Origin of the sequence: Cupriavidus sp. H19C3 (assembly GCF_049393815.1) — a bacterium.
In the GTDB taxonomy this organism is placed as follows: Bacteria; Pseudomonadota; Gammaproteobacteria; order Burkholderiales; family Burkholderiaceae; genus Cupriavidus.
In genome coordinates this window covers 1-57671 of the sequence record NZ_CP184987.1, presented here as the reverse complement: position 1 = coordinate 57671, position 57671 = coordinate 1, and the positions used below count along the sequence as shown (strand labels likewise).

Sequence of the window (57671 nt, the reverse complement as noted above, 5' to 3'; positions counted from 1 at the left end):
GTGACCACGCTGGCATCGTTGGTTATCCAAAACTAGAAGGTCGCAGATGACGGCTCCTCGTGGAGAGATCCGTGTGCCCGCTGCCTGCAATCCCGATGTTCCTTCGGCCGGCCGTAGATTGATCGACGAGGATTCACAATGCGTTCATCAATAAGATGGAAATGCGAAAGCTACCGCGGCATGTACATACACGTCGTCGCGTTCGAAGTTTCCACTGTGCCGATTCCTCTCCGACTCCCCTGGCCAAAGTGGGACTACGTGATGGCCGTTCGCTACACGGCGGATAAGGACGATCGCATGTTCTGCGAGTCTTTCGACCAAGCGGATGACTACTTCACGCGCGAGGCTGCAGAGCAAGCGGCCTTCCACTATGGTCGGTTTGCCGTGGACATTATTCAGGGATTAGGTTGAGGTGGGGAGGAATGCTGACGCAAAAAGGGCCTTTACCGAGATCCAGGGGGAAAATCCAATCCTCTCGGATACCCCCTTAAACTGGCCAAGCGCCTAGACGCTATTCAGACGTTGCCCGCGGCCTCAGTGCCCCAGGCAGGGTAAGCCCCATCTGTGCCGGCTGCTGGCTTGGCGGGTTGCCGATCAGCATTCACCTGCGATTCGGCCCCTCGTGTGGCGTAGGACAGAAGGCGTAGGACAGAACCGGACATCAGCCTTGAGTTCCAGCGCGCACGATGACAGGGAGAGAGGCCATTGACGTTGCGACGTGACGGTGACCCTCCCTTGAAACATTATTTTTCTACCGGGGTCTTGTCATGGATGCGCTTAACATACGAAGGGTGGAGCATTATCGAGGTCTGATACTGCAGATGGTGGTATTTCTGAATGATGTCGATGGTCAGCAACGAGGCCAACATGGGTGGGGATACAGCGTGGCAGTTGGAGAGCCAGCGGATGCAGAGAGTCCATATTTATGTGGGCCCTACTATCACTCGTCTCCATACCGGTCTTCCGCGGAGGCGGATACAGCATGCTTACAGCGCGGTCACCTTGCCGTTGACATGCTACTTGGCACTATTTGAGACTGGCATGCGCCCGCTGCCGAGCGAACCGGCGCCGCAGCAAAAGCGATAAAGGCGGCCGCACGTTTTGACTGGCGCGCCCGGCACGTGCTGCCGTTCGTAATTTGCCCATTCCGGCTAGACCGCAGAGGCGCCCCCATCACGCGGCCCGGCTTGCTTTTTGCAGAGCCTATGCTAGTTTAAAAAAATGTCGTAGGCCAGTCGGCGGCCTCGCCGCTCACGTGAGATCGCGTGGGCGTTTGTCGTCATAGCTGCCCACCCAGCATCATGCACATCGTCCTCTTCCGCCATGGCACTCGGGCGCTTTTTCTGCGCGCCGACCACGAGCTCATCGATTGCCCTCCGCACGTCCGCTTGTGGCTGGGCGGCCCCGTCACCGAAGCCCGCACGCTCCTGACTGTTAGCGCCGATGTAAAACTGACCCCCTAGCGCCGAAGTAAAACTGACCCACCTGAGCGAGGATGGCAGCTTTTTCAGGGCTGCCAATGCTGACTCAGGAGCAAGCAGTGGAGATACGAGTATTGGCCCGAAGGGGCGAGAGCGTCAGAGCGATCGCCAAGCAATTGGAGTGCTCTCGCAACACGGTACGCCGGTACCTTCGAGACGACGGGGCACAACGATATGGACCACGTGAGCCCCGTGCCTGTAAGCTCGACGAGTACAAGGGGTACCTGCAGGAGCGGATCGAGCAGGCTCGCCCCCGATGGATTCCGGCAACCGTGCTGCTGCGTGAGATTCGCGAGCGCGGATATACCGGCGGAATCAGCCAGCTCAAGGCATGGGTAGCGCCATTCAAGACGAGCGAGCCCGAACCCTTGGTCCGGTTCGAGACGGCGCCAGGCAAGCAGATGCAGGCCGACTTCACCTATGTCCGCCGTGGCCGTGACGCTCTGCTGGCGTTCGTTGCCACGATGGGCTACAGCCGAGCGAGCTTCGTAAAGTTCGTCGCCGCGTCCGGCGAGGATGCTGGCACGCTCTGCACAGGCTTGCGCGAAGCCTTCGACTACTTCGGTGGCGTGCCCGAGCACGTGTTGTTCGACAACACCAAGGCAGTGGTCATTGAGCGCGATGCATACGGCGAAGGCCTGCACCGATGGAACAGCGACTTGCTAGAGTTGGCCGAAGCCTGCGGCTTCACGCCGAGGCTGTGTCGGCCTTATCGCGCCAAGACCAAGGGCAAGGTGGAGCGCTTCAACGCTTACCTCAAGGGCAGCTTCGTGGTACCACTGGCGGCAACGGTGGAAGCCAGCGGACTTCGTCTGGATGCGAACCTGGCCAATGTGCACGTCCGCCGCTGGCTCGACGAAGTCGCGAACGCCCGCATCCACGCCACCACCAAGGCGGTGCCCGCCGTGATGCTGGAGCAGGAACGAGCGGTCATGCTTGCGGCGCCAGCTCTCAAGGCCGTTCCGCCAGAACGTCAGCGCGTGGCCGTGCCGGTGGAGAGCTTGCAGCACCCGTTGGCGGTGTACGACGCATTGCTGGAGTTGGCCCGATGAGCTTGCAACATGACCGTATCGTCGCGCTGTGCGACCAGCTCAAGTTGGCACGTCTCGCCAGTGACTGGGCAGCGCTGGCGCAGGATGCAGCGCGGCAGGAGAAGAGTTTCGCCGACTTCCTTGAAGCCGTGCTCACCGGCGAAGTGCAGGCACGCGAGGAGCGCAAGCGCACCACGCTGAGTCGGCTGGCAACGATGCCCGCCATCAAGACGCTGGAGCAGTTCGACTGGACGCAGGCCGCGGGAGCACCCAAAGCCCAAATTATGGAGTTGGGCCATCTGACGTTTGTCGAGCGTGCGGAGAACGTCGTGCTCTTAGGCCCCAGTGGCGTGGGCAAGACACACATTGCACTGGCCTTGTGTCAGCGCGCGGTGATGGCGGGACACAAGGCACGGTTCATCTCCGCGGCCGATCTGATGATGCAGTTGGCAGCAGCCAAGGCTCAGGGCCGGCTACGAGAGTACTTCAACCGAGCGGTGCTGGGGCCAAAGCTGTTGGTGATCGACGAGATCGGTTACCTGCCATTCGGGCGTGATGAGGCCAATCTGTTCTTCAACGTAGTGGCAAAGCGCTACGAGCGCGGATCGATGGTCCTGACGAGCAATCTGCCATTCACGCAATGGTCAGGTGCGTTCGCCGACGATCAGACCCTGACCGCTGCCATGCTTGATCGCCTGCTGCATCATGCGCACATCGTTCAGATCATGGGCGAGAGCTTCCGTCTCAAGGACAAGCGCAAGGCGGGTCAAACGACCAGGAGAGCCCCGCTGACTTAATAAACGGGGTCGCACTATGGTGCGGCCAGTGGCCTGGGTGGGTCAGATTTACTTCGGCGATCTCAGCCAAAGTGGGTCAGATTTAGATCGGCGTTGACACCTGACGCCGGACACACCCATGTCGGGTATTCAGCCGGCCCTCGTGCTAGGCGAAATCGAGGCACACGGCTTCTGTGCGCTAGACGAATTTGGCGTGGAACGGGAGTTCGCAGTGCCTCCGCACAAAGCGTCGTTCCCGGCCTCGACACAATCCTCTGCGGCGGCCTAGTGCAAGGCGCCTCCTATCAACTTCTACGATCCGTCTGCAGTCGGGCGGGAACTGTTCTATATCAGCCTGTTCGAGGTACTACGGGAGGAGGGACTCATCGCACTGGTCAACGCATTGCGCAGTGAGCGTGAACGACATCATTGCACGACCTTGGTGTTAGACAGACTGCTGATCGCGAAAGACAAGGCAGAGTCCGTGCTCGGCGTCAACAGGTTCGTGGCCGAACTGCAAAGTCATGCCGCCTTCACCGGCTGCACGGTGCAGTTCCTGACCAGCGCCTCTATCGACGACCTGAGCCCCGAGCACACCATGGTCGATGGGGTCAAACGGCCTAAGGAAGAACTGTTGGGTATCCGTACGGTCCGTCAGTTGCGTATCTCCAAGTCCCGAGGCAGCGCCGCGCTTGGGGGCTTGCACCAGTACAGGATTTCAGGGCGGCATTGACGTGTATCCCGGCTCGAGGCGCTTCTTGGCGTGCCGTCGAGCGAGCAAGGGATGCGCGACGAGCGCATTGAGACAGGGGTCCATGGCGTGGAACAGTTGATCGGAGGCGGCCTGCCACCCTCGGCTTGTCACCCTGCTGATTGGCCCTGCCGGCAGCGGCAAAACGACCTTCGGTCTAAGCTATGGCGTATAAGTAGCTTATACCAGTACCGGTAATGACCTCGTCCGAGCGCAATACCGATGCGAGTCGAGATTTCGTAGCCGACAACAATGCCCTACAGCACGGTCTCGCCGGTGGCGCCGACGTCTTGGCCAGCGGCAATCGTGGATGCCCCCGGGCGATACATGGCCTCCTTGAAGCTGTCGTCGATCTCCGCCGCGTGAGCAGCCGCGCCATTGATGAGCGCCGCCGCTCCGGCGGTCGTCGACTTGCCGGAAGCCAGTCTTTGCGTTCCCCTGCCGCAGCTCGTCCGCAAGCACCCACTCCAGGATCGTGACTGCCGCATGTTGGGTGCCCGGATAGACCGCGGCATGTCAGTCCACCAAGGCACGCTTATTGCGTGGCTTCCGCCGGAAGCGGGCCGACCCAAATTACAGGGCAGGCGAGTATACGCTTAGCGCCAACTAAAAGGCCCGCCGCATCCAAGCTGGCAGGATGTCTACGCGATACTGGTCCCTGACGGTGGCGCCTTTAAGTTACATACGCTCATGGGTTAAAAAAATAATCTCCTTTATAGATTGATAAGCGAGTATGCTGAAACTGGGATCTGCAAGCAAGCAGGAGGCCTCATGGAAAAAATTCAACTGTGAGGTAATCGTGACGTGAAGAAAACAAAAAAATCAAAAAAATTCTGCCTCACCAAAAACTAATTTAATACGGTTCGGCTACGTGTGCTCGGTAGCGATGTGGGGACAGAATAAGTCATAGGATCAAACAGAGCACATTAAATTTCTGGTGTCGCTCAAGGTGATACAAATTCCCTTAACGAAAGACGGTCAATAATGGAGGCATATTATGATCGATGCCGAAGCCCACACATTCCGCGGGCTGCCACTCACCGCGGAACAGGACGCGGAAATTCGCCACTATCAAAACAAAAAGACAAGGCTGGGAAAACCGTGGGACACAGCAGAACTCAACGAAATGCTGGAAGATATGCTGCTACCTCCGAAGACCGAGGATAGCCTACAGGAAGAATCCCTTCTCGGCGCGTCTACAGCAGCGGAGCGTGCAGCATCATTCGTTGACGAGGCCGCAGAGCCGATTACTTCATATGAAGACTTGAAGGCCGCTATCGAAACGGAGGGGATGAAAGGCGAGACGCGCTAATGTCGGATACAAGACGCAGATGGAGCCGTCACGCATAGCGAGTGGCGAGTGGCGTCCCCGGGAGCAAAGATTATGGAAAGAGCGATAAAGAACAAGGCAGAAATACGGGCAATGGTCCGCGCGGCGCAAGACCACATCGCCGTCTGCTCGGGCACGTGCTTTGGTGATGTTCATTGGCATCTGGCCGACGTAGACGGATGCAATTGGTCCATTTCTACGATGGAGGGCGAATCTGGAGCCGCATGCCTGAAGGCTCTAAAGCCCTACATCGATCAGTTGCGGCAACGTTTCAATATCTACGAAGACGCGAAGGGATAGCGACACTCACCCCTCTCGGATCTACGAGGTACCGGGGCGGTCACAATCTCTCGGTGCCTTTCGGAGATTCTAGCCGGTCAACGCATGGATGTTCCCCCCATACTTCCGGACACCGAATCACACCAGGGTTGATGATTCCACTATGCATCTGAACTCGCGAGGCGAGCGTGACCCTTCCGATTTGAGTGGCTAGCGACACTTCCACTCTGGCACATCGATGCCTCACCGGTGGGGGCGTCCGTCCCATTGCGTCGCCAGACTCTTGTCTGGAAGGCTTTCTGCCACAACGGAACACTATCGTATGTCACTCCTCAGCGATGAGGAAGCGATTCGGGCTTTTGCCAAGCCAAGCAGGCTTTTTCCCGCGACCCGACCAAGTCTTACCTGTCTTGGGGTCGCGATACTTCGGCGGCAGTGGCGCCTTCGCTCGAGTCGCACCACCAGGGGTACTTCTAGCTGGACGGCCCCGGCGGCGCTTGCCTTGGATCTCCTCAATGGAAAGACCATAGTCAGCCATCAGGCTACGAATTTTCTCAATAACGCTTGTCACTTCATTTGCACGTACTTCCGCGAGCTGGGCCTCGAGAGCCTGCTTTTGCGCAATCAGTTGCTGGTAAGTCGCCATGTTTCACCTTGCTAAGGTTTATTTGAACCAGGACGAGTTATACCTCATCTATGTGGCGATGGGCAATACTTTTTTCATCGCTTTATTAAGTTTTGCTGATTTTTTCTCTGCATTATGAGAAATCTAATCTCGATGAGCCTGTTACATAATGAACCTTGCAACCGGATTTTTGACGTCCCAGCTGACAGATACCAACTTCTCTGATTCGTGCACGACCAGAGAGGAAATTGATACGTATCAAGATATGAAGCTTGACGATAGCCAGTAATGGCCAATGCGGCTTTCTGCGCGTCGTGAACGTGCCAGAAGATGATCGCATCAACGGACTATCTTAAAATAAGGGATAGTCTTTTGCCTATCAGCAAGCCTAGTCATTACGTGGAACCCATCGAAATTCTGACCGAGCCGGAGCGCCGTCGTCGGCGCACGGCGCAGGAAAAATCGCTATCGTACAGGAGACGCTGGCCCCTAGCGCCTCGGTGTCTGGCGTGGCCCGGCGGCATGGCGTGAATCCGAATCAGGCGTTCGGCTGGCGCAAGCAATACCAGGAAGGCAGTCTGGCAGCGGTGCAAGCTGGCGAAACTGTAGTCCCGGCATCGGAGCTGGCCGCCGCGATCAAGGAAATCAAGGAACTGCAGCTCCTGCTTGGGAAGAAGACGATGGAAGTCGAGATCCTGAAGGAGGCTGTTGATGGGGCCGCGCAACAGTGTGGTACCGGTTCATCCAGGCTGATTACGTCGCCGCAACGATCCCTTGACGCGCTTTCCGGGAAAACCGCGGCAATCACATCGGAACGTTGTAGCGACCATCTAACGGCATGTTGTGGCGCGAAGGTGACCACGAAGACGGCAACGAAACAGCTGGCCTGACTCCCCATTCAGAAGGAAATCTATTGACAGCAATTAGACGACAAGCGCGTGTATCGGGTCATGCGCGACCATCATTTGTTGCTGCGCCGTCCCGGCGTGCGCCGAGACACTCGGCGGCACGACGGCCGCGTAGCCGTGGACACGAGCAATAGCCGCTGGTGCTCCGACGGATTCGAGTTCCGGTGCGACGACGGCACGCCGTTGCGCGTGACCTTCGCACTGGATTGCTGCGACCGAGAAGCGATTAGCTGGGCGGCAACGACTGGCGGCCATAGCGGGGACGTGGTGCGCGACGTCATGCTGGCTGCCGTCGAACAGCGCTTCGGCACCACGCATGCCCCGCAGCCCATCGAATGGCTTACGGACAACGGCTCGGCCTACATCGACCACCGCACGAGCAGCTTCGCTCGCGAACTGGGCCTGGAGCCGCTGACCACGCCGGTACGTTCACCGCAGAGCAATGGCATGGCCGAATCGTTCGTGAAGACCATGAAGCACAACTACGTCGCCTATATAGACAAAGCCGACGTGCCAACGGCACTCTCTCGCCTGGCCATTGCGTTTGAACACTACAATGAGCGCCACCCGCACAAAGCCCTGAAATATCGCTCACCTCGCGAGTTCAGACGGACTGCGGTTTCATCAACCTAGCGGTGTCTGCGTATCCTGAGGTACAGGGGCAACTCCAGTCTCTGTGTTGTAAGGGTTCTGGTATTGGCAAGTACCCGCATCTAGACTGGTAGATGCAACGACATCCCCGCATTTTTTTTGCGTCTGGTTGCCAGTCACATCGACTCATCCCTCCATTAACGTACCTGAGCTTTGCGTCATGAGATTGCCCCATCGGGCGAGGGATTTCTCACGGATGCGGGCCAGGCATGCCTGTTCTGCCGCCGTGTCCCGCAATATGGTTCGGTATCTCGTTCGGTGTCGGCGGTACAGGACCTGCGGCACCACTCTGAATATCTTTCGGCAGGCAAGTGGTAGCGGTTGACCGTGCGAGTGAGGTAGCCCAATGCGTACTCTTCTTTATTTCATGTTGAATGATGTGGCCACTGCGAGATTGACGCTGTCTCGACTCACCAGCCTGTTCGACGGACCGGCCCTTGGTGATGGACCGTGGTTCGCCCACCGGGACAATCAACCGGTCGAGGGCTTGCCCCGGATCGAGATTGGCCAGACCACGTATCGCGAGCAGGCCGCTATCGGTGGATTTGTCATCGGCGCCCTGGCGGTCGTGAGCCTGATGCTCACCCGTGGGACGTTCCATGGTCCGGCTGCAAGCGCAGTTGCTCTGCTCGGCGGCCTGATGCTTGGTGGCGTGATCGGCTGGTGGATTGGCGGATTGCTTGGTGTACGGGTCCGGCGTCTCAAGCTGACCACCCGCAAGCTTCCGGTGGTGCCAGGACAGATCCTGATGATCGCCAATTGCGATGCGAAGTCCCGGGACTTGCTCAGGCGGACGGTCCATGATCTAGGTGGCGTCAGCGTGGACGAACACAATGACGTCCTACCGAATTTCAGATGGGTGTAAGGATCTTTGATTCGTTGGGAAGACGAGGGGCACAAGGATGCGATTCATGCGTACATGATCGAACGAAAGAACTCAGAAAGGGGACGGTCATGCGAAGACGTGTCATTGTTGGTGACCCCGCTGTCCAGACACATAGTGGGTCGAAACCTCCGCTTCGAATCAGGAAACGGCTCACTGGTTGGCGGATGCTTGTAGTCAAGGGGCGCCCCGCGCGTCATCACTGGATCATAGGAGCCCACCATGGCACTGAATTTCCCTAATCCCAGCCGTAGCTATGATGCGGTGCGGCACTGCGTATGCTTCTGGGGCTACGACAATGCCCGCGAGGTCGCGTTCCAGGTCACTGACAATATCCTTTTGCGCATGAGTCAGAAGGTGGTTTCCGAAGAATCGGCCTTTCTAGCTACATTCGACCACCATCGCGAACAGATATTGCTGCTGGCAAAAAAAATATATACGCCTGGCGAGCGCACTACATACACCATTTCGTAATGGCGGCAGCTTGCAGGCAGAGCAGCAAGCTGCCGCAACCTTTGCACCTCAATTCGCCAACAGGTCAGGCAACAAGCGATCAAACGCCTGCTTCACGACCGCGTAGATTCGCATACGCGTTTTTCCAGTCCGATCAATGGTCCCATCCATGAACCTGAAGCTGGCTCTCACCTTCCCGTTGCGCGCATTTGGCTCGCCTGCCTTGCCGTCACCCTGGGATAGCACAGCGCCGGTGCGGGAGGAGTTGTTCGGCATCGAACGGCTGGAGCAGCACGCGCAAAGCCTCGCTGCGGCGCAGGCGGTCACCACGCGGCCTCCACGCGTTTTGTCCCTACACCGCCGGCTCAAGGACAATGCCGCTGTCCTGCTGGCAGCCTATCGGGCCAGCGCTGCCGAGTTGGAAGACGGCGCGGAGGTAGCACCGGCGGCGGTATGGCTGCTCGACAACTATCACATCGTCGAGGCACAGATCCGAGAGATCCGGGACGACCTTTCACCCGGCTACTATCGCCAGTTGCCCAAGCTCGCCGACGGGCCCTTCACAGGCTATCCGCGCGTCTTCGGGGTGGCCTGGGCCTTTGTCGCTCACACCGACAGCTACCTCGATCCCGACATCCTGCGCCGCTTTATAGCCGCCTATCAGCGCGTCCAGCCGCTGACGATCGGCGAGTTGTGGGCGGTTGCGATCACGCTGCGCATTGTCCTGGTCGAGAACCTGCGCAGGCTCACCGGGCAGATCACCGCCGGCCGAGCTGCCCGCGCCGATGCGGATGCGCTGGCCATGCGGCTGCTGGCCACAGGGGGCGCCCGTACCGCACTCGAAACGGATATTGCCGCACGCCCTGCCGCGCCGCTGTCTGAGTTGTTCGCCGCGCAACTCGCCAGGCGCCTGCGCGACCAGGACCCGAGAACCATGCCGGCACTGGGCTGGCTTGAGAAGCGCCTCGGGCTGCAGGGTACTTCGATCGATGAGGTGGTGCTGCACGCGCAGCAGCGGCAAGGCGCCTCCAACGTGACGGTACGCAACATCATCACGAGCATGCGGCTGATATCCGATATCGACTGGGCTGAGTGGTTCGAGAGTGTCAGCCTGGTCGACACGCGGCTGCGCGCGGGCAGCGCATTTGCCGACATGGATTTTCCGACCCGCAACCTGTACCGCAACGCAATCGAGGAACTCGCGCGCGGTGCCTCGTGCCCGGAACTCAGGGTTGCCGATCTGGCGCTCAGCGCCACCCCAATGGCGGCGTCCTCAGCTGGTGAGGTGGACGATAGGGTCGACACGACGGAGGCCAGTGGCCAGGCCGATCCGGGCTATCACCTGATCGGCCTAGGCCGATGCGCGTTCGAACGCGCCGTCGGGTTTCGCGCCCCACCCCGCCTCTGGATCAGCCGCTTTAGCAAGCAACTGGGCATCGGCGGCTACGTCGGAGCACTCCTGCTCGCCACGGCCAGCCTGCTAGCCCTTGCGCTATGGATCTTGCCGGCTGCCAGCTTGGCGCCCGGCTGGCTTGCCCTGTTGGGCCTGATCTGGATCGTACCGGCCAGCGAGATCGCTGCGACGCTGGTCAATCGCGCGGTTGCAGGGCGACTGACCGCGACGATCCTGCCCGGACTGGAACTCAAGGCCGGTATTCCTGCCTCGCTGCGTACGCTGGTGGTGGTGCCGACGCTGCTGAGCAGCGAGTCCGAGCTGCGCGAGCAGATCGAGCGGTTGGAGGTCCACCACCTCTCTGGTGCCAGCGGTGACTTGACCTTTGCCCTGCTGACCGATGGCGTCGACGCGGATCACGAAGTGCTACCTGATGACTGCCGTCTGCTCGCCATCGCCAGCGAGGCTATCGCCCTGCTGAACCAGCGCCACGGCCCTGCCCCGACCGGCGACCGCTTTCTGCTACTGCACCGCCGGCGGATTTTCAATGCTGTGCAAGGCCGGTGGATGGGCTGGGAGCGTAAGCGCGGCAAGCTGCATGAATTGAACCGCCTGCTGCGCGGAGCCATCGACACCAGTTATGTGGCCGTGAACGGCCAAGCGCCCCAGGTGCCGGCCGGTGTGCGCTACGTCATCACCCTGGATGCCGATACGCGGCTGCCGCGCGACGCCGCGCTGCGGCTGATCGGCAAAATGTCCCATCCGCTGAACCGGCCACGGTTCGACGCAGAGCGGCGGCGCGTTGTGGACGGCTACGGCATTCTCCAGCCGCGTGTCACGCCGTCGCTGCCGATCTCCCGTGAGGGGTCGGTCTTCCAGCGCGTTTTCTCCGGGCCGGGCGGCATCGATCCGTACGCGGCGGCGGCCTCCGACATCTACCAAGATCTCCTTGGCGAGGGCTCGTTTACAGGAAAGGGCATCTATGATGTGGATGCCTTTGAAGCCGCGCTCAGTGGCCGGGTGCCGGAGAACGCGCTGCTAAGCCATGACCTGTTCGAAGGGGTGTTCGCGCGTGCCGGACTGGCCTCCGACGTCGAGGTGATCGAGGATTTCCCCGCGCGCTACGACGTGGCGGTTAGGCGCCAGCACCGCTGGACACGTGGCGACTGGCAACTTCTAGGCTGGATCCTCGGGCACCACACGGGCATCCGCGCTGTGCCCGCCATCGGCCGCTGGAAGATGCTGGACAACCTGCGCCGCTCTCTACTCGCTCCACTGCTGCTCCTGAGTATCGTGCTGTGCTGGTTCATTCCCTTGCCGTTGGCGGTAGTGGGAACTGTCCTGCCACTGTCTGCCCTGGTCATTCCAGCCGTGCTGCCTTGCTTCCTGTCCGGGCTTCGGCACCGCAGCGGCATGCGGCTGCGCAACCACGTACACACATTGTTCGCAGACCTGCGGCTAGCCGCCATGCAGATTCTCCTGGGGCTGGCTTTCTTGCCTGACCAGGCCTGGCGGACGGTTGACGCTATCTCCCGGACGCTGGCACGGCTGTTCTACACACACCGCCATCTGCTAGAGTGGACCACCGCCGCGCAGTCTGCCACGCGCCCGCGATTGGACCTGGCCGGCTTCTACCGGCTGATGGCCGGTGGCACCATGTTCGCGCTGTCAATGGCCGCGGCCAGCGTGGGACTGTTTCCATCGTCATGGCCACTTGTGCTGCCCTTTGTCTTGCTATGGCTGATAGCGCCGGCTCTTGCTCTATGGACGAGTCGCGCGCCGACCGTTGCGCGCCGCTTCGCGTTGCCGGAGGCCGAGGCGCTGGCGCTGCGCCTCACCGCGCGCCGCACCTGGCGCTTCTTCGAGACCTTCGTCACCCCGGCGGACAACATGCTGCCACCGGACAACTTCCAGGAGACGCCGAGGCCAGTGTTGGCGCACCGGACCTCGCCTACCAATATCGGGCTCTACCTGTTGTCGGCCATCGCCGCACGCGACTTCGGCTGGGCCGGGACCACCGAAACGGTCGAGCGCATGGAAGCGGCGTTCGGCGCGATGCACAAGCTGCCGCGTTACCGGGGCCACTTCCACAACTGGTACGAAACGCTGAGCCTGCAACCACTGCATCCTGCTTATATTTCGTCGGTCGACAGCGGCAACTTAGCCGCACACCTAATCGCGGTCGCCAACGCTTGCGAGGAATGGATAGACGCTGACGCGACTGGTACTCGCGATGGCCTTGCGGACACCGCGCGGCTTGCGAGCGAGGCGCTGGCGGCGCTGCCCTTTGCACACAGCGGACCTGGACGACAGCTTAGCGCACTTTTGACCGAGATTGACACCGCGCTGAACGGCACGCTCTCCACCGAGATCCGGTCACCGGCGCTCAAGCGCCTCGGGGAGAAGACCGTTAGGTTGATGCATGACATCCAGCCTCACGCTGACGATGACAGCTTTGCCGACCTAGTCTTCTGGGCCGGGGCGTTGCGGCACGCCGTGGCCGAGCATGAGCGCGACCAGTTGCTGCAGGCCGACGCACCGCGGGCGCTCACCCCCAGGCTAACGGCACTCGCCCATACTGCACGCGAATTTGCGCTGGCCATGGACTTTGCTTTCATGCTCGATCCGGCGCGCCAGCTGTTGTCGATCGGCTATTCGCTTGCCGACAACCGGCCCGATGCCAGCTGCTACGACCTGCTCGCCTCTGAAGCGCGACTCGCCAGCTTGTTCGCCATTGCCAAGGGGGACGTGTCGACCCCGCACTGGTTCCGGCTGGGGCGCATTGCAACGCCGCTAGGCAAGGGCTCGGCACTGATCTCGTGGTCAGGCTCGATGTTCGAGTACCTGATGCCATCGCTGGTAATGCGAGCCCCCGCGGGCAGCCTGCTTGAACAGACAGCGCGCATGGTGGTGGCGCGCCAGCAGGGCTACGGGCAGTCGCTGGGGATTCCCTGGGGCGTATCCGAATCGGCCTACAACGCCCGCGACAAGGCATTCACCTACCAGTACTCGAACTTCGGCGTGCCCGGCCTTGGGCTCAAGCGTGGTTTGTCCGAGAACGCGGTAATCGCCCCTTATGCCACGGGACTGGCGGCCATGGTCGATCCGAAGGCTGCCTGCGACAACTACCGTCGCCTGGCCGAACTCGGCGCCCTTGGACGCTACGGATTCTACGAGGCGCTGGATTACACGCGCACGCGTTTGGCCGGCGGCGAGACGGTCGCCATTGTGCGCAGCTTCATGGCGCACCACCAAGGCATGACCATCGTTGCCATCGCAAATGCACTGCAAGGTGGCCGCATGCGCGAGCGCTTCCATCGCGAGCCGATGATCCAGGCCTGCGAACTACTGCTTCAGGAACGCATGCCGCGTAACGTCGCCTTGGCGCCTCCACGCGCCGAGGAAGTGAAGGTCTCGGCTGCCGCAGTGCAGCCGCAGGACGCCGCAGTGCGGCGGTTCACGGCGCCGATAACTGGCAAGCCAGTCACCCATCTGCTGTCCAACGGACGCTACACCGTGATGCTGACCACCACGGGAATGGGCTACAGCCGCTGGCGGGACCTAGCGGTGACACGCTGGCGGGAAGATGCCACCCGCGACGATTCGGGTTCCTTCATCTTCCTGCGCGATACGCAAAGCGGCATCACCTGGTCTGCTAGCGCGCAAACGGCGATCGATGACGAACGCGGCGGCGAAGTGGCGTTCGCCGAGGATTGCGCCGAGTTCATCCGGCACCACGGCAGCCTGACAACCATCCTGGAAGTCCTGGTTTCCGGCGAGGACGACGGCGAGGTTCGCCGCGTATCGCTGGTCAACAATGGGCGCCGACCACGTGAGATCGAGGTGACCTCCTACGCTGAGGTAGCGCTTGCCACGCGCGCGTCCTATGACGCGCATCCCGCCTTCTCCAGAATGTTCATCCAGACCGGGCACCTGCCGGAGTCGGGCGCGCTTACCGCGACACGCCGCCTACGTTCGCCCGCGGAGCCACAGGTGTGGGCGGCCCACTTCAGCGTTGTGGAAGGCGACCTTGTCGCCGAACCGCAGTATGAGTCCGACCGGACGCGCTTTCTCAAGGACGGCCGTACGCCCGCCGCGTGCGCGGTCGTCACAGCAGGACTGCCGCTCTCAAATACGGTCGGCACAGTGCTCGACCCGATCTTCTCGCTCAGGCAGCGCGTGCAGATTGCGTCCGGAGGCAGCGCGCGGGTAACCTTCTGGACCGTCATTGCGTCGTCGCATGCCGATCTGCTGGCCCTGATCGACAAGCATCAGGACCGCCACGCGTTCGACCGGGCCAAGATGTTGGCCTGGACGCAGGCCCAGGTCGAGCTCCGCCACCTAGACGTCGACGCGGCAGAAGCGGCTGACTTCCAGCGCCTCGCGGCTCCGCTGCTCTACGCAGATGCCCGCTTCCGGGCCCCGCCCGACACGATCCTGCGCGGCGGGGGGCCGCAGTCGGGACTATGGCCGATGGCGATTTCCGGCGACTTACCGATTGTCCTCCTGCGCATCGACGAAATCGGGGACATCATCCAGGTTCGTCAGTTGCTGCGCGCCCACGAATACTGGCGCATGAAGGGGCTTGTGGTCGATCTGGTCATCGTCAACGAGCGCGCCTCGTCCTATATCCAGGATCTGCAGATAGCGATCGAGACCGCGGTTCGCAGCAGCCATTCGCAAAGCCAGACGGGCGAGGAAGCGGTGCGTGGATCGGTCTATACCTTGCGTGCCGACATGATGACTCCTGAAGCCCGCGCCCTGCTTCAGTCGGTAGCGCGCGTCGCGCTGATTGCCCGACGCGGTTCCATCGCAGACCAGCTCGCCCGCCTGCCCGGCGTGGCGGCCCCGCTTGCCGTTCCGGCCCAGCGCCGCCAGCGCGCGCCACCGTCACTGCCACCTGTGCCGGCGCATCCCGAGCTCGAGTTCTTCAACGGCCTGGGTGGCTTCGATCAGGACGGCAGGGAATATGTCGTGGTGCAGAACGCCGAGCGGTCGACCCCTGCTCCATGGATCAATGTGATCGCGAATCCAGGCTTCGGCTTCCACGTCTCGGCCAGCGGCAGCGGCTACACCTGGGCGGAAAACAGCCGCGACAACCAGCTGACGCCCTGGTCCAATGACGCTGTCGCTGACCCCTGTGGCGAGGCAGTCTATGTCCGCGACGAGGACAGCTTCCAGGTCTGGAGCGCCACCGCGCAGCCGATCCGGGACCAAGGCACCTACACCGCACGCCATGGCCACGGCTACAGTTGCTTCGCGCATGAGGCCGACGGGGTCGCACTGTCGCTGCTGCAATACGTCGCGTTGGACGATCCCATCAAGATATCGCGCTTGACGATATGCAATCTTTCAGGAAATCCCCGCCGCCTTAGCGTGACAGCCTATACGGAATGGGTGCTTGGCACCTCCCGGGGCGCCTCGGCGCCGTTTATCGCCACGGCGCAGGACCAGGCCACCGGAGCCATCCTGATCCGCAACTCGTGGAGCACGGCGTTTGCGGGTCGCGTGGCCTTTGCCGATCTTGGCGGCAGGCAGACCGCCTGGACTGCCGATCGTACCGAATTCCTGGGCCGGAATGGCGGCCCTGAAGCCCCTGCCGCGCTGCTCGGCGAGGCAACCCTGTCCGGTTCTACCGGCGCGGGCCTGGACCCCTGTACGGCCTTGCAGTGCCAGGTCGAGCTCGGTGCCGGCGAGACTGTCGAAATCGTTTCGTTCATCGGACAATGCGCCTCGGCTGGGGAAGCGAGCGCGCTGCTTGCGCGCTATCGCAAGACGGACCTTGACCTCGTGCTCGCGACGGTAACCCGGCATTGGCGGACCATACTTGGCGCGGTTCAGGTGACGACACCAGACCGCGCCATGGACATCATGCTCAACGGCTGGCTGCTCTATCAAACGCTCGCCTGCCGCATCTGGGCGCGATCAGCCTTTTACCAGGCTAGCGGAGCCTACGGCTTCCGAGACCAGTTACAGGACCACATGGCGCTCGCCATTGCCAGTCCCGACGCCACGCGGCGGCATCTGCTGCGCGCCGCCGGGCGGCAGTTCGTCGAAGGCGACTTCCAGCACTGGTGGTTGCCGCATTCTGGACAAGGCGTGCGAACACGGATCTCCGATGACCGCGTGTGGCTGCCATTTGCGGTCGCCAGCTATATTGCCAGCTCCGATGACACAACCGTGCTGGACCAGATGGTGCCGTTCCTGGAGGGCCAGCTCCTGGACCCAGCCGAAGCCGAGGCCTTCTTCCAGCCGATGGTCTCAGATGAATCGGCTTCGCTGTTCGAGCATTGCGCACGCAGTCTCGACAGTTGCATTGCACTGTCCGGCGAGCACGGGCTGCCGCTGATCGGCGGCGGCGACTGGAACGATGGCATGAACCTTGTCGGGGCCGGTGGCAAGGGCGAGAGCGTCTGGCTGGGCTGGCTCCTGCTACGTACCCTTGTCATGTTTGCGCCGCTGGCGCAGACCCGCGATGCCGGGCGAGCAAGCCGCTGGCGTGCGCACGCCGCCTTGCTGCGCGAGGCGCTGGAGCGAGACGCGTGGGATGGCGCCTGGTATCGCCGCGCGACCTTCGACGACGGCACCTGGCTGGGGTCCAAAGACCGCGAGGAATGCCGGATCGATGCCATTGCGCAGTCCTGGGCCGTGCTGTCTGGCGCAGCGGATCCTGTCCGTGCCCGTGCGGCGATGGCCTCGCTGGACAAGTACCTGGTGCGCCGGGAGGACGGGCTTGCGCTGCTGCTCACGCCGCCATTCGACAACGGCACGCTTGACCCCGGCTACATCAAAGGTTACCCGCCCGGCCTGCGCGAGAACGGCGGGCAGTATAGTCATGCCGCAATGTGGGCAGTCCTTGCATTCTCCAGGCTCGCAGATGCCGATATGGCCGTAGAACTGCTCTCGCTACTCAATCCGATCAACCATGCACTGACATCGGTTGCAATCGAGCGCTACAAGGTCGAGCCCTATGTGGTTGCGGCCGACGTCTACTCTGTGCCACCTCACATCGGCCGCGGCGGATGGACCTGGTACACGGGTGCCGCGGGCTGGATGTATCGCGCCGGGCTGGAGGGCATCCTCGGCATCCGAAGAGAAGGAGGTCGCCTGATCGTTGCCCCCTGCATTCCGGCCTCGTGGCCTGGCTTCAAGGCCACCGTTAACGTGGCATCGACCCGTTACCAGATTAGCGTGGATGCGCGATGGAAGCGCGCAGATGGTGTCTCGCAGGCACTTCTCGACGGCGTCGGCATCCCATTTACCGACGGCCTAGCCAGCGCCCCGTTGGATGGGGGCGAGCACGCGCTGGTGGTCCAGCTTTGATGTCCTGCCCGCCTCCTTGCCGGGAGTGCCCGGCACCGGACAGACGCGCGCCAAGCGAACTGCGGCATCCGGATGCCCGCGGACTCTAGTTGTTGGAGCCATGCCTCCATCTCGCCAATACAGCTGTTCAGAAGGACAAGATCCCTCAATTTTATCCCGTTACTCCCTGCCCACGTCCTCCAGGAGAGTAAGCTTGGGAAAGCCCTGCCCGATAACTTTAGCGAACGGCCCCAACGCGATCAGGCCCCAGTCGAGTCCGGATCACGGCGCCTCTGAGCATCACAAAGCCAACTTCGGTGCAACGAGTCCAATGTCAGGAATGAGAGACAACACCGAAACGAAGAGCAACTAAGTTATCCGGTGCGACGACGCACCCTCATGTCAGCCTGGATCAGGCTTATCGCTTCGAGCCTGCTCCGCACCATTTCATAACGAACGGTAACAATGACGTTTAATCATCTACTGGCCAAGTTAGATCTTACGAATACAGTGCGCCTTAGTTCGGAACGAGAATGAGCCTTCCAATCGACCGCCTCGGCCACCAGCTCCATCTTCTTCGACGCTGAGTTAATGCCTCATTTCCATGAAAACTTTTCATTGTAGTCGGTGTGAACATATTGTCTTTTTTGAGAACACGTTCTGCAATAGATGTCATGCATTACTGGGCTACATTCCCGCATGTCGAGAGATGTGCGCGTTCGAAGGTAACGACGAAAATGGTTGGACACCGCTAGCCACCTTCACGACTATTTTTTATCGCCGATGCCTAAATTATTCGCGCGAGAATGTGTGCAACTGGATGATCCCCGCTAGCGACCCAAGTGAACTCTGCGACTCGTGCCGCCTCACGCGGATCATCCCGACAATGTCTAATTCCAAAAATCGCTTGTACTGGTATCGTCTTGAGCAAGCGAAGCGACGGCTACTCTTCACCTTATCAGCGATCGGCTTGCCCGTTTATTTCCCAGATTCGGTCACAGACGGGCCTTTAACCTTCGATTTTCTTGAGGATTATTCCGGCGGTGAAGCGGTAATGACGGGTCACACCAACGGTCGGATAGTCATCAATCTTCGAGAAGCAGACGATATTGAGCGCGAGAAAATCCGAGAATGGGCCGGTGAAGGCTATCGGACCGTACTCGGGCACATGAGGCACGAGTCCGGGCATTTTTATTTCACGCATCTTATAGCAGAAACGAAGCGTGTAGGGGCCTTTCGCCTGAAGTTTGGAGACGAGCGCGCAAGCTATACGGAATGCTTAAATAGACACTACACGCGGGATATGCAGTCCGGCGAACGACTTGGCTTTATTAGCGACTACGCTAGCATGCATCCGCTGGAGGATTGGGCCGAGACATGGTCCCATTACCTACATATGATAGATGCAGTGGATACCGCGAACGGCTGCGGCTTGGCCTTGAGGCCAACCAATCCCTTAGACCCTACTACCATATGCGAGACGATAATCGAACGCTCAAGCTTTGACGCATTACTTTCACGATGGCAAGCAATAATCTACGCCGTCAATATTCTCAACCGGAGCCTGGGCCTCATGGATGCGTATCCTTTTTCGCTCTCAGTCGATGCCGTCGATAAGCTTCGTTTCGTGCATGACGTGATCGCGGAGACGCGATTGCCCTGCCAGTCCAAGGCACGTCCGCCCCTCTAAATTTATCATATCACCCCATTCCATGGATCAGGTCGATGGCGAATCGACCATAGTGATGAGCGGCTTGCTTGTCCGCAGCTTCCGTGAACTAATCATTAAAATAATCAACAGCGTCGCAAGACGACTCTTCATATCTTTTCTCTGTATAGCGGATCTACGCCGAGTATTAGCGCGTGCCGACTATACAATTGTCGCGCGCCCCCTTTGACGCCTACTGGAGTTAAACAACCATTCCACGGTAAAACCGCACAGTCAAGGGTACCGTCTACCTGACAGGTTTTGTCGTACAGTTTGTCCCGCAGCGCCTGCCCTATCGCAAGCCGGCACAGAGCTTCTGGGCTTTCGACGTTAGCGTCGCGGAGATGGTGCGTCCGCACTGAAAAACATCTCCGCCCCGTCCCAACGAAGCTGGTGAACCTAACGTCTGCAGGACTACGTTGATACGCATCGAAAAATCCTACAGCGATATGGTACACAGTGCCTTTTTCCCGTTCTGGCAAAGTGCAAAAGAAGCCAGTCGTTACAGCGGTCGCCGGCTTTGCTGAGCCTTCATCCAAAGGCTCACTTCGCGTTCGATTAGGTTGCACTTGGTCCTTGGGATAACAATCTGCGTTGAATAACTGGGTTCACGAAGCGAGCGGATGCACGCACATGATCACCGTCTATGAGAGCGATACGCGTCAACCGTGGACCAACGCGACCGCATGGAGCCTGCCAATACCTTTACTCCGGTACACCCCCCAGCAACGCGTGGGCTTTCGTCAACCGACCAGAAGCGATCCAGCAGCAGTGTACCTCCCCGGCGTATCGGGGTTGCGGACAGACGCACCAACCCAAATCGCTGAAGTTGAGTCCTGTTAGTCGATGTAGCGAGCCGTCGGGCAGCCGGAGAGAACATATATAGGCCCATATAAACAATCTTAGAGATGGTTTTCATGATGATATCCATGTGTCGAGCGACGTTGTAAGCGCCGCACTATTGCAGCTATTTGAACTGCCAAGAGGCGCGTAACCTCGATCCATGAGCGGCTCCAAATGGACTTGCACAACGGCTGCTACAGTGACGATGCAAACGCGAGCATGTCGCAGCGCACGGGCATCCGCATCGGCATCGGCATCGGCATCGGCATCGGCATCGGCATCGCACGACTGGTAAGTCACCGGTGTGAAAGCCTGCGGCGGACACCAGAAGATCGCGACAACACTTCTGTCTATCTGCCCGGGCACGCCGACGCGGGCCTTTCTCGTTCGACTTCGAAATTCTGGGAAGACGAGATTGTCTGGATTTTCTCCGGTTCCATCATCGCTCCCCTTGATGGCAACGTACACTTGTGGCTATTTGACGCGAAACTCCGCCGCGTTATTGCCCAACGGTGGGGACCAGGTTCACAGGCCGTGAAGCAAGCCGGCTATGTTTTAGCCCTACCTCACCTTGACAAACGTAGACATCCCGTCAATCGCAGCCCGGGCGGATGCCACGGCCATCGCAATCGCAACGTGGGGTGCGTTCGCGAAATGCTGGATCATCGGCGGCAAGCGTCTACGAGAGCCCATTCCTGTGCTGACCGGTGTGATCGTCACAGTGGCGAGGAAGCTCGGGTCTACGAGATCTAGCCCCTGAACTGCACCCGATGCGTTACGCACCCTCGCAGATACCCTGAAGCCTTTGTAGATTGCATTGTTCTGTTGCATGTTTGACCATCCTTTCAGTTATCCAGCACACGCGGGTATGCGCGATGTGTGCGTTTTACTTTTGCTGCAAAGGTCGAAACGTCTTCTCGAGCCTTTGCCTCCCCATAGTCTAGGGCCGCCTCGATGCTATTAAAATAATCGTTGCCGTCAATTAGATCGTAAGAATGCACACTGGCAAGGTCATTTCGGACAGCACTAGAATCCGTGCGGACGATCGTATAGTGAATTTTATATTCCTTCGCTTTAGCCAAGCGGAAATGGTCGCGACGCTCCTCCGCCTCGATAAAGATTTCGTACTCGTTAGCCGTGACATATCTTCGCATGCCAGGCCCGACGTCTAATTCGTCGCTCATTCGTCTGCTCCAAGAATCACGTCCACTGCTGCGCGCCCGGCAAGTTCAGCCACGAGGAAAGCCCAACGCCGAGAATAAGGTCCACCGAAGACCCTAATTCGCTGGCCAACGGCGGCGACGCCAGGCGGGCTCATAGGCCCCTCAACCTGGAACCAGACATCATACATGTCTCTAGATTCCACAAGGAGATCGACGTGGATATCGAATCCCCGATACTCGGTCACGCGATCCATGGTCATTTGCAATCTTCCCGGAGTGAAAATTTTCGCGGCAGTTGTCTCTGTGCGTACAAGCATGCGTTTAAAATTCTTCGTAAAGCTACGCTTTACCCGGCCATGCCAAAGTGAATCGATTGACCGCAGGTCCGGCCAGCCTTCTTTGGATGCACGACCGCAGTCGCGCAACGTGGCTAGGTCATCTTGCCGAAGCACACCAAGAAGCACGGCCTTAAGGGCAGACCTTCGGCCTCGACCCGCGCATCGGGCTAGCATGTCGTCCGGGCTACACAGCCCTCCGCAAGCCGAACTCGGCGCATTTTTTACGTGGCGGGCGGCGCCTGAGAGCTACTGCCTCCATTCCGGCTGATGAGAGATGCGAACTGCCTGCGTCGGAACCGGGAGAACGCAGGGGACTACCTGGCGTAGCAAATTCACAGGAATTGCCACTGGCGGCGTGGAAGAAGTAGCCAGACTCTGCCGTCCCCATGAGCGGGGGCACGGAGATGAGTGATGGGCGGACTCTATGCACCTATCTGTGTCGGCGCTATGAGCAGTATATAGCGTACGTTGGAGCTTCCCTAGCCTACTTACAAGTTAGCTGACGCAGCCGCTTCGGTTCCAAGCTTGTTCACCTGCGAAGCAGGATTGAGGTAAATTACCGCGGTAGGCTGCACTCATGCACTTCTAGGCGACGGATTCAAACTGATCAACAGTCTTGACACAGAGGCGAAAATGAACCGTCTTCGGTACTCGGTGAATTTGTCGTATGAGATCCTCGACGCTACAGCAGACTTTCTGCTGATCATCGAAGCTGCGAAGACTACGAGACAATGCGTTCTCTCCGAATGTCTCGCGCTCACGCCAGCGGTTGCGGTCACTCGCTACACGGACCCTCTTTGCAACCGTATGCTCAGGATGCGAGCTGAGAGAGGCGCGTTGACTGTTCGCTATGAAGCTGTGGTCGACATTAATCATCGGCTAACTGATGGCCTCTCGCTCACAGAAGTCCCCGTGCCAGAGCTCCCGTTCGATGTGCTTTCATACCTGGCTCCTAGCAGGTACTGTGAATCCGATCGCTTGATGGAATTTGCCATGCGCGAGTTTGGCGGCATGCGCCCCGGCTATTCGCGCGTGTATGCAATTCGTGAGTGGGTACGCAATCATGTACGCTTTCTTTCGCGATCCACGAACGAGCGCACCTCCGCTATAGACACCATCGTCGAGCGGACAGGTGTATGCCGGGATTTTTCCCACCTAATGATTGCGATATGCCGCGCGCTCAGCATTCCTGCTCGAATGTCGAGCAGCGTGGACTACGGCGCCGATCCAGCCTTAGGTGCACCAGACTTTCATGCAGTGGTGGAGGTTTTTCTGTCAGACGGCTGGTATCTGCTCGATCCATCAGGCGTATCCATACCCACCGGTTTGCTGCGCATCGGAACTGGACGGGACGCCGCCGACATTCCGTTTGCCGCAATATTCGGTAAGGTGGCCTCGAAGCGCCCATTTATTGGGATTCAGCCAATGATCGATACATCAGCAGGGATCGACCCACCACTTGCAACGACAAGCGCTATCTGTACATGGTAGTCCTGCTTTAGCTGCTCTGCCTCTTCCACGCAGCCCGTATCGGCTCAAATGCTCTCCGAGGCGGCCTTGAGGTAGCGTGTTCCCCATCTTTCGGATGTCCTGGTATCGCTTGTGAAATCGCTGCGTGCCGCAATCCGCCACGCCAAGCGGCTGATCGACGCATGGCGTGTCGAGTAAAATGCCGAGCGTCCCAGAGTTCGCTCGGCTATCTCGCAGATGCCCCAGTCAGGCCGTCCCTCCGAAGCTGGAGCACGCCGAAGCGATTCTCGCTCCCGCAGTCTAGCCCGGTAAGAGTCTCCGTTCTTTACGGAGGAGATGCGGGAGGATGACAACTTATATATCCGTCAGCGCTTGCACGTCAATAAGTACGACGGCTTTCCCGTTTATGCGCGTGAGACCGTCGCGATTAAATCTCGATATTGTGCGACTCACTGTCTCGAGCTTTATCCCCAAAAAACTACCAATCTCCTTGCGCGTCATGCTCAGCGAAAATTCGCGATCTGAGTAACCATGCTCTTTCAGGCGACGTGAGACGTTTATCAAAAATGTCGCTACCCTTCGTTCCGAATTCATGCTCGAAAGCAGCACGGTATGCTTACATTCACGCACGATTTCCTGACTCATCAGTTTTACTAAATTACATTGCGCGCGACGCAGATCTCGACATAAACTCTCCAACGAAGAAAAGCGAATTGCAAATACAGCGCTGTCCTCCAGGGCTACCGCATCGCAGTCGTACCGGGCATCGCAAATCCCGCCGAGGCCAAATAGCTCGCCAGGAAGTATGTACCCAGTAACGTGCTCGTGTCCCACCGCGTGCCCTCCCACAGTTTTGAAGGAACCTGAGCGCAGCGAATAGATGCTTCGAAACTCGTCGCCGCATCGAAATAGATAATCAGTGCGATGCACAATTCGCCACTGACCGGCCAATTCCTGCAATTTTTTCAGTTCCGAGTCCGCCAGCCCGGATGCTAAGCTAAGCGGCAGCAGCCGACTGCGAGAGCTCATCAGATCAAATGACGAGGCGAACAGAGGGGGGCCGTCAAGCGTCCGCGAGGTACCGTCACGACGTAGATTCTGACGTACGTACATCTATTATCCTTGATTTTCCCGGGCACCGGAGGCTCGCAGCGAAGTGACCTGGTGGCGCGCCAGTCTAGCCATGTATCCTCCACCTTCGGGCGCCTACACGATGTGATTCGTGGGATTCAGACGCGACTTAGAAGAGTCGGCAACGCTGTACGATCCTGAGAGGGTTGGCGATATGCTCCCAGCACAGGCCTTGGAGCGGAGCTCGTGTGGACAACGCCACACACGATCAATATAGATGAGCGATTTGCCACATCCTATGCCACTTACACTTGCGTCCTTCAATCCCCCGTGTGCTGTTTGCCCGGAGACCATCTATGGAGCGGACGCGCTGCCGCTGGGATCTCGAGATGCATCCAATGTAATTGGCCTTTTCTCACTCCTACTTACTGAGCACGGCCACCTGCCCCCCTCAGACCACGTGCTGCTGCACGATTTGCCTCGTAGTGCTATGAGGGAAGCGTGTGACCCTTGTCCGCAGCACTTGACTCAGCGCTCCAAGTAGGACAAAGGCGGACATCCCCCCCTGACCAATGAGCACACTATGCTCCTAGGATTTCAAGCGCTCACAGCGATGCATCGCGCAACAGACGCACAGCGGAAAGATCGCAGGTTGCTTCGGGCTGCCGTCGCGGGTCCGTTCGTTATTGCTGCGGGGCGACTTAAGCTTTTTTTCTCTTTGAGCGACCAAGGCCGGACGACGAAGTCCAAAAAGCCCTCGTACATGGGTACCTATTGTCGGACGCGTGCGGGCGTATTACTCATACCGTAGGCCGACAAGCGCACGGCGCACAGGCCATCACTGGGGTCATCTGTGAAAAAGATTCTCGCCATGCAACAAAGACCTCCACCACAGGTCCGGTGCTCTGCGTCTCATCCTACAAGGGTTCACATTGGCAACCGTGTCGGGCCAGCCAATAGCTTCGGCAATGCTATGGTGTTCGATGAAGAGGCCAACGTTCACCACCGGTTGCGGAAGCTTCTACCCAGTCTTATGCTCGGAAGCTCGCCAAAGTTTTCGATATCGGTGATATCGGTTTTCGACATCGCTGTACGTTCAAGACCACCAGCTCGGTGCGTAGGACCGCTAGTAATGCCATGGCTCGAGTACCGAACGCTCGATGCCGGGGCTGAGCCAGGAAGTGGTGCTGTACAGAAAATGGGCCCACAGACGCCCATGAAGTGCTAGGTCATGGCAACAATCGTGGTCGTCGATGATGAGGCGCTAAATACCGATGCATTGACATTCCTGCTCGTGGCCGAGGGCATGACGGTACGAACTGCGAGTGACGGAGCGGAAGCTCTAAGTCTTATCACAGAATGCCTACCCGATCTTGTAATCACTGATTTTATGATGCCAATTATGACAGGCCTCGATCTCGCGCAAGTACTCAAGGCTCACATCATAACCTGTCATATTCCGATTATCTTATTGACTGCCGCCCAAACTGACATCGGCCGCCAGCACGAAAACCTTTTTGACATGGTTTTTCAGAAACCTTGCTCACCCCCGGATATTTTGAGAGCGATTTTTAAATTAATCAATAAGGATATAACTACATCCTATTTTCAGATTTAAATTTTAATAAATTTAAATTATTACCATACAAGCTGAATTATATAAAATAATACAACAATATGAAGGAAGACCTCACACATTTACCAAAGGAACGCGCCGACAAGTTCACCCGGCCATTTCTTCGGTTTTTGCGCATTGAGGCAATGGCAGGTGCCACACTGCTGTTTTTTGTGGGGATCGCGCTGGCGATGGCCAACACCGAATTTTCCGATCGGTATTTTTCTTTTTTTGATACGCGTATCGGATTTTTTTTCGACAACTTTGAGTACTCTCGCACGTTGCAGCACTGGGTCAACGATGGCTTGATGACGCTGTTTTTCTTTGTCGTAGCCCTTGAGCTGAAGCGAGAAATAGTACTAGGCGAATTAACCAACATCAGACTGGCTCTATTCCCAATGGCTGGCGCAATAGGCGGTATGATTATGCCCGTTGGAATTTACCTTTTACTTATCGGCGACCAGCCCAGCTCACGCGGTTGGGGCACAGTCATGTCGACAGACACAGCTTTCGTCATCGGTGCCTTAGCGTTACTCCGCCACCGCGTGCCAAAGAGCCTTCGCTTATTCTTGTTGGCTCTGGCCATCTTTGATGACATTGCGGCTATTCTGATCGTGGCCATCAGCTATGGTGGCGCTATTCGGTGGCTTCCATTGATGCTAGCCTGCTTAGGCCTTGTTGTTGTGGCCGGAATGGGATGGGTTGGCTTTCGAAGCATGGTTGCATATTCTGTTTTTGGCATCGTCGTTTGGGTTGCATTTGATGCTTCCGGCATTCACGCGACGCTTACTGGGGTGATACTCGGGCTGATGGCGCCCGCGCGCAGTTGGGTTAGCGATGAACGACTGCAAGCTATCCTTAGCCGCGCCGTTGCCAAGCCCCGGGGCGAGCGTTGGAGTGGTGACATTGGCGAGCGACATGGTCTCCAACGAGTTGGCGTAGCGGCGCGAGAGGCGCTGTCGCCAATCGAACGACTTGAAATCACCCTTCACCCATGGATTGCGTTTGCGGTAATGCCAGCTTTTGCGCTGGCGAACGCGGGGGTGACCATCGTTCCTGAACGCGTCGATGCTGCGCTAGCGTCGGCTATTTTTTTCTCCTTTGTGCTTGGGAAACCCGTTGGTATCATTGCGCTGATTGCACTGGCGGTAAAGCTTCGCGTCGCTAGTCGCCCCAAAGACCTCACGTGGCGAACTTTGATCGCGGGTAGTATGCTCGCCGGGATCGGCTTCACCATGGCACTGTTTATAGCGAATTTATCTTTCAATCGCGGGGAACTTGACTCCGTAAAAATTGGCATAATACTGGGATCATTTGTTTCTGCCACAGCCGGGATGCTAGCTCTCGCTTTTCTTGGTAGATGTAATCGACATTGATGGCAGCGCGCGAGGTCAGAAGATCTCCTTTTACCTGGTCAGTGGATATATCGGATTAAATTTCCGACACTACTGAGGTTTTTTTATCGGCAAAGCCCGAGGGCTGCGAGACAGCCCGCTCTCCCTACGCGCCTCGGGTGGAGCGGCCCCACGTATCTGAAGACACAAGGAATCTCTTAACATAAGGGATAGTCTTGTGCCGGTATTCCCCCCGAAAAATAAGGGTCGCGGAAAGTAGAATTTTCTAGCAACAGGACCTTAGGAAATTTTGCATGAGGACCTCCTGATTCACGGACAGCCAGATCATCGTCATCCTGAAGCAGGCCGAAGCCGGCACGCTGAGCCAAGCCCGTGCCGCCGGAGCGGTTCCAGTGATAGGCTTCTGTGCGGTCAGAATCGAATTGAAGCGGCCACGAACTCGTCGCACACTGGCCAGGCATCAACCCTGAACTCATTCGGCGCCGGCATAATCCAGGCTCCATCTTTTTGCACGGCCGGGCAGCGTCCATGGATGAGGCAATATGTGTCGTGGATCACTGACATTTGTCGCCCAGCAATCTCCACCCCACTTCGTCCCGTTTTGCTTCGCGGTACCTCCACACGGTACCGCAAGTGAGGCAGCGAAACATGCTAACCGTGACGGAGGGCGATCCGGGGATTTTCTGTCGCTGCGTATCGGTGATGCGCAACGCGGGGTGACCAGGCGCGCCAGCTATGCCGGGAGCAATGGACATACAGCGTTCGCAGATGGACATCTTTACTAGCCTCAAAAGGTTATGACAGTGATGCAGGCCCCTAGCCCCAAGCTCTTTTACCATAGTAGTGAAGACACATTGCAAGCAGCTGTGCGACAAGGCCGGCTGGCTACCGTCATGTTGCTCGGCAACAGATAAGCCGCCGCATTGCATCTTTCAATAGCCCAGCTACCCCAGCCGCAAATCATGACACTGTTCGTATTCGCGATGCCACTATTTGAGGGCGCTCTTCGTCAGGTACCCTAACTGCCGAATGGTAGCCCCGATGCCTTTCTGACCTCTACAACCGAACCGCTTGCAGACGGTCTTCATACGAGTACATGAACTCCCTCCAGGTAGTCCAAATTTTTGGTTCATCGAGGAATTCCGGGGAAGCCAGCGCGGATTTTGAGGAAGAAGCATTCCTCGTCGCGGTAGCCGTAGGCTCGGCGCTTGATGACCTTGAGGTGTTGTTGATGCCCTCATCAACACTCGTATTCAGCGGATGCCGGCAGCGGGCGATGATGCCGTGCCAGTAGCTGCTCAGGCGTTTGGCGAACATTTGAAGAGCGGGAATACCACATTGCCGGGCCTGTTCACACCAGTTCTCCCAAGCCTTCTGCGCCCATCCCGGGCGGCGGTAGAACCACAGCCGCTTGAGTTCGTCTCGCAAGATGTAGACCGTCATCAGCGGCTGGTTGGCTTGCAGCACCTCGTCCAGATGCACCGCCTGCAGACGCGCCTTGTCTATCGATTTGACGGTATGCCGGCCCAGATCATAGAAAGCCGCCACAGCCTGCACCGTGCAACTGCGTAGCAACTGCCCACAGGCCTGCGCCAACCTGGCTGTGACACGCTGGTATCTCCCCAGCCATTCGAGCCGCTCGAGCCGCGGCCCCCGCATTGATCGCACCAGACACGCCTGCGGGGGACATGGAGCACCACCCGGTATTCGAACAGCGGACGATCGCGCACGCGCCGCACCACCGTCTCATGGACCTGTCGGCACTTCGACCCGCATTCCTCGTAGTACATGACCTTGCTGACCGGCTTCAGGTACAGCGCCAACGTACGGCTCTCCCCCTCGGGCCATACCACCCGGTCCAGCTTGTAGCCATCCCAGCAGCCCAAGGCCTGCAGCGTCTTCCGATCCAGCATCCCATCCCCCCTAACGGCCGTCTTAACGACCATTAGGATACGGAATGTGGCAATTCAGGCCCCGGAATTCTTCGAAGAACCAAATTTTTGTCAGCACTCCCCTTCCGATTATCAGCCGCCGAAAGTCAGGGCGTAACTAACTTCGACGTTCACCGCTTCCCTAGGCTGCCGGCGCTATCGTCGTTAGCAGTGCGGAATAAGGCACAGCGTGGACATCCAACGCTAGCGCCGCCAATACAGAGGCCACTACGGGTTATTACCCGATATTGGCAATAGCCACTTTAACTGTCCGGGGGCCTGACCTAGACTCCGTGTGACTCGGCATGCGTGCGGCGCTGCGGTGTGGTCGCGGGCATGCGGATCTGCAACCCATACCAGGCAGAACGCAGGAGACCCGAGTGAACGAAAACGACAACAGCAAGCCAAGTCCGCCAAAGCTGCGCAGCCAGGCCTGGTTCGGCCGACTAGATCGCGACGGCTTCATCTACCGTTCGTGGCTGAAGAATCGCGGCATTCCCCATGACCAGTTCGACGGCCGCCCGGTCATCGGCATCTGCAATACCTACTCCGAGCTGACGCCCTGCAATTCGCATTTTCGCGAGCTCGCTCTACAGGTTAAAACCGGCGTGTGGGAAGCCGGCGGATTTCCGCTTGAATTCCCTGTGATGTCCTTGGGGGAAACCTTGCTTCGCCCCACCGCAATGCTGTTCCGCAATCTGGCCAGCATGGACGTTGAGGAATCGATTCGTGGGAACCCTATCGACGGCGTGGTGCTGCTGATGGGCTGCGACAAGACCACGCCGGCGCTGATGATGGGCGCCGCATCATGCGACCTGCCAACGATTGGTGTCTCGGGCGGCCCCATGCTCAGCGGCAAATTCCGCGGCCAGGAACTTGGATCTGGCACCGACGTGTGGAAGATGTCGGAGGAGGTCCGCGCCGGACATATGTCGCAGGAGGACTTCTTTGAAGCTGAGAGCTGCATGCACCGGTCTCACGGCCACTGCATGACGATGGGCACGGCCTCAACGATGGCCTGCATGGTCGAGTCGCTCGGCATGAGCCTGCCCGGCAATGCGGCTATTCCGGCCGTAGATGGGCGCCGTAACATTCTCGCGCGTGCGTCGGGACGACGCATCGTACAGATGGTCAAAGACGACCTCGTCATGTCAAAGGTACTGACACGCGCGGCGTTCGAGAATGCGATCAAGGTTAACGCGGCGATCGGCGGCTCGACGAACGCGGTCATTCATCTGCTGGCCATTGCCGGGCGCATTGGTGTGGACCTAAGCCTCGATGACTGGGACCGCCTCGGCCACGCCCTGCCCTGCCTACTGGATCTTCAGCCTTCAGGCCGGCATCTGATGGAAGATTTCTACTACGCGGGCGGCCTGCCCGCCGTGATCCGTGAAGTGGGGCCGCTACTCGCGCGCGACGCGCTGACGGTCAACGGCAGGACGCTGTGGGAGAACTGCAAGGACGCACCGAATTGGAACCGTGAAGTCATCCATGCCTTCGATACGCCCTTCAAGCCCCACGCAGGCATTGCCGTACTTCGCGGCAACCTTTGCCCGGACGGCGCGGTGGTCAAGCCTTCCGCCGCGACCCCCGCCTTGCTCAAGCATACCGGGCGCGCCGTGGTGTTTGAGAACAGCGAACACATGCATGAGCGGCTCGACGACGAAGCGCTCGACGTCGACGAAGACTGCGTCCTGGTCCTGAAAAACTGCGGCCCACGTGGCTATCCGGGCATGGCCGAGGCTGGCAACATGCCGCTGCCGCCTAAGCTTTTGCGGAAGGGTATTACCGACATGGTACGGATCTCCGACGCGCGAATGAGCGGCACCGCGTACGGTACGGTGATCCTCCACGTGGCACCGGAAGCCGCTGCCGGTGGCTCGCTGGCACTGGTGCAGGACGGTGATCTCGTAGAGCTTGACGTAGAGGCACGCAAGCTCCATCTGCACGTGACCGACGATGAGCTCGCACGCCGGCGGGCAGCATGGCAACCACCGCAGGCTCCGATGGAGCGCGGCTGGACTCGACTTTACTTCGAGCACGTGCAGCAGGCCAACCGGGGGGCCGACCTCGACTTCCTCGTCGGCAAAAGCGGCGCCGGGATACCCAAAGACAATCACTAGCCAGACCGGAAGATCAGACCACTCGAGATAAAGGAGAGGGGAGGCATGGCATCGGTACAGATTCGCGAGGTGGAGAAAAAATTTGGCGGCACGCTGGTCATCCGGGGGGTAAGCATCAATATTCCCGACGGACAGTTCACGGTTCTGGTGGGGCCATCCGGTTGCGGGAAATCCACTCTGCTCCGCATGCTGGCAGGACTCGAGGAAATCACCACCGGAGAGGTCGCTATCAACAACCGCGTGGTCAACCGCCTCCCGCCAAAAGAGCGCGATATCGCGATGGTGTTCCAGAACTATGCGTTGTACCCGCATATGTCCGTGTACGACAACATGGCGTTCTCGCTGAAGCTGGCCGGCATGTCCAAGGACGCGATAAAGCGAAAGGTGGACAAGGCCTCCGCCATTCTTGGTCTTGCTCAGTTGCTTGACCGCTATCCGCGCCAACTCTCCGGCGGCCAGCGCCAGCGTGTGGCAATGGGACGCGCAATTGTGCGCGATCCACAGGTGTTTCTGTTCGATGAGCCGCTGTCCAATCTCGATGCAAAGCTGCGCGTGCAGATGCGCGCTGAGATCAAGGAATTGCACCAACGACTGCGCACCACCTCAGTGTATGTCACGCACGACCAGATTGAAGCTATGACGCTCGCAGACCAGATTGTCGTGATGCGCGATGGGCGGGTGGAACAGCAAGGGCGGCCGCTGGCGATCTATGACAATCCCGACAATCTGTTCGTGGCGGGATTTATCGGATCGCCTGCCATGAACTTCATCCCCGGTATATTGCGCCGCCGGAACGGCACGGCGACGGTGGAATTTTCCGACGGTACGCAGTTGTCCCCGCCAACGCAGCTCGCCGACGGTGCCGGGGCTGACAGCCAGCACGTGATCTATGGCGTGCGGCCCGAGCATCTGAGCGTCGGCGCGCAGGGCGAAGGCTTTCCGACCCGCGTCGCGGTCGTGGAGCCTACCGGCGCAAATACCGAGGTGTATTCCCGCTTCGGCGATACCGATCTCGTCGCCGTGTTCCGCGAGCGACACGACTTCACGGCGGGCCAAGCGCTACATCTGGTACCGGATCACAAGCACACGCATCTTTTCGACGCGGAGACAGGACGGGCCCTACCTCGACAATAAGTCCATGCACCAGCCGCCGCGGTACCCAGACCGCGACATAACCATGAACATGGAGGAGACAAAGCGATGAGCAATTCCGGTAACTTCACAAGGCGCGATTTCATCGTTTCCACCGCTGCGCTGGCGGCCACCACAGCGCTGGGCAGTCACGCGCATGCCGCCACCGCGTTGCAGTACAAGCCCGAAGCCGATGCCAAGCTACGCATCCTGCGCTGGAAGCGGTTCGTGCAGGGCGACGAAGATCTATGGGTGGCCAACACGAAGAAGTTCACTGCGCTAACCGGCGTGGAGGTACGCGTGGACAACGAAGGCTGGGAAGATGTGCGACCCAAGGCCGCCGTTGCTGCCAGCGTGGGTACCGGTCCGGATATCGTGCTGGGTTGGTTCGATGATCCGCAGCAGTATCCAGACAAGCTCATCGACGTCAGCGACGTGGCAACTTATCTTGGCAGCAAGCATGGCGGCTGGTACGACGTATGCCGGAAATACGGCATGCATGGCGGCAAATGGATCGCGCTGCCGCTCGGCGTAGTGGGAAATGCGCTGGTCTATCGCGAAAGCCACGTCAAGGCAGCGGGCTTCGATGCGGTCCCCAAGGACACCGGGGGCTTCCTCAAGCTGTGCCAGGCGCTGAAAGCGAAGGGCACGCCGTGCGGCTTCGCGCTTGGCAAGGCGGTCGGTGACGGCAACAACTGGGCGCACTGGCTACTCTGGTCGCATGGCGGCATGCTCGTCGACAGCAAAGGCAAGGTCGTGGTCAATTCGCCCGAAACCTGGGCCGCGCTTGAGTACGCCAAGCAGCTGTATGCGACCTTCGTACCGGGCACGCTGTCCTGGCAAGACCCGTCGAACAACAAGGCGTTCCTCGATGGGCAGATTAGCCTGACCGCCAACGGCATCTCGGTCTACTACGCGGCCAAAAACTCGAAGGAACCGAAATTACAGGAAATGGCACGGGACATCCAGCACGCCCATTTTCCGATCGGAAATAGCGGCAAACCGACGGAGCTGATGCAGATTACCCAGATGATGGTCTTCAAGTACTGCAAGTACCCCTTGGCGGCCAAGGCATATCTGCAGTTTATGATGGAGCCGGAACAATACAACCCTTGGATGGAAGCGGCGATCGGCTACGTGAGCCAGCCGCTCAAGGCCTACGAGTCGAATCCGATCTGGACTTCTGATCCCAAGCACACGGTCTATCGTGAAGCGGCGTCGCTGATGCTCGACAACGGCCATGCGGGTCCGCTCGGGACCGCCTCGGCGGCGTCGATGGCGGACTATATCGTGCTAGACATGGTGGCGGAAGCGGCTAGCGGCTCGAAGACGCCGAAGGAAGCCGCGGCGCGCGCGGCGCAACGTGCAGAGCGCTACTACAAAGCCTAGTCCGTACGCTGGTCATGGAGAGATCCGCTGCGACGCACCGTGGGTCGCAGCGGCAGACAAGGAGCGCCATGCTGTTCCGCCTGTCAAACAACCGTCATTTCCTAGGGCTGCTATTCATGTTGCCCACGGCGCTGTTGCTGCTGGTGTTCCTCACCTACCCGCTCGGGCTCGGGGTATGGCTGGGCTTTACGAATGCCAAAATCGGCCGCGCTGGCGAGTGGATCGGCATGGCCAACTATAGCTACCTCGCCGGCGATTCGATCTCGCAGCTTGCATTGTTCAATACCATCTTCTATACGCTAATTGCCAGCGTGCTGAAGTTCGTGCTCGGTTTGTGGCTCGCGCTGCTGCTCAACCGAAACCTACCATTCAAGTCTTTTTTCCGCGCGGTGGTGCTGTTGCCGTGGATCGTGCCGACGGCACTGTCGGCTCTGGCGTTCTGGTGGATCTATGACGCACAGTTCTCCGTGATCAGCTGGACACTGGTCAGGCTGGGCCTTATCGATCGGTATATCGACTTTCTCGGCGACCCCTGGCTGGCCAGATTCTCGACCATCGCCGCCAACGTCTGGCGCGGCATTCCGTTCGTCGCTATCTCTTTGCTTGCGGGCCTCCAGACGATTCCCCCGTCGCTGTACGAGGCCGCGTCGATCGACGGGGTCACGCCATGGCAGCAGTTTCGCTATATCACGCTACCTTTACTCACGCCGATCATCGCCGTGGTGATGACTTTCTCGGTGCTGTTCACCTTCACGGACTTTCAGCTCATCTATGTGCTCACCCGTGGCGGCCCTCTCAACGCGACGCACCTGATGGCGACGCTGTCCTTTCAGCGCGCGATTCCGGGTGGCTCGCTCGGTGAAGGTGCTGCGCTGGCCACGATGATGGTGCCGTTCCTGCTGGCGGCCATCATGTTTTCATACTTCGGGCTGCAGCGGCGCGCCTGGCAGCAAGGAGGCGACAAGTGAAGGTGACGACCATCGAGAACGAACAGCACGTGATGGAGTATTTGCAGTCCATTCCGCGGCGCTGGGTCACGCTATATATTCCCATCGGCATCTTCCTGTTCGTGTTGCTGTTTCCGTTCTACTGGATGGCCATTACGGCGTTCAAGCCCGACGGCGAACTCTTGATGCAAAGTGCAAATCCGCTGATCGTCATCAAGCCGACACTGGCCCACTTCAAGAAGCTACTGTTCGACACACCCTACCCTGCCTGGCTGCTCAACACCGTGATTGTGTCCACGGTGTCCACCTTCGCCTCGCTTGCCGCTAGCGTGCTGGCCGCCTATGCGATCGAGCGCCTGCGTTTTCAGGGTGCGAAGCAGATCGGGCTCGCAATATTCCTGGCCTATCTGATTCCGCCATCCATCCTGTTCATTCCACTGGCCTCGATTGTCTTCCAGCTGGGGTTGTTCGATACACGCTGGGCGCTGATCCTGACCTACCCGACGTTCCTCATCCCGTTCTGCACGTGGCTGCTGATGGGCTATTTCCGGTCGATCCCCTACGAGCTGGAGGAATGCGCGCTCATCGACGGTGCGACGCGCTGGGAGATTCTGGTCAGGATCATCTTGCCACTGGCGGTGCCAGGTCTGATATCGGCGGGCATTTTTGCGTTCACCCTATCGTGGAATGAGTTTATCTATGCGCTGACGTTCATCTCGTCATCTGAGGTGAAGACCGTGCCTGTTGGCATCGTCACAGAACTGGTCGAGGGTGACGTCTATCACTGGGGCGCACTGATGGCCGGCGCGCTGCTGGGCTCGCTACCAGTAGCAGTGGTGTATTCGTTCTTCGTGGAGTATTACGTTACCGGCATGACCGGTGCGGTCAAGGAGTAGGCGCCACGTAGACAGCGCCGGCCTGTCGTTTCTTGTTTCGCTCGACGCCTCCCCTCATCAATGGGGCGTAGGCCGGGACGCTGGACCGCAAATCGTCCGCACTCATGCTATGGGCAAGCACGATCTATGCAGGCGGTCTAGGCGAAAGCGCGACACCCGATCACGTAGCGGTATGCATGTCGTCAACTGTGCAATTTGCGTCCGCCACCCGAGCGTCCTCGCTGAACTGTTCGGAGATCCGCCTCGGAGTTTGCCGCCGACGCGCACCAACGCCGTGGCGACTTCCCATCGTTCCGCCCGTTCGGTCATCTCACTGCGCATCCGTCGCGACGAGGCGCGCATCGCCTTGCCGCTGCCTAAGGTCGCTTCAACGGAATTCGCGCAGTCTCGTTGATTTTGCTCTCGAGACGGTGCTTTGAGCGATTAAGCCCAGAATTATCCGAAGAGTCTCGGATCAAATTTAAAAGGCGCAACCTCCAGCACATGGACACTACCCATGTCGGGATGCAAAGGATTCAACAACAAGTTGAAGTCGGCTGGACAGACCACTGAGGGCACCTTCATTGCAAGATGTACGCCCTCTTCGATCCATTTCTGACCTATGGCGATCGCGGATTGCGGATCTCGCCCTGGCGCATCCCAATCCGCGGGAACTTCGGGAACGAGCGCAGCGGAAAACAAGGCATCCGGCAATTCGATGGTCACCAGAAAGTGATGGGCGGCGGGCATGAGTCCACCCAAATGCACAAGCGTTTCCAACACGGTAGTTGATGGCGTGCAGCAGGTGTAAACGACGCGCATGCCGCGCGGATTCCAGCGACCGCCCGCAAGCGCAGCCCCGTTGCCGCTCAGATCGTTTGCCTTATAGCGCCCTGGCTTTTCCTTCGCGAGTCGGTAAACCTTCATACAGGAATGCCAAAGGCCGTGCGCATCAAAATGTCCCTTACGCGGTCATACCCCGGTTGGGAATCTAGGACCTCGAGCGGCTTCATCCCATCCAGTTCAAAAAGCGGCTTCTGCATCCATTGGGCGGCAAGCGCTGGATCTTCCAACACATCCGACGCCAGCTCGAGTACATAAAGGACACGCGCCACGCGGTCGGACTCCGGTCCGGATAACCGCTCATGCTTCGAAATCTTGCGGAGTACAGTGGAGCTAGGGAGACCGAGCCCGCTAAGAAGCGTCTGCACCGGGATGCGGAGCAGCTCCTTCGCGACGCGCTCGACGATGGAAGCGTCCATACCTTCTCTAATCACCTTCCGTTGCTCAAGCGCTCCCATGCCCCGAAGGAAACGGTCAAAGTCGTCCGGCTGCGCGCCAAGACCTGTACCAGCGATTGCATAGCCCATGGCACCATCTCATTTGGTTGAATTGACACTCCCATTGTAGATAATCTCAAATGGAAGTCAACGACTTCTCATTTGAGACATGGGGATGGATACCTCTCGGCCTCAACGCCTCAGTGTCAATGAGATCCAACATCCGTGGGCGCTCAAAGTGCCGGGCCGAACAATCTTACAAGCCCTGGAAGGCACCAAAGGTGGCTTCTTGGCAGTTAGTTGTATTTAATGCGTCGATGTTTTAGCCGCAGCTTTCATACGTGAAAGTCCAATAGCGAGTGATCGTTGTGCTTTATTAATCGCTCCCTAAGATGCGGCGTCGCCGCACCTTGGTTGCGCTTCGGCGCGTAGACGCTACGGCGCCGGGACGATCTACGCGTCGAACTACATCTTCAATCCAATTCATCCGGATGCGGCCACAGCTCGTATCCTTGAGGCCGAGCGCGGCGACCATGACCCGCGCATGCTCTCCTTGCTTTCGGAGCCGCGGGGGCATAAGGCACCAGTACGCTCGACACCTTCAAAAGCAGACTGGACCGGACGGATAGCCATTCAGTGCCGGCACTCCTCGACCAACCCGCGTCCTGCGTCCAGTCTTCCGGCAGGTCCGCAATACCGGCGATCGCGACCGTGTCATCGCTCTCGATCCTCAGGACGGGTAATTTCTCGGAAGCTCCTCGATTCTCGAGACGTCTTGATGAACCAGTACACCCAGCGCCAGCGGGGGGTTCCGCGAGATACACGACCGGCTGTCCGGGAAAATACCATCGCCCGCTTGCACGCGGTCCGCCAATGCCTTTGAGATCCGCGTAATTGCTGATTCGCCAAAGGATCATCAGGCAAAGCATCCTTCGTCGATCTGCACCAGCTGCTCCTCGGCGAGATGTGCCCCTGTTCGGTTCCGACTAAAGACAATGGCGCCATCCCGCCGAATCGCCACTGCTTTTTGCTGGAGCCAGTTCAGCCCGCGCTCCACATCACCGAACGTGTTCACCGCCAGGGCCGGGCCAGCCGAATGGCTTTGCCGGGCTCTTCCACGGCCCGGGGCCGGCCCTTCTCGCAACGATGACTCAGTGTCCGCCATAAAATAATAAAGGCGGCTTCATCCCACGAGAGCCCGTCTCGAACAGCCGCTCAAGGGTCTACGCCGACACCCGGTCACTCGCCAACGTCGCCAGATTGGCGCCGCCGCGCTAAAGTGCTTCAACGCGCACTCACATCGTCCTGGTAGCGCTCATAAGGCGCCAAGCGCCTGAAGGATGAAACCGATGGTTTGCATGGCATGCCTCGGCAGTTTGCCTTCGTACTATTGGCAAATTGCAAGCAACCGTCGGAAGTCAACTTACTGCGCTGGCCGTCTTACCACCGCCAGACAAAGGAAGTCTGCATTCGCACAACAAATAATTTGCATTGCTTTTCGTGCTGCAATATGGGCGGATTCAAAGTCTCGCAAGCGTACTTCTGTTTGTTATCAAGCACTTACGATAGATATTGGTGTGCGCCAGCGATCGCGTTGTTTCAACGCAAGGACGCTCGCTCGCACCTCGTCTATCTCGAAGAGGCGGCGCGTCCGGCATGTCCCCCATATTCCGGGGGTGCGCCGGTGCTCCTCCCGCCCTGGGACCGGCGCAGACGACGTGCTTTGCATTTGGCCCGGCGGTATCCGGTGCCGAGTGCAATTCCCGGATGGTCCGACGCTACGACCGGCTGTCTCTCCGTCGACTGCAATCGGTAGTCTTCGAAGGGATCATGCGAAGCCCGCCAGGCCGCCGTCCATAGATTCATCACTTTGGACTCGAGCACTGGCATTGACCCCGGGGGGTCAAGATCGCCCGATCCGCATGCGCTGCGCGTGGAGGCGGAGTTCTGGGGCTCCTTACGCCGGGTGGCCAAAAAATAGTCCATATTATTTTATAAGTTTTATTTAAAATATAGAAATATGGTTCCTCCTCTACTTTCACATGTGAAAGATCCGCCCGAAGTCTCGCGACGCTCCACTGCCGCACGCGATCATGCTGATCCATGTAGCCGCGTGGTAGATGCGAGGAAACTTTCATGCGTGAAAGCGCGGCGTCGGAGGACGCTTTGCTGTATGGAGCATCACTTCGGCAATTTGAGAGCCTAGGACTGAAGGCACCAGCGTATTGAACTGGACCACGGCATGGGACAGTTCAAGCGCAGTGCCACCGCTCTTGCTTTCATACGTGAAAGTCGTTCTGCCGGGCCAGTGGAGGGCCGATTTCATTTGCTGGAAACGAATGTTGAGCCCGGAGGTCGCGCTTTCACACGTGAAAGTTGATGGCCAGCACGCCGTCGCATTTTGGATCTGTGTCCGAGCCACTCCCAATTCGGGAGTAACCCTAAATTTTCTTGGTACTCAGAATGGGGCCGACAATAGCTAATTCCACACATCGGTGATCGGAAGGGTTTCACGTGTGAAAGTCGGGTATGGCAGCCACTCGACGCTGGTCTGGCAAAAGCTTGCTTACACAGCCCCACTACTCAATCTGCTTTCACGTGTGAAAGATCATCACTCGTCGCACACACGCAACGACGGGCGGGTGAACCTAGCAATCTTTCGAAAAAATCCCTTTAATGGCCATAAAGAGATGGATCAACCTTTTGTTCTTATGGTATTTTAGAAATTAAATATTTGGAGAAATGCATGGGCGCAAGAATTGTCACGGTGTTCAATCAGAAGGGTGGATGTGGGAAGACCATGACCTGCATGCAACTTGCGGCTGCGTTCGCGTTGCGAGGCCATCGAACCCTTCTAGTGGATATGGACAAGCAGGGCACGAGCACAATCTGGGCCGGTCAGGCGGGCGCCGATAAGCCATTCCCTGCCACGGTTCTTTCTTTGGCACCTCTCAGGGAGAAGATGCTTGGGGAAATTGAAAAGCATGCGGCGAACTATGACTTCATCTTCATCGACTGTCCGCCGGCGATCGAGTCGTCCATACCGTGGGCAGCACTCAACGTCTCCGATCTGGCGCTCATACCAGTGATTCCATTGCTGGATAACGTCTGGGCAAGTCGCGAAGCGAAAGAGCTCGCTCGGAGAGCCAAAGAGGAAAACCCATCGTTGCAGACGTATTGCATACCCTCAATGTCCCGGCGCGGGAACGTCTTTAAAGCCTGCACAGAGATTCTGCAAGGCGATGCCGAGATCCCGCTGCTCGACCACGGGCTGCAGCAGCGCAACGCATACGGAGAGTCCCAGATGTTTGGCTTGAGCGTCCACAGCGTAACGGGAGCTGGAGCCGCGGTTAAAGAAGTCGAAGCATTGGCCGACGTCGTCATGGAGAAATTAGGACTACCGGTCACCAAAAGGCCAAGCAAGGCTAGAGCGACTAAGCAAAACACGGAGGTAGTCTAATGGCGAAGAGCAGGCTTGAAATCATGCGCGAGCAGGCTACCAAAGCACTGGCCGTCGCACCGCCGGCCGATCGCTTTGCCCGAGCACAAGCGCTCGTCGAGCGGCAGCCGAATGGTTTTGCCGCGAAGGCTCCGCTGGAAGAGGTCGAACAGCGTCCCACTGACATTCATAGCGAGGTAGCGGACAAGACGTCTAAGCAAGAAGTTGTTCCTGCGAATGACGCCTCGGATACGGAGCCATACTACGAAGAGACCGATATTGCGCTGGTCGATGAGAATCCCTTCAACGCACGACGTCTTTACCATCCGGAGCGCGTGCATGAGCTCGCTGCGAGTATCCGCGCAGATGGACAGCTTGTACCTGGCATCGCGACCATCAGAAACGGCAGACGGATCCTCGCAGGCGGGCACTATCGATTGCGCGCGTTGAAGGTCGCGGGTAAATCGAAGATCAGACTTCTGATTCATCCAGGCCTGTCAGACCAGCAGCTTTACCAGTTGTCGTATAAGGAGAACGCTGAACGCGAGCAGCAGACCCCGCTAGACAATGCAATCGCATGGGAAGCACTCATCAAAGACGGCGTCTACGGAAGCGAATCCGCGATTGCGGAGGTCACCGGTATGTCGTTGCCAAACGTCAATAAAACCCTTTCGATCCTGAAGCTCAGCCAGCCAATTCTAGAGATCGTCAAGGAGCGGCCAGAGTCCTTTGCGCTCACGACCCTGTATCAACTCAGACTCCTCGAGGGGGCAGCCGGCTCGACCGTCGCCACTGACATGGCATTGAAGGTGAGGGATGAAGCGGCAGTGGCAAAGGACGTCGAGATCGTTCGTACCCGATACGAGACCAGACCTGCCAGGAAGACCAAGGAAACATCCCGACAGCACAAGCTGGTTGGCCCTGATGGCACTAACGTGGGTGTGTTGAAGGACTGGGACTCGGGAAAGGTCACTTTCGAGATCACACTCAAGGATGCTGCGAAGCGACAGGAGTTGATCGAAGAACTTAAGGCAAAATTCTCCGCCCCAACCGAGTGAACCTTAGTTGTGAGACGGCTGAGTTCAGAACGCCACCTTGAGTGGCGTTTTTTTTTGGTTCCAGGCATTGCGAGCGGAACAGCATGTATTCCTCGAAGCACTTACGTGTTTACGTGATTTAGTAAACACTGTAAACCCTTTAGTAAACCTTTAGGCGTCACAAGTACTTGTTTGTAAAGACTTTTTATGGGTGAAAGTGAACCAATTTGGGACTATGGTGCACAGTGTTGGGGAGAAGGGGCTGTGGATTTGGGGATCAGGTGTACAGCAGTGAGGAAAAAGGGGTGTGGATTTGGGGCAGAGGTGAAGGGATTTGGGAGGGCCGCCTATTTTCGCCTTGGTGAAGGTTTTTGGGGCACTGGGAAGTGAACGTTTTTGGGGTGCTCCGCATGCCGCCGCCGGGCCACGACCCACAGGTGAATTGAAATGGGGAGATGTAATGGTGAACGGTTTTGGGGATGAGTTTGGGAAGATGCAACCAATGCGTTTCACCTTCATCCGGTTGTAAGGGCCACCTAGTGATTGCTGGCCTGCGATGAACCAAATGTGATTACTCACCTCAGATCATCTCCAGGAGAAAGGTGAAGAAAATTGGGGGGCGAGATAGGTGAACGGTGTTGGGGAAGAATCCGAAGTGTCCCCTAACATTGATGCACCATCGGTGCAAAGGTGAAATGCATTGGGTTGCTTAGGGTGAACTGATTTGGGGAAAAGCGCCGGAGCTCTTGTATTGCGTGAGAAAGCCAACCAAAAACGTTCACCTTTCTGGAGGGGATTCCTAACTGGAGGGGCGTAGGGCAGAAAGGTGCATGAATTTGGGTAGCTCTCTTCGCTCGCTGGTGAACGAATTTGGGGTAGGCGGTATCCCAGGACGCGCAGATAAGTCTGTGGAAACTAAGACTTTTCAGCAAGGTGATGGTGGCAACCATCGGCACCGAAAGCCCTTGATAGGTGAACGCACAATGTCTAAGATTTCACCCATCACGAATCGCGGATGCATCGATGGCTAAGGGAAAGCCGAGTCAGAAGGCCGGACAGATAGCGCTGTTTCAACAGCCAGAGGTGCCGGAGCCGTTTAAGAAGGCCGTCCAAGCCATCCACGTGTCTCCCGTGGGTGGGGCGCTAACCTTGCAGCAGCGACGCCTTTTCAATGCCCTCATCAAGAACGCGATCGAGCTTCGCCTCGGTCAGAACGGGCCCGTGGACACTTTTCAGATCTCCATACCGGAGATGATGTCGAACCTCGCACTGACGACGAAAGACACTGGCTACATCAAGGAGACCGCGAAGTCCTTGATGCGCACGGTCGTGGATTGGGATCAACTCAACAGCGACGGCACGGCGACTTGGACTGGTTCTACCTTGCTTGCCGGTGCGAAGATCACCGGATCCTTGCTCTCTTATTCGTTCGCGCCTCAGATTCGGGAGGAGTTGCTCAATCCAGAGCGCTACGCAATGATCGACATGCGTATTGCGCGGCTCTTCCGACGAGCTCACTCGCTGGCGCTCTGGGAGAACACGGTTCGCTATGAGCGCGTCGGTATGACTGCGAAGATCCCCTTGAATGTTTTCCGGAACCTTATCCTCGGCAGGGAGGAGGGTGAAACGAAATACAAGGAATACAAGATCTTCAAGCGCGCAGTCCTCAACCCGTGCATAGCGGAGATTTGTGAGGTATCCGATCACAATATCGAGCTCATCGAGCATAAGGTCGGGAGGTCCGTGGCGGAACTCCAGTTCAAGATCTCACGCAAGGAATCGAGCGCGCCCGAGGATGAAGGGTTCGGCGAATTGATCCAGGCGATGGTGAAACTCGGCCTGCCGTCGAGCGAGGCTCGCAAGCTTGCTAAAACGCATGGAACCGAGCCGGTCCGAGAGGCATTGGCCTATGTTCGAGCGCGTCAAGCAAAGAAGAACGCGCCTGCTATCGACAACGTGCCAGCCTACTTCCGGAAGGCGCTTGCCGAGGCGTGGGGTAAAGGGATGGCAAAGCAAGACGCAGCTAAAGAAGAAGCTGCACAGCCGAAGCCTAAGGCCACCTCTCCAGCCGAAGCGATGGAACTGCTTATCGCTGCCCGCTTGCCGCAAGCCAACGAGTACTTTGCTGAACTCGCTGCAGAGGAACAGGCTCAGCTAATCGAAGGTTACAACAGCCAATGCGCTGCGGCGGACCTCCGTCTTAGCGCATCGAAGCGGCCCAGCAAGCTCGCACAAACGAGCTTCTACCGTTGGCTCGCGGATCAGACATGGGGGCAGCCATCCTCCGATGATGTCCTGAATTTCATTCTCACAGGTAAGACGGGCATCTAGGCGCGAAGGAGGGGCGATAGCGCAGCTCATCCCTAGGACGTAACTGGAAGACTTGACTACGCTAGCCCAGCTTCGACAACGAACCGAGATGTTGGATTCTTCCTGGCGGTCGACAACGTCATGAGCTGGCGCGCGCGAGTGACCGCAACGTAGAAAAGCCTCCGTTCCTCATCTTCCGTGCTTCCATCGTCAGGAATGACAGTCTCCTCCAACCTGATGAGGGCAGTGTGATCCCATTCCAGGCCCTTGGAAGAGTGAAAGGTGGTGAGGACCAATGCGTCGGGTGCTGCCTCGTTGTTGGTACGCCGCAGAAAGTCCAGCCGATCCGAGAATCGACCGTTCAGCCGGGACAGCACATCATAAGTTGTGTTGATCGAGCGCTTCCCCGGATCTTTCGTTGCCCACTTCAACATCCACTCGTAAGCGCCGTCCAAAACCAGCGCGTGGAAGCCCCTTGCGCAGAGAGATCGCCATTCCATCAACCGCTTGTTCAGATCCAAATACTTAATGGCGGCATCCTCGCTTACGCTCGCTGCGAGCAGGTCCCTTTTGGTCGTGGTCGCTACGACCTTCATCGAGGCGAAGATTCCCTGAAGCATCTGGAGGTCGGAAACTCCGATCCCAGAGTATCCGAGCATCGCGTCCAGTCCGTTAGTGCCGGATTGTTCGATAAGCTCAAGGAGGTTGCCGAACAGGGCCGACTCCGGACGGTCAAGGATGGACCGTCCAGCAGCGCGGTGATACTTGACGCCATGCGATCGACAAATCGCTTCTACCGGGTCAAGAATTCGGTTTGTTCGCGCTAGTATCGCAGCGCTCTTGCCAGCACGAACTGCCGACGACATTGCTTCGACCGCAGCTATCGCTTCCTTGTACTCATCATCGTGGCGTTGGAATCCCACATTTCCACCCGGACCTTTGAAGGAGACTAGGTCCTTCACAATGCGGTCCCGGTTGTTCCTAATCACTTTGTCCGCAACAGTTAGAATCTCCGAGTGCGAACGATAGTTCGTCCCCAGCACAACCTGGCGCGCTTCAAACTCTTTTGCAAAGGTATCGATCCCTCTTTTGCCCATTGCGGATCGGAAGCAAAAAATAGTTTGGTCGTCGTCCGCTACGACAACGGTTGCGGATCCAGCGCGCGCATGTATTCCGGTCCATTCAGTCTGAAGTGGGTCCGCGTCCTGGAATTCGTCCACCAACAAGGCGTCGACAGCGAAAGGCTTGATCGTACCGGCACGCATGCCGCTGACGGCCTGTCGCATCAGGTCTTGAAAGTCCAGCCTGCCGTTGCGCTCAATCGCTTGCTGGTAAGCCGCGCAAAGCTGGCCTTCAGTGGTATCGGCGGGCGGGGGGGCCAGATCAGTCTTACACTTTTCGATCGCAGATATTGCGTCCTCGAGTTTCCATTCCAGACCCATGTCCTGAAGCAGCTGCAAAACTAATGCCGCGCGCTCGCCATCGGTGGCGATATCTGGCCTCTTGCCGGCCGCCGATGAAAGCTGTTTATATGCTAACGAATGAAAGGTGCCGGCAATGAGACGACCTTTTGCGGCAGGCCCAGTGAGCCCCAATATGCGGTCGCGAAGTTCGACCGCGGCATCCTTGCTGAACGTCACGGCACCCACCCTAACATTGGGCCGCTCAAGTAGCACAGCAGCCTTGGCGGATATCGTTGCAGTCTTGCCCGCACCGGGCACTGCTACGGCAATGCAATGCCCCTCATGCTCCACGACTTCACGTTGGGCGGGATTCAACCTTGCGAGGACGTCGGCTAGAGACATGGTGAAGTGCTATGACAGGGTCGACTGGCGAGAGGGAGGTGGCCTAGTTCGGTGACTAATGGTGATCGAGTGACACCAAGTCACCGTTCCGGAGACCTGGTGTCAGAAGCGTGGAGGAGACGAAGTGGAATTTCGTGACGGTACGAGTGACAGAATGACGGGTTGGCATACAAGCGGCGACAAACCGGACATATGCCCACTGCAGTGATCAGACCGCCCGTACGGTCTCCATCAGCTTCAGGTGGGTCGTGAAGCTGCGCAGGCCGAGCGGCTGGAACTTGCGGAGAAACCTGGTGACCTCCTCGTTGACGTCGGTCTGATCGCGGATGCCGTTCCACACCATGAAGTCGAACTCATCCATGGTCTTGTCGAACTTGATCAGAACCTGCAGTGCGCGGACCGCAAAGCGCGCGTAGGCCTGCACCTCGAGATCGATGGCCGGCCGCACAATCTCCGGCCGGAAGACATAGTCCCCCTTCGCGATCATGTCCTTCTCGCGCTGCTCGCGGTATGCCGTTGCCACGCGTAGCTGCTCGTCGACATACTCCTCGATCCTTACCATCTCGGTTTCGAGATATTTCTCGATGGTTGCCAGCTCGGCGCGGGAGAAGGTGTTCTGGCCGAATCGCTGGAGATTCAGCGACATGCGGTTCATGTACGGCCACCATTGCTCGAACAGCGGACGCAGACGCGTGTGATTGATCTTGAGGCCGACCACGACCACTGCTGCGCCGGAAAGCTGACGCGTGAGGATCTGCATGCCAAGCTCGCGACGGCGTCGTACGATCGCCTGGCGGTCCTCGGGCGACAGTTCGCGAAAGCGCTTGCGTGTGCGTTCGACTTCCGCCTTCTTCGCATCGGCATCGGCCGTGCTGATGATGCCTTCGGCGCGCAGAGCGTCGGCCGACGCGGCCATCTGCGTCAGTTCGGTTTCCACATCTTCGGGCGGCGTGCCCGAAACGCCAGTGCCGCCGATCGACGCATTGGCGTCGCCCTCGGGAAGAAGATCGTCGGCCAAGGCTTCGGAAGCTGCGCCGAACTCAACGGTCGTTGTCATGTTGATATCTCCGGTTGAATGGCCAGCAAGTGGCCGAATAGGTTGGTAGTAAATTGACGCGGGCTAACGCCCGACGTGGAATGCGGAAGCGAGACGCCAGCTCAGCATGCCGACGATGGCAACGCCGACGGTCCACCAGTACGCAATGATCGGAAGCGGCAGCAGCAGGGCCGACGCTCCGAACCCGAAGCTCACGAGCAGGCCATGTGCCGCCACGTGGAACGACACGGGGTTAGCGAACCCCGCGGACGCGGCTCGGATCCTGCGCGACACGGCACCGTCATTGAGCAGGGCCGCGAGGAACACGAGTCCGCCAAACGCCCAGTACTGCGCCACGGACGCCCGGTAGACGCCGCGGTAGATCGTGAGCCAGAAGTTGCGCATCCAGTTGCGTCCGAGCCGCGCTGCTCCGCCATCAGACAGCATCGTCTCGGTGTCGGAGCCTGAGAACGACGCCTTCACTGCGCCCGGTGCGACGAACCACCGAACAAATCGCTCATTGGCAACGGCGATGGTGTGGTCCGCCCGACGGGCACCGAGAACGCGGACCACTGACGATTGCTCGGCCTCGCTGATTTCGAAATCGGTCTTGTCAGGCAGGAATGGCGCTGTCGCGCAGATCATGAGAGGAGCGACGAGCAACCACAAACGGACGTGAGAAGCGAATCGACTGGCCATGTCTAGAGAAGCTTGCAGAGAATGAGGAAAGGCAACGCCGTAAGCGCGGCGATGGCTGCGATCAGGAGCTGGGGCCGGCGTACCGAGATGCCGATGAGGGCGAACGGCAGCGCGCGGCCATCAACCAGATCATCGGGCGCAGACGTATCCCCTTGGTTAGGGTTGACGTGCCAAGCATGAATCGCTGCCGCGACGGACGGCTCGAGTTTGAGCAGGTGCACGGCGATGCCGGTCGCGACTCGCCCGGCAAGCTTCGCGGGATAAGCACGCACGGTGGCAAGGTGCATGTGAGCGTCAGTGTGAAAAGTTGCCAGCGACATCGTAGTCCTCGAAGTACCTAGTGAAGGTGTATCCAGTCAGCACGCGTGCCGCCAGCTGGAATGCGGCGCAGCGTTGGGAGACCTTGCCGGGGGTGGGCTCGTCCACCATCTGGCAAACGTAGCCGGACGGCTGGCGTTGCTCGAACTCGGGGATAGATTCCTGGTAGGGGTACCAGACGTGGTAGCGCTCGCCCCTGAAGGCGGCATAGCGCTTGACGTACAAATCGGGGGCGCGGCTGAAGAGCCCTTTCATGAAGGCAACGTTGGCGTCCCCGTGTTTGCGTGCCAGCCGCCACGCCTGGATCGCGTCGGCGAGCATCTCGGCGACAAGCGGTTCCTCCCGGACGCGGAAGTTGACGCCGATGTAATCGACCACGCGCTTACAAATGTCGTCCAGGTCAGGCGACAGCGTGAAGATCGGTGTCAACTTGGTCGACATTCTGTACTGCTTAACGATCTGTCGGAAGAGAGAAGGGGAGGGCATTGGCAAATTAACCTTGAATGATCGGGACACGGCCCTGGTACACCGAACCGCCGGAGATGCGCAGGAAGTACTGCAGGTTCGGCAGCTGCATGATCAGTTCGGGCGGTATGAGAGGCGCCTTCTCGAGCTGAGTCGATCGCGACACGGAGCCGTTGAACTCGCCGACATGTGCCTCCGTACCGGTGCTCGTGCTGCTCGACACCACGATGTTCTGGATGGCGGTCGAACCCGCCTTCTCCGAGAACCAGTTCGCCGTGTCGATGTCTTCCAAGCGTAAAACGATCTGGTTGTTCAGATTGCCCAAAACCTGCTGCATTTTTGCGATGTTTCCGAGTTTCGCAGTCAGATCCGATCGTGTCTGGTAGGCGACAAACGCCTTGAAGCCTGCTCCACGGCCCTTGTTGAGGACCTGGATCACTTGTTCGTTGATGGCCTCAGCCACTTCGTCAATGATCAGCACAACCTCGGGCGGCTTCTCGTAGAAGTTGTAGATTGCGCCGGCGACCGACGCGATATCGGCGAGCAGCATGGACATGATGGCCTGCGCGACCAGCGCGTTCGAGAGCGAGTCGGCGCCGACATACAAAACGGCCTTCTGCTTGATCACTTTGTCGATGTCCCAGATCTCGCGGTCGTCGTCGAAGTCATCCGCTTTCGGCGCGAGCATCAGGCCGGTTTCGCCCGTTGCGAGCATCTGGAGCAGCGGTAGGGCGGAGGCGATGATCCGGCCGTAGTGGTCGCGATCGTGGTGGAACGTCGCAACGAGCCCGTCGATCGCTTCGTGGCCGAAGTCCTTGTTGGCGAAGCGCGCCATGTAGAGCTGGACCATGCCATCCAGCAGCGTACCGCCCGGTCGCTGGCCCGCTTTCTGCATATAGGTACTAGCCTCTTCTTCCCAGTCCGGCATCCCGGCTTCCGGGAAGAACCTGCGCAGCGCGCGGTCGAGCAGCTTGTTGATGCCGTTCTGCGCGTACTGGAGGATCGAGCGCAGATTGGGCTTGTCGCCAACGTAGAGCTCGCCTTTTACCGCCCGGTCGATAAACAGGAAGGCAAACTGACGGAAGGGGCCCTCTTCCATGAGCTGCGCGATGCGACTCGGAATTTCCGAAGGCTGTGACCAGTTCTCAATCGGATTCAAGCGGATCGACTGTGACGGTGCGGCTTGCTTCCAGTAAAGGAACTTACGTCCTGCACGCTCGCATTCCTTTTTGACACGCTTTACCCAATCGCCGTCGTTCTTCGGATCGATGATGATCAGAATGTCATTGGGACTGTGGATGACTTGAGTGGAGATGACCTCGTAGGTACGAGTCTTTCCCGACCCAGTTGTGCCGCTGACCGAAGTATGGCCGGGCATCGCTTTGTAGTGGAACGGCACCCAGGCCTTCTTGGGCTCCATGCCATGAATCCACGAGCGACCCTGTGGCATGGTGTCTGCGATGCTGTCCGCGGGTGCAAAGATCTTTTCGACACGTTCGACGATAGGCTCCGGCAGCCATTTGGGCAGGCCGGGAATGTCGCTGGATGGCATGCGCAGAATATCGTGTGCGATCTGGCAGTGACGCTGTGTCCATTCATATCCCAGTCCCAAGTACATGGCGTCCTGCTTGTTGCGCATGGATCGACTGATCTCCAAGAGATGGGCGATATGTACTACCGTCAGCCATTTTGTTGAAATCGCCATGCGAAATTTAAGCGCTCTCCACACCTGCAACGAGCGGAACGCAAACATTGCCAAGGCGAAGAGCGCGAAATAGCCTGCGTTCGGCATGCCGCTCATCAACAGGAGAATCATCGCGAGCGCCCAACCGACGAGGGCGCGGAACTCGAAGATTGGCCGGAAATGATTGATGTAGCTGCGCATTACGCCCCCTCCATGGGTGCGCCAGGCTGTTCAGCGATCAGCGCTGCCACCTTGTCGACGAGCAGGATGTCCGAGCCCACGACCTTATAGAGCAGGCTGAACTTGCGAAGGTTTTCCACCAGAGACTCCGACGCCATACCGTAGTTGCCGATCATTCGTTTGCTGATTGCAAGCTTGTTCTCGACCCACGACACCTTCGCTTTGCCGGCGGCGACGTCCTGGGCGAGAGCGCGGAAGAAGTCGCGCATGAGGTTCGACGTGCCGGCCAAGGCCTCGGCGAAGGGATCAGCGACTGTCTCCTTGTCGGTCGGCCGCACCGCGTCCACTGGCAGAGGCGAGGCGGCCGGGCCTACCGATGTCGGCGCGGCCGGGGATGCCGCTGCCGTAGGAGCGACGTCGGGGGAAGGGGTATTAGCCGGCGCGGCTCTCGCGCCGTCGTTGCTCTCGTCAACACGTGTCCCCTTGGCCGAGGCTGGTGTGGCTTCACCAAATGCCGCGAGCTCACTGGCGGGCGGGGCTGGCTTGGCGTCAGGCGCAAATGCTGCGCGACGTGACTTCACCTCAAACTGCGTGACCGTCTCGATCGCCTGCCGGGCGACCTTGTGGAGTAGCGTCTCCATGCCGGTGGGACGCGGTTCGGGATTGATGGCGCCAAAGAGGTCCGAGAGCACTACGGGATCGAAGCGCGAAAGACGCTCTGCCCCGAGGATTTCCCGTGCGAGCAATGCGGTTCTCATTCGCTCGATCGGCGTGGACTGCTCTCGTCGTTTAACCTGGTAGGTGCCGTCTCCCAGCCACACGCCGAAGGCGCCATGCGCGGCCGGGATCCACTCTTGGCCGTCGCTGTCCCGAAAAAACTGGAAATGGCGGCATGGTTCATCAAGCCGGGAACACCCTGCCGCGAGGAAGAGGGCATAGAGATACTGCGGCTCGAGGAGGCGGCGCCTCTCCGAGGGCTGATCGGCACCAAACTTCTGCGCCCCGGACAGTCGCATCGCGTAGTACGCCGCCTCAACCGTTGCGCGCATGGCGCCGCCTGGCTCTGCATGCTCGTCGGGCCTGAGCGGCATCGAGCCAAACCAACTTGCGCATGCGGTCAAGACGGACAGCCACTTCGCGTCGAATGCCGTACCGTCGGATTCGTTGGCGTACTGGCGAATGAGTTCGATGCGCTTCGCATGGCTCTGCATCAGCTCGGCGGTAGCCATCGATGTATGGGTGCTTGCGGTCATCGACTATTTGCGCTTTCCGGCAAGCTTGCCGCCAATGTTCCATGCTCCCCGGCCCAGCATCTTGACGCCACCGGTTCCGCTGATGCCGCCGCCAGTGCCGAAGAGAGAGCCTGCAATCTTCGGTATCTCCATGGCAATGAACACAAGAACAACTGCCACAGAGAGGGCGTAAGCGGCAGCAATGGTCGTGTCCGTACCGACATTTGTGATATCGGTGACGGTGCTCTGGAGCGTGCTTGAGACCAACTGAGCAATGATCGAGGCGACCACCAGGTACATGGACCCTGTCACCATATAGTCTAGCCACGCAAAGAAGTACTTTCGTGAAAGGTCGAACATTCCAAATGCGACGGCTAGCGGTCCTATGGCGATGCCCACGGCCACCATGAGGTGTCCTACCAGGATGAACCACGCGTAAATGAGGGCAGCAAGCAGGACAGCCAGCATGGCCATCAAGAAAGTGATCGCCGCAACGACGGCATCGATCAGTCGGAGCGGATTGCCAAGCGCGGCACTGAGAATTCGGATAATGGAGTCATAAAACTTTCCTCCCGTGCCTGCTAGCGTTGAAGGGAGGTCGTAGATGCTTACGCCGCCATTGAAGTTGGTTGCAATCTTGTCGAACCAAACGAAGATGCCCGGACCGAAGTCGGTGTAGCCGATGTATAGCGCAGTGAAGATACCGAGGATCAGTAATGCTTCCAACATGTCGGTCCACGCCGCGACAGCATCGTTAGTCGATGCAAAGCGCAGGCCGGCGAAGATGATCGCGAGGACGCCGAGTCCGAAGGCCACCTTGTCCGATTCCACGCGGACGCGATTGCTGAGGGCGGTAGCGCCAGAGATCAGTCCGTTGCGCATCTTGTCCATCCCGGCAAGCGCCTTCTTGACGCCCGCGCCGATATCGCCAGGTTGCGATGCGGCGGCTGTCTGCTGCGGCGCGCTAGCGGTGCCCCCGGCGGAGTCGTTGCCTTCGCCAGCCGTAGCGCCTCTGGCCAGAGCGGATGTCATGATGAGGAACAGCAGGATGGCGATCGATGACAGCGCCGTACGCACCCTCATGGCCGTCGATTGAGTCATCATTTCAGGTTCAGAATTTTTTGGCGCTGCGCCTCACGATCGCTCTGTAGTTGTTTCGCCAGCTCGGCCGATTCGGATTCCACGGCCAATGACTTCTGTTCATTGTCAGCGTCTGACTGCGTCTTGGCGCTCATCAGCTTGAGGAGATCGGCACTCTGGCTCGCCAGGACGTCGAGCATCTGGTTAGTCGTTTGCGCGGCAGCCTGCGCCGTGGGCGTGAGTTTCATTTGCTTCTGAATCTTCTCGCGCCGCTTGGCCAAGGCCTCTGTGTTCTTGAATACATCGGCGCCGAGCTTGAACAGATTCTGAGCGGTCTTGTTCCCGTTGCTTAGCAGCGTGACTTGATCCTCGAGCCATTGACCTTGCGTCTTGCCGGATGCCGACATGAGGCTACGAACGCGGTTCAGATAGTCAGTATTGCCGGAAAGACCACCATACAAATCTACGAGAACGTTGCCATAGTCCTCGTACTTGCTGATCTCGTCGCTCAACGCGTCGAGCTGCTCTGATAGTTCCTGCGAATCCAGGCCAGTCGCCTGGAGCAGCTGATTTGCCATCATCTTGTACTGATAGACGATGTTGGTGTTCTGGTAGACCTCGTCCTTCACCGATTGGAGGGCAGTCATAGTGGTCTGCACGAGATTGACCCAGTCGATGACCGGCAAGCCGCCTGCGTGCGCCAGCGAGCTGAACGCCAGGGAGGCCGCCGTCGCGGCCTTGATGATCCATCTTTTCATTCGCTGCATCTCCTTAGGCGACGCGCGAGAGCATCTCGCGCACGTAGTGTTGTTGCCAGTCGGCGTGACCGGACGCGTGATGACGATCGAGGATGGCCTGCGCGACGCCATCCGATCGGAGCATGGCGACCATCTCTTCGGAGAACGTGCTCTGAAGCATGCGGGTCTGCGATCGAGTGATCCAGAGATAGTCGCGGTTGGGAACGGCGTCGTTGATCATCTGAATCTGGTCGTCGGTGAGGCCGAACTTGTCCTTGTAAAGGTCCTTGCTCGTGTTGGCCTGACTGTTGGGTAGGTAGATCAGGTTCCCGACGTTGTCCTTCAGAATCTCGAAGTCTGGAATGCGCTCCACCTGGCGCAGCGACTGGGTCGCCATCCAGATGGCACCGTTGAGCTTTCGAATCGTGGTGATCCACGTCTCGAGCCGCTTGTAGAAGCGCGGGTGCTGGAAGAAGAACCCCGCTTCTTCGACCTCGATGATCGTGTAGCGCAGTCCGTCCATGGACTGGCTGATCCGATAGAACGCGTAATCGACGAAGAGGGCGGCTGCACGGGGGTACTTCTCGAACAGGTCGCCCATCTCGATGGACAGGTTGTCGCTGACCGCAAAGGCGTCGTCGGCGTGGTCGAAGAAGTGGCCGTATTGGCCGCCCTTGATCCAGATCTGCAGCCGCTCGCGAAGCTCGTCGTGCAATTGCGTGGACAGATTGCCGAGCGTCCAGAGTTCGGGACTGTAGGTCGAAAGGATCTTCACGGCCTCGAAGACATCCTGCGTCTGCTGCGGCGAGAGGGAGAAGTTCTCGTCCTCGAGAGCCAGCGTCACCCACTCCGTGACATAGGTGAAGTTCGTTGGGTCGCCAAGTAGCGAGAGCGGGTTAGCGTGCGTCGCGGTTTGGAACTTGCCGGTGACATCCACGAAGGCCCCGCCGCTGAGTAGCGTCGGAATGCGCGTCGAGCGGTCCTTGTCGAAGCGGATCCGGCGTGCGCCGTGGCGGCCCGCCTGCGACACAAGAAAGTTCAGGAATACCGACTTGCCGGCGCCGATCGGACCGATCACGAGCAGGTGCCCGTTGCCGCCAGGCTGGTGAAGGTCGACGCGCTGCGCGGTCTTGTGGCGGGTAGGCAGGCAAGTGAGCGGTGGTATGTCCCGTCCCGCCTTCTCGGACAGCCAGTTGTTGCGTGTCGGCCCCGGCATGACCGAGCATACCGGTGCAATATCGGAGACGGCAGGTGTTTCGACAAACTGCAGGCGACGTTGCTTGTCCCAGCGACCGGGCAGGGTGCTGTTCCATGCCGGCATGAGATTGGCCTTCTCGCGGATCGCGCCGAACCCCGCATTGGTCAGGGCGCCGACGACTTCGCTGATCGCATCCTCGCATTCGGCTTCGGTCTCGCCGTAGACGATGATGGAGATGTTGGCGAAACCGTGCTGCGTGCCTTCGGCGGTCAGGCGCTTGAGCGCGAAGCCGGCTTCCTTAGCCAGCTCCTCGCGGCCTTCGTCGTTCTCGGGCTCTTCCTTGCCAAAGTACTGCTTGAGAATCGCCCCAACATTGAGCGCCGCCATCTTATAGAAGCGGCGCACCTTCTCGATATAGGCCGACGCCCGCGCGGTGTCGAGGAAGCGGAACATGATGCAGACATCGAGCTCGGCATCGATCTGCATGAGGCTGTCCAGTGCCGCTTCCTGGAAGGCAAGCCATTCCTTGACCGAGACGATGCCGGCGTAGCGCTTGCCGTGCGCCGACTCGAACAGCAGGCGCTCCGCGCCAACCGTCACCTCGGATTCGGTCAGATGGGTGTCGAGTAGCGTGACCGGGTAGCGGATACGCCGGGGCGGCGCGCTCGGATTGGCGGCCTGGTGCAAGGCCGCATAGCTGTCCTGCATGGCGAGGCGGTTGAGCTTGAGACGCGGAACGCCACCGGTGAACGCATCGATCATCGCTTCAAAGCGCCGCGTGTCTGCCTGCATCTTCTCCATGTCGAAGGCGAAGGCGCTGCGTGCGAACACCGTATCCTTTGTCGCCTCAAAGATGGAGGCGTAGACAGACTTGCCGCCGACGGTCATGTGATGCCCGACCTTGTCGAAGAACTTCGCCACCCCAGTTTCGGGCGTGTACGCGATCGCAAGCGAATGCGCGTTCCGAAAATACTTTCCGGACGTGAGGTGCGCCTTGTTCAGTGCGTCGAGGCGCGCATCCGCGGCTTCCGAGAACTCGCCACCGACATACGCGTGCGCGCGCCGATGGCTGAGCTTCCACCACGCGGTGATACGGTTGTCGAACGACTTGCACGCCTGATCCAGCTGGTTGCGGGCCGCCTCGATGTCCCCACTGTTGGGGCTGTCGGCATCCACGCCATGAAAGTCGAAGTTGGCAAGCAGTGAGCCATCCTTGTTCAGGATGAGCTCGGGCGTAATGGAGGTGAGCCACGGCGCCACTTCGTAGAGCGGACGGCGATTGATCTTCAGCATGGCAGGTCGCTGTCAAAGCCATAGGGGCGGCGGAAAAGCGCATGGAGCTTGCCGTGCCACGGGCGCGACTCGTACACATCACCGTAGGTGTTGTAGACGCTGAGGATCTGGTTCCACCACGGATCGCGGGAGGTGAGCCAGCGCAGCAACGCGTGGAAGGCCATGCCCATCAGCACGACGGCGACCGGGATCTTCCAGCCGCTGCGAAAGGTCACGTAGACCAGGAGCGCGACGATGGTGCCGTTGGCGATCGCGAGGCCGCGCACCGCGCCGCCGATCTGGCGTGGCCGTGAGAGCCCGATGCTGACGTGATGCTTGCGCATGTCAGATTCCCGAGCAGGCCTTCGCGACGCCGAGTACCGTCATGATCGACGGCGCAGCCGCCGCGAGGCCGACGCCGATACAGATCACCGACACGAACTTCATGATGGTCGACTCCGAATTGGCGATACCGATCGCGCCCAGCACGATGAGGATGAGGCCCGCCACGAACAGGTACTTCGTGTTGATGAAGGTGGCGATCCCGCAGATGAACTCGCCGAGTGACGAGAGCGCGGCGAGTTCTGCGGCCGCAGCAGAACTGGCAATCGCCATCAGGACAGTTGTGGCCAGGGCCTGTTGGACTTGCTTGCGCGTCACAGCTGCGCGGACGTTGGACAGAAGAGACATGCGGTAAGAACTCCGTGTGGTTAAAAGACGCGCTCGACAACATAGTCGTTGCCGCGGATGCCTTTGACTTCGATGATTTCGGAGACATGGCGCATCTCGCCGGTGCGCTTCATGTGGATGACGTAGTGGATGCAGTCGGCGACGAGCTTGCGCATGTCCTCGACCTTCCAGCCGGAGCCCGGCGGAATTCCGAGAAGGGCCATGCTTTCGAGGCGTGAGAGGGCCGCGCGCGCGTTTGGTGCGTGAAGCGAGCCCATGCCGCCGTCGTGGCCGGTGTTGAATGCCTGGAGCATGTCGTACGCTTCGCCGCCGCGCACCTCGCCAACAAGGATGCGATCGGGGCGAAAGCGCAGCGACAGCGCTACAAGATGCTGGGTGCTGACGCCCTTGTCGCTGTTCGACAGAAGCCGGACCAGATTGGGGACGCGCGGCTTCAGTTCCTGTGTGTCTTCAATCGTCAGCACGCGTTCATCGCCTGGAATGACTTCGACCAGGGCGTTCAGGAAGGTGGTCTTGCCAGACGACGTGCCGCCTGCAACGAGAATGTTCTTGCGTTGTCTCACCAGCTGCGACAGGGCTTCCATCAGCGACTCGTCTTCGACCGGTCCGGAGAAGATGGGACGATCGGTATCGATGTGCCGCGCGTGCTTGGCGGAGAAGGCGCCGGCCGCGACGTAGTCTTTGAGAGACAGATTGCGTTCCTGATGCCTGCGGATGCTCAGGGCATGACCGCCAATGGCGGTGGGCGCCATCACCGCGGCGATACGCAGACCCTTGTGCCCAGCGTTGATGATTCCCTGCGAGGTGCCACGCACCGCCGATTTCTGTACTGAGGAAGCAAGGGATCGAATGGCGCCTTCGAGCTTTGCGGGCTCGATGCTTACATCCAGTCGAGTCATGACGCCACGGCGCTCGACCCATACATTGTCGTGGCGGTTGATCATGACTTCGGCCACGTCCGGCGCGGTCATGTGCTCACGGATGGGTGCCAGCGATTCGAAGAACATGCCGACGGCACTCTCTTCGAGTTGACTGAGCTGCAGGAGCGGGTGATTGGCGGAGGAATCCATGCCCGCTATTGTTGGCAGGCAATCGACGGCGTGGAGGCCGGAAAGCTATGCCATTTTGCGTAGCTTTCTGGGATCGGCCGGAAATGTGGCATCCCAACGCATTATGGATAGCAATGCGCGGGTGGCCATCGATCGTGTCGCCACGGACTGGCTAGGTCCCGAAAGTATGAGCATGCTCACCCTATTTCCGCAGTAAGCTCATATAAAAATGTGAGGTTACTGGGTTAAGCACACCCCAAAACGTGACTTTGCGGAGGTTGAAGGAGAGCACGATGAGCGCTGTCTGGCGATCGGCGCGCGGTTCCGGATGCCACATC

General features: G+C 58.8%; 41 protein-coding genes and 4 pseudogenes. 23 read left to right on the top strand and 22 right to left on the bottom strand.

Annotation, left to right across the window (positions count from 1 at the left end):
- Positions 1-261: 261 nt before the first annotated feature.
- From DFLDMN_RS31105 to DFLDMN_RS31090, 4 genes are all read left to right on the top strand, one after another.
- Complete coding sequence (locus DFLDMN_RS31105) at positions 262-411, top strand: hypothetical protein (RefSeq protein WP_423200777.1); 150 nt, start codon at positions 262-264, stop codon at positions 409-411.
- A gap of 1108 nt (positions 412-1519) precedes the next feature.
- Positions 1520-2533, top strand: coding sequence for an IS21 family transposase (gene istA, locus DFLDMN_RS31100; RefSeq protein WP_423198292.1), 1014 nt, complete (start codon positions 1520-1522; stop codon positions 2531-2533).
- Positions 2530-3309, top strand: coding sequence for an IS21-like element helper ATPase IstB (istB, locus tag DFLDMN_RS31095; protein WP_423196338.1), 780 nt, complete (start codon positions 2530-2532; stop codon positions 3307-3309). The genes istA and istB overlap by 4 nt, the downstream gene beginning before the upstream one ends.
- A gap of 463 nt (positions 3310-3772) precedes the next feature.
- Complete coding sequence (locus DFLDMN_RS31090) at positions 3773-4021, top strand: hypothetical protein (RefSeq protein ID WP_423200776.1); 249 nt, start codon at positions 3773-3775, stop codon at positions 4019-4021.
- Between the two features lie 275 nt (positions 4022-4296).
- Here DFLDMN_RS31090 and DFLDMN_RS31085 read toward each other — a convergent pair whose 3' ends face one another.
- Positions 4297-4497, bottom strand: a complete 201-nt coding sequence (locus DFLDMN_RS31085; RefSeq protein WP_423200775.1) for a hypothetical protein — start codon at positions 4495-4497, stop codon at positions 4297-4299.
- 539 nt (positions 4498-5036) lie between these two features.
- Here DFLDMN_RS31085 and DFLDMN_RS31080 point away from each other — a divergent pair.
- Positions 5037-5351, top strand: a complete 315-nt coding sequence (locus DFLDMN_RS31080; protein WP_423200774.1) for a hypothetical protein — start codon at positions 5037-5039, stop codon at positions 5349-5351.
- A gap of 622 nt (positions 5352-5973) precedes the next feature.
- Here the strand turns inward: DFLDMN_RS31080 and DFLDMN_RS31075 are convergent.
- A complete protein-coding gene (locus DFLDMN_RS31075) occupies positions 5974-6294 on the bottom strand; it encodes an H-NS family nucleoid-associated regulatory protein (protein ID WP_423200773.1) in 321 nt (106 codons plus the stop codon).
- A gap of 387 nt (positions 6295-6681) precedes the next feature.
- On the opposite strand from DFLDMN_RS31075, the pseudogene DFLDMN_RS31070 reads away from it, so the two are divergent.
- The 7 genes and pseudogenes from DFLDMN_RS31070 to DFLDMN_RS31040 all read left to right on the top strand — a co-directional run bounded on the left by DFLDMN_RS31070 (position 6682) and on the right by DFLDMN_RS31040 (position 21167).
- Positions 6682-7814: pseudogene (locus DFLDMN_RS31070) on the top strand (IS3 family transposase).
- Positions 7815-8178: 364 nt separating this feature from the next.
- Positions 8179-8697, top strand: coding sequence for a hypothetical protein (locus tag DFLDMN_RS31065; protein ID WP_423200772.1), 519 nt, complete (start codon positions 8179-8181; stop codon positions 8695-8697).
- A 240-nt stretch (positions 8698-8937) separates the two neighbouring features.
- The gene (locus tag DFLDMN_RS31060) at positions 8938-9189 is read left to right on the top strand and encodes a DUF1488 domain-containing protein (RefSeq protein ID WP_423200771.1); all 252 of its coding nucleotides are present in this window, start codon (positions 8938-8940) and stop codon (positions 9187-9189) included.
- A 148-nt stretch (positions 9190-9337) separates the two neighbouring features.
- Complete coding sequence (locus DFLDMN_RS31055; protein ID WP_423200770.1) at positions 9338-17884, top strand: GH36-type glycosyl hydrolase domain-containing protein; 8547 nt, start codon at positions 9338-9340, stop codon at positions 17882-17884.
- Between the two features lie 583 nt (positions 17885-18467).
- Positions 18468-18743, top strand: a pseudogene (locus DFLDMN_RS31050) (zinc-ribbon domain-containing protein); the annotation flags it as partial.
- A 6-nt stretch (positions 18744-18749) separates the two neighbouring features.
- A complete protein-coding gene (locus DFLDMN_RS31045) occupies positions 18750-19553 on the top strand; it encodes a putative zinc-binding metallopeptidase (RefSeq protein ID WP_423200803.1) in 804 nt (267 codons plus the stop codon).
- 1035 nt (positions 19554-20588) lie between these two features.
- Positions 20589-21167 (top strand): hypothetical protein, encoded by a 579-nt coding sequence (locus DFLDMN_RS31040; RefSeq protein ID WP_423200769.1) that lies wholly within the window; start codon positions 20589-20591, stop codon positions 21165-21167.
- A gap of 92 nt (positions 21168-21259) precedes the next feature.
- Here DFLDMN_RS31040 and DFLDMN_RS31035 read toward each other — a convergent pair whose 3' ends face one another.
- The gene (locus DFLDMN_RS31035) at positions 21260-21598 is read right to left on the bottom strand and encodes a hypothetical protein (RefSeq protein ID WP_423200768.1); all 339 of its coding nucleotides are present in this window, start codon (positions 21596-21598) and stop codon (positions 21260-21262) included.
- A gap of 950 nt (positions 21599-22548) precedes the next feature.
- Here DFLDMN_RS31035 and DFLDMN_RS31030 point away from each other — a divergent pair.
- Entirely contained in the window at positions 22549-23406 is an 858-nt protein-coding gene (locus tag DFLDMN_RS31030) for a transglutaminase-like domain-containing protein (RefSeq protein WP_423200767.1), read from the top strand.
- A 333-nt stretch (positions 23407-23739) separates the two neighbouring features.
- Here DFLDMN_RS31030 and DFLDMN_RS31025 read toward each other — a convergent pair whose 3' ends face one another.
- Positions 23740-24498 (bottom strand): helix-turn-helix domain-containing protein, encoded by a 759-nt coding sequence (locus DFLDMN_RS31025; protein WP_423200766.1) that lies wholly within the window; start codon positions 24496-24498, stop codon positions 23740-23742.
- Between the two features lie 1189 nt (positions 24499-25687).
- Between DFLDMN_RS31025 and DFLDMN_RS31020 the strand changes: the two genes are divergently transcribed.
- Positions 25688-26074, top strand: coding sequence for a response regulator (locus DFLDMN_RS31020; RefSeq protein ID WP_423200765.1), 387 nt, complete (start codon positions 25688-25690; stop codon positions 26072-26074).
- A 59-nt stretch (positions 26075-26133) separates the two neighbouring features.
- The gene (gene nhaA / locus DFLDMN_RS31015; protein WP_423200764.1) at positions 26134-27447 is read left to right on the top strand and encodes a Na+/H+ antiporter NhaA; all 1314 of its coding nucleotides are present in this window, start codon (positions 26134-26136) and stop codon (positions 27445-27447) included.
- Between the two features lie 1108 nt (positions 27448-28555).
- Here the strand turns inward: nhaA and DFLDMN_RS31010 are convergent.
- Positions 28556-29339 (bottom strand): annotated as a pseudogene (locus DFLDMN_RS31010) (transposase).
- 323 nt (positions 29340-29662) lie between these two features.
- Between DFLDMN_RS31010 and DFLDMN_RS31005 the strand changes: the two are divergent.
- The 5 genes from DFLDMN_RS31005 to DFLDMN_RS30985 all read left to right on the top strand — a co-directional run bounded on the left by DFLDMN_RS31005 (position 29663) and on the right by DFLDMN_RS30985 (position 35843).
- Positions 29663-31480, top strand: a complete 1818-nt coding sequence (locus tag DFLDMN_RS31005; RefSeq protein WP_423200763.1) for an IlvD/Edd family dehydratase — start codon at positions 29663-29665, stop codon at positions 31478-31480.
- 45 nt (positions 31481-31525) lie between these two features.
- The gene (locus DFLDMN_RS31000; RefSeq protein WP_423200762.1) at positions 31526-32614 is read left to right on the top strand and encodes an ABC transporter ATP-binding protein; all 1089 of its coding nucleotides are present in this window, start codon (positions 31526-31528) and stop codon (positions 32612-32614) included.
- Positions 32615-32680: 66 nt separating this feature from the next.
- A complete protein-coding gene (locus DFLDMN_RS30995; protein ID WP_423200761.1) occupies positions 32681-34000 on the top strand; it encodes an ABC transporter substrate-binding protein in 1320 nt (439 codons plus the stop codon).
- Positions 34001-34068: 68 nt separating this feature from the next.
- Complete coding sequence (locus DFLDMN_RS30990) at positions 34069-34968, top strand: carbohydrate ABC transporter permease (protein WP_423200760.1); 900 nt, start codon at positions 34069-34071, stop codon at positions 34966-34968.
- Positions 34969-35000: 32 nt separating this feature from the next.
- Positions 35001-35843: a carbohydrate ABC transporter permease gene (locus DFLDMN_RS30985; RefSeq protein WP_423200802.1), complete on the top strand. Its 843-nt coding sequence runs from the start codon at positions 35001-35003 to the stop codon at positions 35841-35843.
- A 435-nt stretch (positions 35844-36278) separates the two neighbouring features.
- Here the strand turns inward: DFLDMN_RS30985 and DFLDMN_RS30980 are convergent, their stop codons facing one another.
- The 4 genes and pseudogenes from DFLDMN_RS30980 to DFLDMN_RS30965 form a co-directional block, all read right to left on the bottom strand.
- Complete coding sequence (locus DFLDMN_RS30980; RefSeq protein WP_423200759.1) at positions 36279-36749, bottom strand: RES family NAD+ phosphorylase; 471 nt, start codon at positions 36747-36749, stop codon at positions 36279-36281.
- Positions 36746-37192: an antitoxin Xre/MbcA/ParS toxin-binding domain-containing protein gene (locus tag DFLDMN_RS30975; RefSeq protein ID WP_423200758.1), complete on the bottom strand. Its 447-nt coding sequence runs from the start codon at positions 37190-37192 to the stop codon at positions 36746-36748. Before DFLDMN_RS30975 ends, DFLDMN_RS30980 begins: the two co-directional genes overlap by 4 nt.
- A gap of 500 nt (positions 37193-37692) precedes the next feature.
- Positions 37693-38019: pseudogene (locus tag DFLDMN_RS30970) on the bottom strand (RES family NAD+ phosphorylase); the annotation flags it as partial.
- Positions 38019-38177, bottom strand: a complete 159-nt coding sequence (locus tag DFLDMN_RS30965) for a hypothetical protein (protein ID WP_423200757.1) — start codon at positions 38175-38177, stop codon at positions 38019-38021. The gene DFLDMN_RS30965 and the pseudogene DFLDMN_RS30970, both read right to left, overlap by 1 nt.
- A gap of 1671 nt (positions 38178-39848) precedes the next feature.
- Here DFLDMN_RS30965 and DFLDMN_RS30960 point away from each other — a divergent pair.
- From DFLDMN_RS30960 to DFLDMN_RS30950, 3 genes are all read left to right on the top strand, one after another.
- On the top strand, positions 39849-40562 hold the full coding sequence (locus DFLDMN_RS30960) for an AAA family ATPase (RefSeq protein WP_423200756.1): 714 nt from the start codon (positions 39849-39851) through the stop codon (positions 40560-40562).
- Entirely contained in the window at positions 40562-41599 is a 1038-nt protein-coding gene (locus tag DFLDMN_RS30955; protein WP_423200755.1) for a ParB/RepB/Spo0J family partition protein, read from the top strand. Before DFLDMN_RS30960 ends, DFLDMN_RS30955 begins: the two co-directional genes overlap by 1 nt.
- Before the next feature lie 1002 nt (positions 41600-42601).
- Complete coding sequence (locus tag DFLDMN_RS30950; RefSeq protein WP_423200754.1) at positions 42602-43909, top strand: replication initiation protein; 1308 nt, start codon at positions 42602-42604, stop codon at positions 43907-43909.
- 56 nt (positions 43910-43965) lie between these two features.
- Here the strand turns inward: DFLDMN_RS30950 and DFLDMN_RS30945 are convergent, their stop codons facing one another.
- From DFLDMN_RS30945 to DFLDMN_RS30885, 13 genes are all read right to left on the bottom strand, one after another.
- Positions 43966-45693, bottom strand: coding sequence for an ATP-dependent helicase (locus DFLDMN_RS30945; RefSeq protein WP_423200753.1), 1728 nt, complete (start codon positions 45691-45693; stop codon positions 43966-43968).
- 208 nt (positions 45694-45901) lie between these two features.
- Entirely contained in the window at positions 45902-46750 is an 849-nt protein-coding gene (locus DFLDMN_RS30940; RefSeq protein ID WP_423200752.1) for an ATPase, read from the bottom strand.
- A gap of 63 nt (positions 46751-46813) precedes the next feature.
- A complete protein-coding gene (locus DFLDMN_RS30935; RefSeq protein ID WP_423200751.1) occupies positions 46814-47428 on the bottom strand; it encodes a DUF4400 domain-containing protein in 615 nt (204 codons plus the stop codon).
- Between the two features lie 2 nt (positions 47429-47430).
- A complete protein-coding gene (locus DFLDMN_RS30930; RefSeq protein ID WP_423200750.1) occupies positions 47431-47715 on the bottom strand; it encodes a hypothetical protein in 285 nt (94 codons plus the stop codon).
- Positions 47716-47722: 7 nt separating this feature from the next.
- A complete protein-coding gene (locus DFLDMN_RS30925; RefSeq protein WP_423200749.1) occupies positions 47723-48187 on the bottom strand; it encodes a hypothetical protein in 465 nt (154 codons plus the stop codon).
- Positions 48188-48239: 52 nt separating this feature from the next.
- On the bottom strand, positions 48240-50096 hold the full coding sequence (traD, locus tag DFLDMN_RS30920; protein ID WP_423200748.1) for a conjugative transfer system coupling protein TraD: 1857 nt from the start codon (positions 50094-50096) through the stop codon (positions 48240-48242).
- Positions 50096-51328, bottom strand: a complete 1233-nt coding sequence (locus tag DFLDMN_RS30915) for a TraI domain-containing protein (RefSeq protein ID WP_423200747.1) — start codon at positions 51326-51328, stop codon at positions 50096-50098. The genes traD and DFLDMN_RS30915 overlap by 1 nt, the downstream gene beginning before the upstream one ends.
- A 3-nt stretch (positions 51329-51331) precedes the next feature.
- Positions 51332-52411, bottom strand: coding sequence for a type IV secretion system protein (locus DFLDMN_RS30910; protein WP_423200746.1), 1080 nt, complete (start codon positions 52409-52411; stop codon positions 51332-51334).
- On the bottom strand, positions 52408-53145 hold the full coding sequence (locus DFLDMN_RS30905) for a conjugal transfer protein TrbJ (protein WP_423200745.1): 738 nt from the start codon (positions 53143-53145) through the stop codon (positions 52408-52410). Before DFLDMN_RS30905 ends, DFLDMN_RS30910 begins: the two co-directional genes overlap by 4 nt.
- A 13-nt stretch (positions 53146-53158) precedes the next feature.
- On the bottom strand, positions 53159-55615 hold the full coding sequence (locus DFLDMN_RS30900) for a VirB4 family type IV secretion system protein (protein ID WP_423200744.1): 2457 nt from the start codon (positions 55613-55615) through the stop codon (positions 53159-53161).
- The gene (locus DFLDMN_RS30895) at positions 55609-55938 is read right to left on the bottom strand and encodes a conjugal transfer protein (RefSeq protein ID WP_423200743.1); all 330 of its coding nucleotides are present in this window, start codon (positions 55936-55938) and stop codon (positions 55609-55611) included. Before DFLDMN_RS30895 ends, DFLDMN_RS30900 begins: the two co-directional genes overlap by 7 nt.
- 1 nt (position 55939) lies before the next feature.
- A complete protein-coding gene (locus DFLDMN_RS30890; protein WP_423200742.1) occupies positions 55940-56284 on the bottom strand; it encodes a prepilin in 345 nt (114 codons plus the stop codon).
- A gap of 20 nt (positions 56285-56304) precedes the next feature.
- Positions 56305-57354 (bottom strand): CpaF family protein, encoded by a 1050-nt coding sequence (locus tag DFLDMN_RS30885; protein ID WP_423200741.1) that lies wholly within the window; start codon positions 57352-57354, stop codon positions 56305-56307.
- Positions 57355-57671 lie beyond the last annotated feature (317 nt).

What these genes read in the sequence shown, in the direction of transcription:
- DFLDMN_RS31105 (WP_423200777.1), top strand. Translation starts at nt 262, where the DNA reads ATGGCCGTTCGCTACACGGCGGATAAGGACGATCGCATGTTCTGCGAG.
- istA (WP_423198292.1), top strand. Translation starts at nt 1,520, where the DNA reads ATGCTGACTCAGGAGCAAGCAGTGGAGATACGAGTATTGGCCCGAAGG.
- istB (WP_423196338.1), top strand. Translation starts at nt 2,530, where the DNA reads ATGAGCTTGCAACATGACCGTATCGTCGCGCTGTGCGACCAGCTCAAG.
- DFLDMN_RS31080 (WP_423200774.1), top strand. Translation starts at nt 5,037, where the DNA reads ATGATCGATGCCGAAGCCCACACATTCCGCGGGCTGCCACTCACCGCG.
- DFLDMN_RS31075 (WP_423200773.1), bottom strand. Translation starts at nt 6,294, where the DNA reads ATGGCGACTTACCAGCAACTGATTGCGCAAAAGCAGGCTCTCGAGGCC.
- DFLDMN_RS31065 (WP_423200772.1), top strand. Translation starts at nt 8,179, where the DNA reads ATGCGTACTCTTCTTTATTTCATGTTGAATGATGTGGCCACTGCGAGA.
- DFLDMN_RS31060 (WP_423200771.1), top strand. Translation starts at nt 8,938, where the DNA reads ATGGCACTGAATTTCCCTAATCCCAGCCGTAGCTATGATGCGGTGCGG.
- DFLDMN_RS31055 (WP_423200770.1), top strand. Translation starts at nt 9,338, where the DNA reads ATGAACCTGAAGCTGGCTCTCACCTTCCCGTTGCGCGCATTTGGCTCG.
- DFLDMN_RS31045 (WP_423200803.1), top strand. Translation starts at nt 18,750, where the DNA reads ATGTCTAATTCCAAAAATCGCTTGTACTGGTATCGTCTTGAGCAAGCG.
- DFLDMN_RS31040 (WP_423200769.1), top strand. Translation starts at nt 20,589, where the DNA reads ATGGACTTGCACAACGGCTGCTACAGTGACGATGCAAACGCGAGCATG.
- DFLDMN_RS31035 (WP_423200768.1), bottom strand. Translation starts at nt 21,598, where the DNA reads ATGAGCGACGAATTAGACGTCGGGCCTGGCATGCGAAGATATGTCACG.
- DFLDMN_RS31030 (WP_423200767.1), top strand. Translation starts at nt 22,549, where the DNA reads ATGAACCGTCTTCGGTACTCGGTGAATTTGTCGTATGAGATCCTCGAC.
- DFLDMN_RS31025 (WP_423200766.1), bottom strand. Translation starts at nt 24,498, where the DNA reads ATGTACGTACGTCAGAATCTACGTCGTGACGGTACCTCGCGGACGCTT.
- DFLDMN_RS31020 (WP_423200765.1), top strand. Translation starts at nt 25,688, where the DNA reads ATGGCAACAATCGTGGTCGTCGATGATGAGGCGCTAAATACCGATGCA.
- nhaA (WP_423200764.1), top strand. Translation starts at nt 26,134, where the DNA reads ATGAAGGAAGACCTCACACATTTACCAAAGGAACGCGCCGACAAGTTC.
- DFLDMN_RS31005 (WP_423200763.1), top strand. Translation starts at nt 29,663, where the DNA reads ATGCGTGCGGCGCTGCGGTGTGGTCGCGGGCATGCGGATCTGCAACCC.
- DFLDMN_RS31000 (WP_423200762.1), top strand. Translation starts at nt 31,526, where the DNA reads ATGGCATCGGTACAGATTCGCGAGGTGGAGAAAAAATTTGGCGGCACG.
- DFLDMN_RS30995 (WP_423200761.1), top strand. Translation starts at nt 32,681, where the DNA reads ATGAGCAATTCCGGTAACTTCACAAGGCGCGATTTCATCGTTTCCACC.
- DFLDMN_RS30990 (WP_423200760.1), top strand. Translation starts at nt 34,069, where the DNA reads ATGCTGTTCCGCCTGTCAAACAACCGTCATTTCCTAGGGCTGCTATTC.
- DFLDMN_RS30985 (WP_423200802.1), top strand. Translation starts at nt 35,001, where the DNA reads ATGGAGTATTTGCAGTCCATTCCGCGGCGCTGGGTCACGCTATATATT.
- DFLDMN_RS30980 (WP_423200759.1), bottom strand. Translation starts at nt 36,749, where the DNA reads ATGAAGGTTTACCGACTCGCGAAGGAAAAGCCAGGGCGCTATAAGGCA.
- DFLDMN_RS30975 (WP_423200758.1), bottom strand. Translation starts at nt 37,192, where the DNA reads ATGGGCTATGCAATCGCTGGTACAGGTCTTGGCGCGCAGCCGGACGAC.
- DFLDMN_RS30960 (WP_423200756.1), top strand. Translation starts at nt 39,849, where the DNA reads ATGGGCGCAAGAATTGTCACGGTGTTCAATCAGAAGGGTGGATGTGGG.
- DFLDMN_RS30955 (WP_423200755.1), top strand. Translation starts at nt 40,562, where the DNA reads ATGGCGAAGAGCAGGCTTGAAATCATGCGCGAGCAGGCTACCAAAGCA.
- DFLDMN_RS30950 (WP_423200754.1), top strand. Translation starts at nt 42,602, where the DNA reads ATGGCTAAGGGAAAGCCGAGTCAGAAGGCCGGACAGATAGCGCTGTTT.
- DFLDMN_RS30945 (WP_423200753.1), bottom strand. Translation starts at nt 45,693, where the DNA reads ATGTCTCTAGCCGACGTCCTCGCAAGGTTGAATCCCGCCCAACGTGAA.
- DFLDMN_RS30940 (WP_423200752.1), bottom strand. Translation starts at nt 46,750, where the DNA reads ATGACAACGACCGTTGAGTTCGGCGCAGCTTCCGAAGCCTTGGCCGAC.
- DFLDMN_RS30935 (WP_423200751.1), bottom strand. Translation starts at nt 47,428, where the DNA reads ATGGCCAGTCGATTCGCTTCTCACGTCCGTTTGTGGTTGCTCGTCGCT.
- DFLDMN_RS30930 (WP_423200750.1), bottom strand. Translation starts at nt 47,715, where the DNA reads ATGCACCTTGCCACCGTGCGTGCTTATCCCGCGAAGCTTGCCGGGCGA.
- DFLDMN_RS30925 (WP_423200749.1), bottom strand. Translation starts at nt 48,187, where the DNA reads ATGTCGACCAAGTTGACACCGATCTTCACGCTGTCGCCTGACCTGGAC.
- traD (WP_423200748.1), bottom strand. Translation starts at nt 50,096, where the DNA reads ATGCGCAGCTACATCAATCATTTCCGGCCAATCTTCGAGTTCCGCGCC.
- DFLDMN_RS30915 (WP_423200747.1), bottom strand. Translation starts at nt 51,328, where the DNA reads ATGACCGCAAGCACCCATACATCGATGGCTACCGCCGAGCTGATGCAG.
- DFLDMN_RS30910 (WP_423200746.1), bottom strand. Translation starts at nt 52,411, where the DNA reads ATGATGACTCAATCGACGGCCATGAGGGTGCGTACGGCGCTGTCATCG.
- DFLDMN_RS30905 (WP_423200745.1), bottom strand. Translation starts at nt 53,145, where the DNA reads ATGAAAAGATGGATCATCAAGGCCGCGACGGCGGCCTCCCTGGCGTTC.
- DFLDMN_RS30900 (WP_423200744.1), bottom strand. Translation starts at nt 55,615, where the DNA reads ATGCTGAAGATCAATCGCCGTCCGCTCTACGAAGTGGCGCCGTGGCTC.
- DFLDMN_RS30895 (WP_423200743.1), bottom strand. Translation starts at nt 55,938, where the DNA reads ATGCGCAAGCATCACGTCAGCATCGGGCTCTCACGGCCACGCCAGATC.
- DFLDMN_RS30890 (WP_423200742.1), bottom strand. Translation starts at nt 56,284, where the DNA reads ATGTCTCTTCTGTCCAACGTCCGCGCAGCTGTGACGCGCAAGCAAGTC.
- DFLDMN_RS30885 (WP_423200741.1), bottom strand. Translation starts at nt 57,354, where the DNA reads ATGGATTCCTCCGCCAATCACCCGCTCCTGCAGCTCAGTCAACTCGAA.